Here is a 57,002-nt window from a genome sequence, read left to right as displayed (position 1 = left end):
TACGCGGTCGGTATAGACAGTTAGTTGCGTATTTGGCGATTGACAGTCCTCGTTACGGTGAGCTTTTTCAGGAACACCATGTGGCCCGATCGCTTCCACGGATACTGGACTTGCCGAAGACACCAAAGCGGTATTTACAGCGTCCTCGGTGGTTGACGAGCGCGATGAGTAGCACAACGAGCGCAGCCGCCGGCTGGTCCGGCTCCTGCACCGCGCTGCGCGTCCTGGAAGCCGCGAACGCCAGGGCGCCCGACTTCTTCCCAGCGGCCGCGGCAAATGGTGGCTGCACGTCATCGGCAAGGCCGCGTCCGAAGGCGGGCTCCCGGTCAGCGATGCACTGATGATGGCCGACTTTGCACGGTACGAGGCCTTTCAAGGGCTGCCATCGGTACCGTCGGGCCACAAGCCTGGTCCGGCAGTGATGAGCATCTCTGGCGATGACGCGTGACATCTGACGCCAGCGGCGATCTGCCTGATTGTCAGAACGGTGTTTCGGCGCGCCGCTGATGCGCTGGCGTCTGACGATCCACTCGGCGCCACGACGCTGCGTCGCGCTTCGACGCACTGGTTCGCCACAGTGCCGACTCTCATCAGGCGGACGTCGACACCGACCTGCCCTTCATCCAGAAAAACCTGCGGCACGCGTCGATCGCAACGACCGGCATCCATCTGCACGTCGAGGACGACCGCCGTCACGCACCCACCGAAGGAAAGCAACGGGAACCGTAACCCGGCAAGCCTCTGTCACAAATAGCCGCCGCAACCCCGCTTCGCCAGTCGAGATGAACCATTCCGATTTCCATATTCGCCTCGAACTTCTCGGCCCCGCCGGCTTCTGCTGGCGCTGCAGCGACATCCAGCCTGACCATGATGATGATCCGAACCGGTGTCAGGGTTTCCCGTTTATCGCGACGGAATTCGTGTTCGATGAACACAAGCGTGAGCAATGTCATCTGACCGAGGAAGAAGCGATCCGTGTCGTAATCCACGAGGCCGACACGTCGGGACATCCGGGTTATCCCAACAACGACGTCAATCACATGATGCGCGCCCGGCTCGAGGCGAGGGTACACCATATCCGCACAAGGGCATTCTGCGCTTCGACGGGCGCGCCCCGGACGGCGGAATCTGGCATCCATACGCAGGCGGCAAGGATGGAGTACGCTGATCCTGCGGCCTTGTCTGCCGGTCAAGCGAACGGGCAGCGAAATGCCAGAGCCTGATTCCATCGCATCGCCGGGCGCGACGACGGCCGACTTGAGCACCCGGACCAATCGCCAAAGGGAGGCCCGGTCGGCGATAACCGACCAGCGAATCACACATCATCCGTAACAGGAGAAAAACCGAATGACCCGCATTTCGCTGGAGGCAATGGCACGGGCCATGAGAGCCGTAGAGGCTATGAACCTCCGACAGAAAGAGGCCTTGACCGACGAAATATTCCTTGCCCAGCCCCATATGCTCGGCTCGGTTCTGGTCCTTCCGAAGCTCGGTGTTTCGATGGAAAAGACGGAGTTCGCCATCGAGCTTCTGCTTCTCTGCTTTCAGGCGATGAAGGAGTCCGGCCGGACGTGGCCGCTGATCACAGAAGACGATCAGGAATTGCAGCAGCGGATTTACGTGACCACCGTCAGGCTGGGCGAAGACCTCAGCCCGTCGCAGCAGGATCGTCTGATGCAGCAATAGATGGGAAACCATCCTGAGCAGAACCTGCTGGCATGCATAGGGGCACGGACGGCGGACTGGCTTGAACGTATCGATCCGGAAGACAGTGACAGGTACGTGATGCTAGCCGCAGCCAACTTCGTAAACTGCATCGCGTTCATCCCCATGCCCGCGTTCAGAAAACCGTCTGGCCGGCCACGGAGAGCCAAATGAGTCAAGACCGATGCGAACAGTGTGCGCAGCCCACTGCTGCGTACGATGCAATCCACTATGGCTCTGTCGAAGGAGGTTACCGCCTGCTTTGCACCCAGTGTTTCAATGCCGAAGTCGCGAGGCGCAATGGCGTGACCGACTTCGAAAACGTGCGGCTCGACCCCATCCGGATGATGGATTGCGCCGGCGACGCGCATCAGTTCCATTTCCAGATGCGTCTGCTGGGCACCATGCTCGCCCTTGATGCCTTCGAGATTCAGGACGGGTTCCGTGCAGGTTATGAATTCCGGATCGTCGGCAAACCGGAAGATGACGTGCTGACCCTGCTTGGCCGCCTTGTCGAAAAAATGAGGCGCGCATTGGCAGTCAAGGATCTGGCAATCAATGGCAGCCAGTTTCAGATCCGTGACCAAACCGTGCGCGGACTTATTTCGTCCGATCCGGCAGGACCCGGCGACATTCCTGTCGTTGTCGTGGATGGCAGGGAAATCGGTTGGGACGACTTCGGGCGTATGCTGGCTGCCTTTGAAGGCTGGCAATTCAGGCTCGAGATCAGGGACCTGGCCGATGACGTTTGATTCCCAGAATTTCGCCGCAGGCGCCAGAACTGAAAATCATCCTGTGATCAATGGCTCGAGCCGATTTTCGCAGAAATTTTGCTTTCATTGGCCGAACCTGCGTCAGTGCACGCGACTGGCGACTACATCGAGTGCATCTCTACGCGGTCCGCCCGGCGCCGACGAAACCGTGAGTACGGCCCACAAAAAAAGTTCGGCAGCTGGATTATTTTTAACTAAAACGTTAATGTAAATCGATCATTTATTTTATGTCAAATTAGAGAGGATAACGAAATACATTACTCCAGCGTTGGTTGACGTGATCTTGTTCCCGTAATTCGGGCACGAGAAAGCACAGACCGTGTGTTGTGCACAACACTGTTCCGCCGACACGGAACGCACTCGATTTCATAACCCAATCGGTGGCAGCTCCGCACACTGGGGGACTATGGAGCTCGACGTTCGGTACTGGGCACAAACTTACGCTGAGAATAGGGCCAGTTTTTGCAAACGAACGAGTCCTTAGCCAGGCCGCGTAGGCGACCGGCCTTCTGCGATGAGCAAGCCAGATTGCCTCGCCGGGCAGTCTGGAAAGCTGGTTTTGCCGTTGTAACGTACGCGATCGTGGTCGACAGTTAGTTGCATTTTAATCTTCTAGCGTCGGGACGGGATTATCGGGCGATGCGGCGACTTCTACCCGTTGTCAACGCCGACTCGACGTATGTGGAAAGAGTCGGCGTCAATATTGGGCCGGAAACGTCGGCGAGGACTCCGGGCCCGCAACCGGATCGGCAACAAATGAATGCATCGAAGCTGCTCTGCCTGGCAACGTCTCAATTGAAGGCGCTCATGACGAAGCGGGCTTACAAGGCCACACCCTGACCACATTGCACCTACTGCGGCGGCTCGACAGGAAGCAGTCGTCTGTACATCGCGTCCGCAGTCGTTAACGGCGGCCCGCAGCTCGAAGCACGCCCGCCGCGCAGGCACTGGCAACCAGGGCGGCCAACAGGTGGGAACGCCGAACCGGTGGTGGGCGCGCCTCGTGCGTTGGAATGCTCGGGCCCGGCCGTCAATACCCGCAGTCGTTGCGCCACAGCAGCGTCGCCGGGCTCAGAACCGCAACCGATACGACGTACGCGGCGAGCCGCATAGTCGCCGGCATCGCCCGCTTGATGAAGATAGTCCAGGCCTGCTTCCGCCAGCCACAGCCACGTCGGTCGGCTTCAGCCCAACTCAAAAGAGTCTTTCCTGGCTACCCTGTGGGCCCTCTCCGCCCTCAACGACCAGTTTTGCGTCCAGCAAGAACGCGATGATGTTCCGCCGTGGAGCGTGGACTCTTCGTGAGAGCGCGGAAACAAAGTCGTCAACGGTCCCATACGGGTGGCAGTCGTCAAACGACTCGAGCAGCCACTGAACGAGGTCCACAGGCACGCGCAACCCCGCCTGCGTCGAAAGGACGCGCAGCTGGCTTGCCGGCAGCGTAGCGTGAGGCCGCCAGACGAGGCCGGACTCATTGGTGGCCGGGCGAGTTCGAACGACCCGGTAGGTTCCAAACCCGCGCGATCCGATGGGCACCAGCGACCGCCCCTTCCTCGCGTCTGGCTATGGCGAATCCCGATGTCGGCTCAGCGTTCCATACTCAATGTCCGGCCCGTTTCGATATCGCCTTCAGCGAATCGCGTCATGAGTTGCCCCGTCTCCATGCGTTGAAACAGTTTAGGCGTTCAATGCGCGGCGCTCGCACCTTGAATCTGGCGTTACCCCTTTTCTCCCCGACCTATGCCTTATCCGTCACTGGTTCCAATCGATCACCATCGACCTACGGCGGCGCATCTGGTTTCTGGCCGAAGCTTGCCGATTGAGCGAGCAAACGGTGGTGGCCACGACCGGCAGACCCCGTCTACTTAGGAAGCGGACCGGTCCTGAATATCTTGACGCCCCTCCCCTGGTTCTGGTCCGGTTGGTGCCCTGGATCAGCATATTTTGTCAAGATGCTCACCGCCGCACTAAAGCGATTGTGGCGAAAACACACAACGCCAATTTTGCTCTGATTACTGCGCAAACGATTGCTTATACTCTCTGCACCTCTTTCTCCGAGGCGCATCGTATGCGGCAGGAATGGCTTGAATTTCTCCAGCGAGTCGACTGGAACACTCCGGTAACTTTGGCGCTGACATCAGCGGCAGTCGGTTCTGTCATAACGCTCACCTGGATCTCAGCGAGGGATGCCAGGGAGCGCAAGCGTCAGCGACGCGATACTGCGCTGGAACTAGCGTTATCGCTGGAAAGCTACGCCCGAACCTGTCGGACAATGATGCATAAGGCCACCTGGGCAGCAGCGGAGCCAGTCGGCCATTTGAACCCCGAAGCCAGTAAAGGCGTTTCCATTCCCGCCTTTGCCTACCCGGACAGGCTTCACTGGCATGTCTTGAGCCGCAAAGTTATCTCAGAGCTCCGTGAGTATCCGGCGACAGTGCACGCCGCTCGGGAGTATGTGGAAGCGTTTCGCGAATTAGGCGAGCCAATCGACCTTTGTGGTCAGGTTGAATACGAATGTGCGAAGGCCGCGATGGCAGCGCTAGCACTTGCTCGGGCCACGCGCCGGCGGCACGGAGCCGCGAGGTGGAAGCCGGGCGCCAAAGACTCAGCCTTGGAGCGCGAACTGTCCGACTTCATCGCGAACGCTGAAGAAAAGCTCAAGGCGTCGCTCGAGCATCGAATGGAGTCTACAGTCGATCGGCGAGTTGACTTGCAACGGTTCAAACAGGTGCTAAGCGCCTAAAACATCGTGAGCTCGGATCCCGCCTGCGCGGATAGTTTCCGTGACCGACCCGATATAGATAGTCCGTCCCGCTTTCATCGATACTGGTGGGACTGGCAGCGAGCTGCCAGTCGAGGCGGGACATGCACTCGTGGACTACGAATAAGTCGACCCAAACGCCTGGGCGATTGCCGCTTTAGCTTCGAGCCCATCATTCGCCCTTCTCCTCGCAATCTGTCCCGAAAAAAAAGATTGAACGGAGATCTATGGTTTCGGAGATTGGTGCCGATAAGACCGCTCATAAGTCCCCCGCCAGACGAGGCGTCCCAATGCCATTTGATTTTATCGCCAGCCGCCCGACCCGATTAAAACGTACGCTCGTTATCCTGGTTGGCTGTACAGGTGTACTTGCCAGCTTGTCGATTTGGGGCCGGGTGCCCGCCGATGTACTCGCTGACGCGGATAGAGAGGTCGCCCACTTCGGCCCTGCACTAGTGGGCACCGCGTGTCCGGTCGAAGGAGCAGTCTCAAGGGACGCCCGCGGTACCTTTCTCATGTGTTGGAAACAGGTCTGGAGCAAGCCGTAGACCCTACTCCATATCGCCCCGGCGTCTCTGGCGTAACGCATGGCGGACAACCGGGATTTTCTGATTGAAGGTCCGGCACGAGGCTAGACGCAACGGAAGAAGACCAGAGCGTCGTGTGCCTTGCGTCCGAACGCATGTGACCGAAGCTTCGGTTAGGGAGCGTAAACGCACATACCCAGGAGATCAGTCATCGCTGGATCTCTTGCAGGAAGGCAAGCTGCATTTCAGGCATGAGGGCGGCGATGTCCACGCACATGGTACTGACGCAGACCGGCGTCTTCGCGTTGAATGCCTGACGTTCACCGACGGCTACAGCAGTGACCGGCGTCGCAGAGTCTTTGAGTATGGTCACGACAAGCGCGCTGATTCCCTGAACACGCCTGCCGCAGTTGCATCAATTGCTGCTGGTGTCACACGTCAGAAATTCGCGGACAACGTTGTGCGGCACCAGGCGTCGTCGCGTCGACTGATTGCCTGCAGTGTCCGCGCGATCATGTACGGCGAACGCGTCTATTGAGCTTTCGGAAATCATGATGTTTAACGAGTCGAAATACGTATCGCTAATGTATGAACAGGGCCTGGACCAGTGGACGCGTGCCTGGTACGGCGAAGCCGTTGAAGCGGGATTTATCCGCCCGCACTATCACCCCGACCCTGTGACCATAAAGCGTCTTCGGGGCTATTTCGGCGCGGGCCTGTCGCCCTTCGAAGCCGCCCAGGCGTGCTTTGGCCGCAAACACTAAAGTAAGCCGGCTATTGCTTCCCCATCCGGTAGCCACATCTGCACGAAAGGCAGAAAGCGACCTGAACAGTCCAGCTTCGTGGAACACACGCTCGGCGAGCGGCACGCGTACACCTGAGCGATCCACAATCCGGCGGCAAGCGACGGACTGGAACAGCCGCATGCGCACATCATGTTCACCGAACGGGTGAACGACGGCATCGCACGCGATCCAGACCACTATTTCAGACGCTGGAATGCGCAGCAACCAGAAAAAGGCGGTGCCGGAAAGGACCGCTACCTGAGCAGCCGACAGTTTGTTCGCGACGTGCGTGAAGAATGGGCCGTCACGGCCAATCACTTCATGGCACGGGCGGGCATCGAGGCCCGCATCGACCATCGCAGTTACCGGACGCTGGGCATCGAGCTGGAGCCGTCCATTAAGGTGGGCGTCGCGCGCTACGCGGGCGAGCGCGGCGTGATGGCCAGTGTGCTGGAAGTGAATCGCCAGCGTGCTTACCGCAATGGCCAGCGGCTGCAATCCGGCGATCGGTGTCGCCGCACTGACGATCAATCAGTCTAGCTTCTCGCGACGCGACGTCGAACAGATCGTGTTTCGCAATACCGATGGTGCCGAGCAGTTCCGGCAGGTTTACGCACGCCTGATGAATTCGCAAGAGCTGCTCGCGCTCAAGGATTCCGGTCGCAACGGCGAGTGGTTCACGTCGGCGGATCTGCGTGCGATCGAGGTCCGGCTGGTCGAGCGTGCGCGCTCCATGAGTCGCGCCGGCGATAGCTCAGTGGACGGCGCCGCGGTGCGCGAAATGCTACGCGCAACCCGGAAGTTCAACGCGGGACAGGATGCGGCTTTTGTCGCGCTCGCCGGCGGCGGCCAGCTGGTGGTCGTAAATGGCGCGGCGGGTACCGGCAAAAGCTATGTGCTCGCGGCAGGACGCGAAGCGCTCGAGGCAGACGGGCTGCGCGTGATCGGCACAGCCCTGCAGGGCAAGACGGCCGACGACATGCAACGCGACGCCGGCATCGCCAGCCGGACGCTGCACAGTCTGCTTTCGGGCATCGAACGCGGTACGGTCACCCTGGATGCGAAAACAGTTCTAGTGATCGACGAAGCCGGCATGGTCGGCTCGCGGCAGATGGAAAAACTGCTCGGCCACGCGCAGGCGGCCGGGGCCCGTGTGCGCCTGGTGGGCGATGCGTGGCAGCTACATGCGGTCGACGCAGGCGACGCTTTCCGAGCGGTGTCGCGCGAAGCGGCCGCTGCGAACCGGCTCGAAAGCCTGACCGAGATCAGGCGACAGGACGAGGCCTGGCAGCGCGAAGCAACTTCGGCGCTGGCCCGGCACGATGTGCCAACAGCCGTGTCCGCGTATGCGGAGCGCGGTGGCGTGCAACTGTATTCGACCGTCGCCGACGCGCGCGAACAGCTGATTGCGCAGTGGCAGGATGATCGCTGGGCCAGTCCCGGCAAGACCCAGCTGCTGCTGACTCACACCAACGAAGAGCGCTGCGCGCTGAATGCGCGCGTGCGCGGATTACGGCGGGCCGCCGGCGAGCTGGGTGCCGAACAGATCGTGCGCACCGCAGGAAGTCCCCTTGGGGGACGGGCCGAAGACCGGCACATCGCGATCGCGCCAGGCGAGCGGATCATGTTCCTGCAGAACGAATACGTGATGCAGGTGAAGAATGGGACGCTGGCCACGGTCGAGCAGATCGAGGCGCCGACGGACAGGCAAGCGGCGGACGCCGTCCCACAGGGACTTCCTTCGGTCGTGCTGCATGTGCGCCTCGATGACGGCCGGCGACTCGCGGTCGATACGGCGCAGTACGGCCATTTCGATCACGCTTACGCACTCACGGTCCACAAGAGCCAGGGCGTGACGGTCGATCGCGCCTACGTGCTGGCCACGAAGAGCATGCACGCCGAGCTGGCCTACGTCGCGATGACCCGGCACAAGGAAAATCTGATCGTGGCGGCTGGACGCGACGAGTTTGCGGACGGCGCGGCGCTGACGCGCAGCCTGTCGCGTGCCGACGAAAAATCGTTCAGTGCGCAGCATGAGCTGCGGCCCGAGCGTGATCGCCGGCCGGAATTAGGCTACCGGCACACGTTGAACCAGCGCCGCGTCGAATTCTCGAACGCACCGCGGCCGCGACGGGCAGAAAAGACCCTCGATCGTGCAGTCGAGCAGTATGCCGATGCCCTCTCCGCCGCGGCGGCCGCAAACCGGGCAGGCAAGCCGGTGCCGGCGAAGGATCGCGCGGCCTTCAGGCGGGCGGGCGTCGGACTGGACAGGCTCGATCCGGCGATGCGTCGCGAGATCCCGTATGTAGTTGAGCGGGATGATCGTGCCTGGCGGGCGCTCGTTGAACTCAGCGGCGCCGAGCGGGCGGCCGCGCTTGTCAACGAAGTGGCGCAGGCCCGGACACAGCGCGCAAGCCTCGACGCGCTTGCGGCCGGACACCCACGACCGACGTCGGCGACCACCGCGTCCAGACGCTTCGCCGAGATGACGCCCGAAGAGCGGCAGGAACGTCGCAACGAGTTCAAGGCGCAACTGCGCGAAGCGGCCGGTCAGCCCGTCGAGCGAAGCAAATCACCGCGTGAAAGTACGAAATCGCGCGGCCGTGGCGGACCGGAAATCGGTGATTAAGGGGGCGTCTCAAGATCAGGAAATACTGCGCACGTTAGGCGTTCGCGAACTGTGCTGTTCGAATGGCGCTGATCGACCCCGTGCGGACGTTCAGGCCTGCTAATGGGCGTCCGCTCACAAGGTATTGTGTTGAGAAACTCGTTGATGATCGGTCTAGCGAGGTTTTCAGGGGTCGTCTTACCCTTAGCCGATGCTCGCGAGCGGTTTGTAGGCCGATCTGAGAGGTCGATTTTTTTACGAGTAGTTCGAAAGCGGCGCGGGGCGAGTTTTTCAACACAATAAAGGTGCAACGGTCATCTATTCCGTTACGTCTGCGCTACGGCGAACGGACATCGGTGTTTTGCACGCGCGCCGATACGGACAGGATATAAACGTTGCCTTTCCGCATTCGCATCCGTGCGTCAGGTGTTAGCCGGACCGAACACCGCGACATACTTTCCGCTCTTCGCCTGCCGCAGCCCACCGAAGCCGCCGCAATAGCGCGATTCAATTTGCGTCGGGCACCTGCTGGCGACACGTCTGAAGGCGTTCGCCGCGAGCTTTACCGTGCCTAACGACCTCCTTCCCCGCCGACGCGGACAGAAATGGTGCTTGTCTGAATGCCGAAGTCGCAACCCTGCGTACAGCTAGTTCCGTCGGCGGCGGTGGGGCCAACGTTAGAGTGGTAAGCGCTCACGACGCTGTACATTTGTTTTCCTCCGTCGAGGACCAGGAATTCGGTAGTAATCTGTTTCGTACTATTCTGGTACGTGATGCTCAGCTGGCCGGTACAGTCTGAATTCACAGTGTATGAGAGCGTTTCGTCAGTCTCGAAAGCGAACTGAGTCCCACCAGGGGCTCTTGTTCCGTTGAGCATCGCAAAATCTTTCTGATGGCCTCCTCCAAAACCGTCGAAGGTTTGAAGAGCAATGCCGTCGATAACACCGGCAAAGGCTAAGCGATGGAGGGTCTGGTTGGGAGCGGTCCCCGTGAGGATTCCGAGCAATTCCGCATGGATTTTCGTGCCGTACGTTCCTCTCAGCCACGCAGTTCAGCGACAGCAATGCAATCGACGCGGCCGCCGCTTCCTTCAAGAATCTGCCAAACATGTTCATCTCCTTTCTGCTAATTCAGGGGAAGTTCAACGGTATTCCGCCATTGGATAGTGGCCTTGCGAACGGCAAAAGGCCTGTGTCCAGCGGCCACTGAAGCAGATGTCGGATCAAACGAGGCCTTCGTTGCGAAGGCGTGCTTGCAAGACCGCAGTCGGATTGATTGCCTGTGTAATAAGCACCGGCGTGGGTCAGGGGCGGGATTCGGGGGCTCTGAAGCCCAAACAGGGTTGGGAGTTACGTGAAAGCGGGAGACAACGTAAAAGCCGCGTCCCCTTGTTGGAAATCATAGTTCAGTAGACAGTGAGCGCAACCCGCTTATCTGAAAAGTTCATGGTGCTTTCAGCCCGGATTCGCTGACGATTTCAGGAGCCCAGGTGTCCTACACGCTCCCTGGTCAGCGCCCTGACATGCCATTGGTTAAAACGAACCTCCGGCCATGGGAGCCACCGCGAGCGCTGTTTGCCGCGACCGCTCTCGCGAAGAGCTGCCTCAGTTACCAAAGAAGATGTCGCATTGAGGCCCGGTAGAGAGGGGTCGAGTGCGCGCGCTGCCTGACGCGCTCCGCGTGCTGGAAACACCGCCATATCCCGTATCAACGCCGGATTGAGCGGACGCATTGGTGTTCTCCTGCGTCGCCGTCTGCGCGGACGGTTGTTCATTCTGCTGCATGGCCACCGCGCTCGACACGCCCTCCCCGAAAAGCAACAGAGCGCCCGCTACCGGCAATACCCACCATGATTTCATTTCGGAACTCCTCGAATAGAGTGCTCGTTGCTGTTTCTTTTACCCGGCACTTTCGACGTCGAATGACCGTTTGCTGGACGGAGATGCCGACGTTCGAACGTCCAACTGACGATACGGGCGAATGCCCCTTCAGCGCCCCGTTTGCGTCGTTCAGACGCGAGCGACGACTGTCCGCTGCCCGGCCGACAGAAGACCATCATCGTTCGCTCTGCAACCTTCCCGGCGCGAATGCTCTTGACTTCGGCTTCTGGTAATTCCTGCGACAAATGCCCTGCGCGCTCCGCCGCACATCACACGATGAGCGGCGGAGCATCGCACGCTCGACCTATCCTCACACACCGGACCACCTGCGCTTAACCCGAGCGACCAAGCACGTCGCACCCAACGAGGCATTACGACGATTCAATGCAACGCACCGTTTTCCCGGGTCCCATTCGGACGGCAAAGTGGCTGGATTGCAGGCTCATGCCGCCTGGCTTTCGGCCGCTGTGCGCAACGCCTCCAGCGTCGCAGTCCAGCCTCCCGGCGAATCGAACGCTGCGCGCATCGCTTCGGCCTTGTCGCCATAGCGCTCCAGCTTGCGATGCTCGAGTTCGACGCGCGTGCGGTTGCTCGTTTCGGGGATAAACGTGATCTCGACCTCACAAGCGATGGTCGGATCGTATTGCCAATCCGCGCTGATGTCCCAACTCATGATCACGCGGCGCGGCGGTTCCCAGACGAGCACACGGCCCCAATTGCATTCGCTGCCGTCGTCGCCCCGCTCGAACCAGCGCCCGCCAGCCTTCGGCTCGAGAACAGCAGTGAAGTTTTTGCTTGGCCCGATATGATGCTCGCGCGGCCACCAGGTGTCATGCCCCTGCGTAAAAACGGAAAACACGTGTGCAAGCGGTGCATTCACGGTGATGCTCTTGCGTACCACGACGTCCTTCAGTTCGGTTGTCATCGTCGCTCCTTCCTGCTCCTGAAACCCGCCTCGGCGGTGGATTTGAAATCGTGCAGCGCGTGGTCCCACATCGCATCGAGATACGCGCGCAACGCACCGATCCCCTGCGGATCGACTCGATAGATGTTTTGCGTTCCCGCTCGCACGTGCGAGACCAGCCGCGCCTCTGTCAGCACGCGCAGATGCTGCGACACAGCGGGCCGCGAAACCGGAAAATGCTCGGCGAGCGCGCGCACGGACAGTGGCTGCTGCGCCAATCGTTCGAATATCGCGCGCCGGGTCGGATCCGAGAGGGCATGGAACTCCTGCGCAGCATCGCGCATGAGGCTGTATCCGTAAGTCATGTCTTACCGTTGGCTTAGGCTTACGGATGACCAATTTCAAGTTTGTGTGTGCGGAAACGACGCCGCGGACCCGGCGAGCCGAACCGCACAACAAACTGGTTAAGCTCGACTGCATTCAGGACGTAGATTCCGGTCTCTTCCGTCAGGCGCTCGGACAGGACTTGCGCTCACGACAACGTCGAAGGTTGTTGTAGGGAAAGAAAACTATAATAGGCCCGCCTCGTTTACTTTCGGATCGCCCGCATGATGTGTCCCTCTCATGCCACGCAAGAGCATTGGGCGTCCTGACCTTCTGGTATCAGACCCCTTCACCGCTCGAGCCGATCCACCCTATTCAGCCATGCATACTCCGTTCCGCTTTTTCTCCGCGGCTTTCGTACTTGCGCTTGCGAGCGCACTGTCTGCGTGCTCGACGCCGAAGCCGCTTTACCAGCAAGAACAGTTCGACGCAGGCGACAGCCCCTATACGCACAAGTTCGCCGCGAAGACGGAGCCCGCTTGCGAAGCCGCCCGCCGTGCGTTGCTCAGCCAGGGTTATATCGCCAGTTCGACGAGGTCTGATTCGGTCGACGGCTCGAAAAATTTCCAGCCTACCAGCGATTCGCACGCGGTGATCGAAATCCATGTGGTCTGCACAACCGACGACCCCAAAAGCAACAGCAGCACCGCGTACGTGAACGCGGTGCAGGATCGCTATGCGCTGAAGAAGAGCAACACGTCGGCGAGCGTCGGCCTGAGCGTGTTCGGATCGCTGTCGCTGCCGATCGGCTCGAGCGATGACTCGATGGTGAAGGTTGCGAGCGAGACGATTCCCGCCGGCGTTTTCTATCAGCGTTTCTTCGCGCTAGTCGAGCATTACCTGAAGGCCGACTCCGCCCAGCCGGCCCCCGTTGACGCCACTGCAGCGCCGAAGGAGACGCTGCCGTCGATGAACGACGCCGTGCCGCCGATCGGGGCAGCCCAGACAGGCAGTGATTCGGAGAAGGCGACGAGCACCAAGTAAGCGTCACCGGTATCCACGCACCGCATCGTTCTCTGTTGCGGTTGCCGAGATCGATAGTTGATCGCCCAAATGGATGCCGGTCTACGCCGGCAGGCTGTAGGCGACGGTACTTCGGTCATTCGCGACACCAATCCGATGGTCCGTTCATGGCTGGCCTCCGCCGTTAGCGATGGCCGTTGCCCGGCAACCACCCGCGTCCTTACGCGATATTCGACGATGACCACCACTTCGTTTGGCTAAGCGTTTGGACGGCGAACGCGCTCGTGTGCTTCGACATGCCCCAGTTGCCGCACGCTCATGCGAACGTGCGACCATGATGGAGCGGGCTGCCGAGGTGTGGCTATCGGAATCGGGCATCGATCATCTCGTGCGCTATCGCTCCGCGGCGTCCGAGAACGGATCGGCCGGCAACGGCGCCCGTTAGCGCGTTAGTCCATTGATTGCGTCGGTCGAGCGCCCTCACTTGCCCTTGCGTGCCCCGAAGAGCGGCATCCAGAACGGTTTGAACCACTGCGCCCACAGGGGCTCGGCCTTATGCGGAATGACTGGTTCGCCGCTCGGCGGCTTCCGCGCGAGCAGTTGTTCCAGCGTGGCTTCCGCTATCCGGCGCCCCTCCGTAAAGCTCATATGTGCCGGCATCAGTCGGTTCAGTGCGATCGGATCCGCGAGCAGCGCACGCAACGCCTGCTCGTCCATCGCTTCGAACTGCAGTTCGTACTCGATTTGCAGCGTGCTTTGCAATTCGGCCAAAGTCAGCATGTCGTCCGCCTCCGGGTTCAGCGACGAAGGTTCATCGCTTCTTCGGGCACACTGCCTACGCGGCTCGCCATCGACGAGCGGCAGCGGCCGCAGCCGTCTCCACCATGCTGCCGTCCGAGCGCTTCGCGTGCTGCGCTTCGTTCTGTAGATGAGCAGTATGGCGCATTTGTGCAAAGCAGCAAATACAATTTTCATGCCGATCAGGAGTGGCTGTTACAGGATGAGTAACGGCCTGTCGACTTCGGCTGACGACGGTCCACCCATGGCCGATGGACTCTGCCTGACGCGACCGGCCGTAGGCGACCCTCTGCCGTCATTCGATGATTGCGCGCGAACGTCTCAAATTCAGCCGAACGCCGCCATTCACGGGAAAGGTCGTACGTTGTTGCATTCATGGGTAATACGTTATAGCCGACTCCACTCGCGGAGCAGGAAGACTTGGCCTCGTTCGTCCTGACCACCCTTCTGCTCCGCCCACTCTCCACGCTACGCTGGATTCTCAATCCCCGGGGAACCAGGAAATGCTTCAACCTGCGTAAAGAACGCGAGCCAATCCTCCAGATGGTACGTGCGCGCAACCCGTCCGTCGCGAAGCTCGTGAAATTCGTGCAGCGCAATGTTGAACCTGGCCTGCTTGCCCTCCACACCCAAAAACGGGCCCACATGGATGCCACTCATTCGCGCGCGCACACCTACGCGATCGCCATCGACCAGCACGTCGTCGACGATGACCTCGAGGGAGTCGAATGCGTTTGACAGCATCGCGAACACCGGACCGACTCCATCGGGTCCAGGGGTCTGCGTCGGCGCGAGCGGAAGATCCTGCCAGTCTTCGGTCACTACTGCCCTGAGCGCGTCGACATCCTGTTTTTCAAAGGCAGCGTAAAACTGCTGCATTAACTGTGAAACGTTGTTAGAACCCATGTTGTTCACCATGCCGCCAGAGCGGATTCACGAAAAAATTGACCGGTAGGACCATCGTCGGGAAGCAACGCGGCATGTATCACAGCAGTTGCTCCTTCCTCGACCGATAGCGGTGCATCCGGGCCGCCTTGCGCGGTTCGCACATGGCCGGGCGAGGCCGCGTTGACTAGAATGCGTTCGCTGTGCAACGCGTCTGCGAGCTTTACCGTGAGCATGTTCAGCGCCGCACGAGAGATGCTGTAACCCGGTGCCCCCGGGTAATGCAGGCTCAACGAGCCCATATCGCTGGACACGTTAACGATACGACCGCGGCCGCTTCGATCGATCAGCGGCAGCAACGCTGTCGTGATTCGCCACGTACCGATTACGTTGGTCCTGAATGCAATCTCCGCAGCCACCAGGTCCGGCGCAAGCACATCGTTCGCGAAATCAAAGTGCGCTCCGGCGTTATTCACAAGCACATCGACCACTCCGAAGTTGTCCTTCAGCCAGCCAGCAAACTGGGCAACTGACTCTTCGTCGTTAATTTCAACGGGGTATCCAGATACGCTTGCCCCATCTTTCGACAGAGCCCGAGCAACCTGCGCGGCCTCGTCCGCGCGACGTCCGGTAATCACCACCGTAAAGCCGCGTGCAATGAATTCACGCGCCAGGGCGTCTCCTATGCCGCGCGTACCGCCCGTGACTACCGCAACCTTCGCTCGTACACCATTGCGTGTTATTTCATTCGACATCTTCAGCTTGACCTCATCTATGTTTATCGGATGCTCAACGATCCCGCGCCTTCGACTCCCGGCTGCAGCAGATCCTCGACACCTAACCGACGGAAGTAGTCCCGCTGCAGTTCGGCGGTAACGTCATTGATGCGGCCGACATTTCGACCTTGCGGGTCGATATCGACTCGCCTCGGGCGCGTACCCGGAGTCATCGCGACGATGTCGCGAACAGCTTCGGCCACCTCTTCGACATCGTGACGCCGGTCCGGCAGATTTGTTCTGTCGAGACGTTCGGCCAGTTCTCCCGCAAGACCAGCAAGACGGTCGTACTGCGACACCACTTCCGCGTCGACCGGGCTCACCGCATTCTTGAAGTGGTTAGTCCCGGAGGTGTAGGCACCGGGCTGGACGATGACGGTCTCGATACCGTACCGCGCCACCTCCAGCCCCATGACTTCCGCGAGCACATCGCCGGCAGCCTTGGAGGCCGCATAAGGGCCAGTGAACGGATCAGGAAGCCGGTTGATGCCGCTGCCGATATAAATCAGCAGGCCACGTCCGGCGCGACGCATCACGGGCAATGCCGCGCGGTTCACCCGCACCCAGCTGATCGCGTTGAGATCGATAATTTCCGCGATCTGCTCGGGTCGAAATGCTTCCGTCAATCCATGCATCATCATTGCGGCGTTATTCATCACCACGTCAATACGCCCTTCCCGCGCGAGAATCAGATCAACAGCGGCGCGCGCGCTCGCCTCGCTCCGAACATCGAGTTCAACCGGCCGCAACGCGATCTTTTGCTTGTCGGCAACGGCACGCAATTCCGCAACCCGTTCTTTTGAATTCCCGCCAAGGTCGCGCATCGACGCGTAGACGATGTGCCCAGCCCGTGCAAGCTCGAGAGCGATGACCTTGCCGAAGCCGGAGCCGGCGCCCGTAATCAGGATGGTCTGTTGACTCATGCGACGATGCCTCCGTTGACACGGATCGTCTGTCCGTTGATCCACGCCGCAGCGGGCGTGCCAAGGAAAGCGATCACATTGGCGATGTCGTCGGGCTCGCCCAATCGACCGAGCGGCGTCATGTCGCGAAAACCCTGCGTCCGTTCCGGCGTGTTCGCTCCGTGGAGCAGTTCGGTATCGGTCGGTCCGGGTGCCACTGCATTGACGCGAATTCCGCGCGCACCCAGTTCCTTCGACAGACTGCGCGTGAGTGCCTCTACCGCAGCCTTGCTCGCGCAATACGGACCGTATCCCGGCGGCGACATGCCGATCACGCTCGTAGAAAGATTGACGATGGCACCACCGTCGACAAGCCGGGTCGCGGCGAGGCGGCAGCCGTTGAGCGTGCCCCGCACGTTGATCGCAAACAACCGGTCGAACCATTCATCGTCGACCTCCGCGATACGCTTTGCAGACATGAGGCCGGCGTTGTTCACGAGCAATGCAACGGGGCCTGCCTTCGCCTCTGCCTCGTCAAACAGCCGGGCAAAGTCATCCGCCTTGCTGATATCGGCCCGGACGGTATGTGCGATGCCGCCGGCCACGGTGATGGAGGCGACAACGTTGTCTGCCTCCTCCTTATTCGAAACATAGTTCACGATCACAGTGAAGCCGCTTTCGGCCAATCGGCGCGCAATCGCTGCACCGATACCACGCGACGCCCCAGTGACGATCGCGACGTTAGATGGAACAGACATCGGCAAACTCTCCTTCGATGCTTTGACTATCCCGCGTGAACCGCAGTGGCCACGCGTCAATGGGAATACCAACTACTCAAGAAGACTGAGCGATCAGCTTCGAATTGATTATGGGAGCGCATAGCCATATATCCAACAAATGATGTTTATTTGATATCATTCGTCGCATGGATATTGAAGGTTTCGACCTGAACCTGCTGGTCGCTTTCGACGCGTTGATGGCCGAGCGGCACGTCACTCGTGCGGCAGCACGTATAGGGATCAGCCAGCCGGCTATGAGCGCGGCCCTCGCCCGATTGCGAAGCGCAACCGGGGATCAGCTATTTGTGCGCAGCTCGCATGGGCTTGCTCCCACGCCGCGAGCGAGCGATCTGGCGCTTCCGCTTAGACAGGCGCTGGAAACTGTCCGTACCGCGCTTCAGTTGGAGCCGGCTTTCGATCAGGCGACCAGCAATCACGTGTTCACACTTGCGCTCGCGGATCACCCCGCTTACCTTCTTTTGCCCCAGCTCGCCGCCAGGCTGTCCGTCGACGCCCCGGGCATCGACTTGCGGGCACGCTCCTTCGTCGATCGACGGGACGCTATCGCACTTCTCGATAGCGGGGACGTCGACCTCGCTATCGGAGTAGCGCCAGGCAACGAGACGAGGATTCTTCACCACCCGCTGTTCGAGGAGCCGTTCGTCGGCATCGCACGGGCGGGATCGCCTGCTTCGTCGTCGTTCGATACCGTGGATGATTTTGTCGCAGCCACTCACGTCCTTGTTTCTCCGGAGGCCGACGACAAAGGCGTCGTCGACATTGCCCTTGCGGAGATCGGTCGCGTCCGGCGCATCGGTGTTTCAGTGGCACACCCGTACATCGCCCCGATCGTGGTCGCAGAAACCGGCTACATCGCGACAGTGATGTACGGAGTCGCAGCACATTGCAGCGTCGTGGAACGCCTCAGCATCCATCGGTTACCAATTCAGGTTGCCCCCGTGACCTTTCATCTTCTCTGGAATCGGCGGACAGATGCTCACCCGGCTCATCGGTGGCTGCGCAGCCTGTTGATCGAACTGGCGGAGCCGATCCGCGAGACAGGTGCCCGATAAATCCGCGGATATCTGATAAAAATGGGACGAATGACCGGAACCTGTCGAAGTTCAGCCATATGTCACACTCGAACGAGCGTCGCTTCATGGCCGACGGCTGCCTGTGGGCGCTGGCGCCACAAAGCTGCCCTTCACCGAAAAGCGCGGCATCGACTTCGATGCGTGGACCCGCAAGGGCGCGACCGCTATCGGCGAACATTGGGAACCGCGGCTATCGACCATGATCGGTCCTTCACCCGGCGACTCAGCCGGACCTCCAACTGTCCGTTCCTGGACACATGGGGTTCATTGGCCCATATATGGTTTGAACCTGGGGTCGTGGCGCGATTCAACCATCTTCTGTGATGCCATCACCACCATCGTTCCACAGGTGAGCTTGACACCGCTCATTGCGGCGCCGCGAGCGGGTCGGCGAATTGGTAAGTCGTCCTCGAGCTCATGTTACGGATGGTAATGTGCGGAGACAAGATAACCTTATCAATCAGTCAGACTGCGAGAGCGACATTCAGGACGGCACGCATTGCGATCACTTCACGTTCGCTCAACGTGTGCCCCGGTTGAATGGTGTTTCTTCCACTCGCGGAGCGTCAACCGGGGTCTTCTTCGATTCGACCGCCTCCGTATGACCCGCCATCAAGGTTGCCGGAAAGCCGAAGAGGAAGTTGTGGACATGCGCCCGGATGACTCGCGTCAGGTCCTGAGGTATGTCCATCCGGTAAATCCATCGCCGGACGCCCATATAGAAGAAACTCGAATGGAAGCCCCAGAAAAGCTCAAGGTCGATCTCGGTGGGTTCAGGTGGTAAGCCTTTGGAGCTACGTATCTCACGCAGCACGGGTTTGAAGATACGTTCGTGTAGCAGCGAAATATAGCGCTTGTTCAGGCTAGGGTTGTCCAGCGCAGCAAAGATGAAGAGGCGAACCCAGTCGCTGCTGAGGATGGCCCGTGTGTAATCTTCAATACAGGCGACCAGCCGCTCTTCCAGCGGTCTGGAGGTGTCCGCAAGCACCTCTTCCCATTCGGGACTCCAGCGGGAGAAGAACACCTCGCGATAGACGCAATCGATCAGGTTTTCCTTGCTGCCGAAGTAGTGATACAGGAGCGGCTGCGTCACTCCAATATGCTTGGCAAGGTCGCGCGTACTGACTCCAAACCCGTGTGCCGAAAAGCATTCGACGGCGCGGCGCAGGATGTGCGCCTCCCGCTCTGCACTTCCCATGTGCTTTGCGCGCGGGCGGGCAGGCCGCGCTTCTTTGTGCAAGGCGTCGGCGTTGCTGGGTGATGCGTCCCTGGCTGATGCGGAAGAGGCCACTATCGGTTCACCTTGTGCGTCAAGCCGGGCACAGTCTGTCCCTAACTTGCATTGATTTCGAGTTTTCCAAGATTATCGCCCATGACGGCGTTATCCGGAGAGTAAGGGAAGATCAGTTCGATCCGGATGCCGTTCGGGTCGTCGACAAACACCTGATGCTCGGAGAGTTCCGGCACGATGCGTTCCTGGAAGCTCAGGCCGAGTGACGCGAGCTTGCGCTGATGCTCGGCGAGACCGTGGCATCGCAGTGAAATATGGTCGAGCGACCCGCCGCCCGGCGCCACATTGCGTCCGCCGAGGTACGCCTCCAGTTCCCCATCGTCGTTTGCGAGATTTGCGATGTGAACGACCGGGCGTTCGCCCGCGTACATCCACCTGCCTGGGAATGGAAACGCGGGGCGCCAACCTTCGTGAAGGCCAATCGCATCCCGGAAAAATGCCACGGTCTCGTCGACCATGGACGTGCGCAACGTGAAATGGTCCAGATGCAGGATGGTCATCGTCTCTCCGTCTATAAATTGTTCATTCGATAAAAACAAGACTAGCACCGCTGCGCGTCGGCATCAAATTTTTTTCTTTTAGCCGGGTGACCGGTGCTGCGCATACACCATGAGAAATAGTGGTTTACGCGTAAGAAGCAGCGATTAATGCCGCCTTCTCCTTGCGGGGAAAGGCTTTGAGGCGATCAGCTCTACGTATTGACATTTTTGATCGATTGACCAATACTTGATTCAAGGCCGGTGCGTTGGGCAACCGGAACTGTTAGCAAGGGGAATTCAGATGGCAAGGTTGGCAGGCAAGGTGGCACTGGTTACCGGTGGCGCGCTCGGCATGGGTTTCGCTACGGCATACGTGTTCGGTCAGCAGGGCGCCAAGGTCGTGATCGCGGATCGCGACGAAGCGGCCGGTCAGAAGGCGGTCAGCCGTATCATGGAGGAGACAGGCGCGGAGACCCTGTTTGTGAATCTGGATGTCGCATCTGAAGAAGCGTGGCAGGCCGGCATTGCGGCAGTCTCCGACCGCTTTGGCCGACTCGATGTGCTCGTCAACAACGCCGGCGTCTATATGTCCGGCACCACAGAAAGCACGTCGCTCGAGGTATGGGAGAAGACGTTCGCTGTCAACGTACGCGGCGTGTTCCTCGGTTCGAAAACGTCGATTCCGTTGATGCGCAAGAGTGGTGGCGGCTCGATCATCAACATCTGCTCGAACTGGGGCATCGTCGCGTTTCCTGATGCTGCGGCCTACGTGGCGTCGAAGGGCGCGGTGCGCCTGCTGACCAAGGCCACCGCATCCGAGGTCGCGCAGGACAACATCCGCGTCAATTCCGTGCATCCGAGTCTCACCGCCACCGACATGACTCGCGGCGTGCTCGAAGACAGTGAAGCGACCAAAAAGCTGCTCGGACCGTCGCTACTGGGGCGTCCGGCGAAAGCGGAAGAAATTGCTAACGCAGTCCTTTTCCTCGCGTCGAGCGATTCCTCGTTCATGACGGGCAGCGAACTGGTGGTCGACGGCGGCTATACCGCCGTTTAAGGGCGTCGCCTGCGCCGGCCGCGACGCACGAGTCAGTGGCCGGTTTTCTGTCACGCATGTTGCACTTCTGGGCAGTGATCCTCTGCAGCGTTTGCAGGACCGCTGCTGGCAATGTGCGTTCCGTTTCGCCGCATCGGTCGAGGAGTTTTAGATCATGAGTTCCTTGCTTGTCGAAGCATCAGGCGTCCAGAAATCGTTTGACGGTGTGCCTGCTCTGCGAGATGGCACGTTCAGACTTGCACGAGGCAGCGTCCACGCGCTGTGTGGCGGTAACGGTGCAGGCAAGTCGACGTTTCTGAACATTCTGATGGGAATCCTGACGCGCGATGCGGGCAGTATTCGCGTTCGTGGTGGCGACGTCAATTTCGCGTCACCTCTCGACGCATTGAATCACCGGATCGCAATCATCACGCAGGAGTTGTCGCCCATCCCCTACATGAGCGTGACAGAGAACATTTACCTCGGTCGCGAGCCCAAAAAGACCGTCATGGTCGACAAGAAGACGATGCGCGCGAATGCCCGGGCGCTGCTCGAGCGGCTGAACTTTGACATCGATCCCGCCGCACCGATGGCGTCGTTGAGTCTCGCTCAGGTACAGCTCGTCGAAATCGCGAAGGCATTCAGCTACGACGCGGAAATCGTCATCATGGACGAGCCGACTTCGGCGATCGGTGAACGTGAAACGCACATTCTCTTCAAGGCAATTCGCAGTCTCACCTCGCACGGCGCGGGGATCATCTATGTGAGCCATCGGCTCGAGGAACTGTTCGAGATTGCCGACGAGTACACGGTATTTCGTGACGGCGCTTACGTTGAGAGCGGCCGGCTCGCCGATATCGACCGTACCCATCTCGTCCGGCAAATAGTCGGGCGCGAAGTGGCTCAACCGCGCAAATCTTCCCGCACCGAAGCTGGCAAGGTGATGCTCGATGTCGAGAATCTGACAAAGGCGGGGCAATTCGATGACATAACGCTTCGGGTCTCGAGCGGAGAAATTGTAGGTATATACGGGTTGATGGGCTCTGGCCGCAGTGAGTTCCTCAACGCTGTCTACGGCATTGGCCCCCGCGAGGCCGGGACGGTGAAGGTCGACGGTCGTCTGGTCGGGCCGGCACGGCCGGACCAATCGATCGATGCGGGCATGGCGATGGTCACGGAAGATCGCAAGGAAAGTGGGCTTGTGCTCAGGGCGCCTATCCGGCACAACATTTCTCTGTCTGCCCTGCATCGCTTCTCATGGAAAGGCGTCGTGCGTCGCCGTAAGGAGCGTGCTCACGCATCCGGGATGATTCGCAGGTTGAACATCAAGACAGCCTCGGACGAACTGGCCGTATCCACAATGAGCGGCGGTAACCAGCAGAAGGTTGTGCTGGCCCGATGCCTGTCGTCTCATCCGAAAGTCCTCATCTGTGACGAACCCACCCGCGGTATCGACGAAGGCGCCAAACAGGAAATCTATACGCTGCTTGACCGCTTCGTGCGTGAGGGCGGTGCAGTGCTGCTTGTGTCATCGGAAGCGCCAGAGGTGCTTCAGCTGAGCGATCGCATCGTTGTGTTCAAGAAAGGCCGTATCAACGAGACACTCCCTGGGCATAGCGCGAGCCAGGCGACGCTGCTTCATGCAGCTTCATGATTCCGATCAGTAATTGAGGAGACAGAAGATGAGACAGGATATTTCCGCGAACGAGGCCGCACCTACGGCTTGCTCAAGGCCGATATCGGTACCGTTTGTACTCAAGATGGCGAGCAACTATGGGATTGCTGTCGCCTTCATCGCCTTGTGCATCGTGCTCAGCTTTTCCAGTGATGTTTTCCTGACGTGGTCCAACTGGACGAACATCATCCGTCAGACAGCCATAAACGGCATGCTGGCTATTGGCGTGACCTTTGTCATTCTCACCGGAGGTATTGATCTTTCGGTGGGTGCAGTGATGGCGTTGGCCGGCGTAGTCGGGGCCAGTCTCGCGACGACTCCCGGCGAGCACAATATCGTGCTCGTGCTGCTCGCGGGATGCGGCGTGGGCGCATTCCTCGGCTGGCTCAATGGCGTAGCCGTGGCCCGGCTTTCGTTGCCGTCGTTCGTCGTGACGTTGGGAATGCTCAGTGTCGCACGAGGACTGACTTACATCTTCACCGACGGCCAGCCCATCCTCAACCTGTCCGCCCCGCTGCTCTGGCTCGGAAGTGGCAGCGTACTCGGTATCCCGGTACCTATCGTCGCGCTCGTCCTGCTGTTTGCGGTTTGCTGGTTCGTTCTTCAACACACGGTGTTCGGTCGGCACATCTATGCCGTTGGAGGCAGCGAGAAGAGTGCTGCGACCAGCGGTGTGCGCGTCGGACGCGTGGCTATCTCTGCCTATGTGATTTCCGGCCTGACCGCGGCACTCGGTGGACTCATGCTGACTGCGCGCACCACTGCTGCACTGCCGCAAGCGGGGGTGGCCTACGAACTCGACGCAATTGCCGCTGTTGTCATCGGTGGGACGAGCCTGTCGGGCGGCAAGGGCTCTCTTGTTGGCACGATTTTCGGCGCACTCATTATTGGAACCATCAATAACGGTCTCGATCTGCTCGGTGTGTCGTCTTATTACCAGCAGGTCATCAAGGGGCTGATTATCGTCGGCGCCGTCATGCTCGACGCTTCGCGTCGCAACAAGTAGCGGTTCCTTCGCCCATGAGCGGTAAAGAAACCGATAGATGAAACTGGAGACAGAAATGAGCAAACGTAACATCAAACGATTTTTGAGTCTGGCGTTGGCTGCCGCGGGCATCGCTTCATTCTGCCAATCGGCATTGGCACAGAACGGGAGTTATCGAATCGCTGTGATGCCTTTCGCCGTGAACGAATACATGTCGCGCTGGGTCAAGGAGATGCAGCAGCATCCGCTAGTCAAGAATGGCACAGTCAAGTTGACCGTGCTTGACGGCAAGTCCGACGCGATGGTGCAGAGCAATCAGTTCGATACGGCCATCACGCAGAAGTTCGACGCGATCATTGTTGCGCCCGTTGACTATCAGGCAGCGGCTGCGCCGATTGCACGCGCGGCCGCCGCGAAGATTCCCGTAGTCGGCTCGGTGACGACGGCCAACTCGGACAAGCTCTTCGCCTATGTCGGCACGAACGACACTGAAGGTGGGCGCATGGTAGCAACGCAGCTTATCAATCAGCTTAAGGGCAACGGCAACATCGTCATTCTCGAAGGTCCGATCGGCAACTCTCCCCAACTGATGCGCCGCAAAGGAATTGATGCGGTACTTGCGGCGAATCCGGGGATCAAGGTACTCGCGTCGAAGCCGGGCAACTGGTCACGCGCGGAGGGGATGAGCGTGACGGAGGACTGGCTGACCCGTTACGGAAAGTCGATCAACGGTGTCATTTCAGAAAACGATGCGATGTCGCTCGGTGCGATCGAGGCGTTCAAACTGAAGCAGATCGACCCGAAGACGGTGCCGGTCGTATCAATCGATGGTGATCGGGGCGGCCAGCTCGCCGTGAAGGATGGCGATCTCTTCACGCTGTACAAGGACGCACATTGCGAGGGGCAGGGCGCGCTGGATCTTGCAGTTCGCGCCGTTGCCGGGCCGTCGTATCAGCCCAAATCAGATTGCTGGGCGAAAACCATGCAATGGAAAGACGGTACCGCAAAGCAGTATGACGTGCCATGGGTTCCACTTACAAAAGCGAATGTCGACACCTACCTGAATAAGCTCTGACAAGTATTTCCGCTGACCGCTAACCGATCGTGATCGCGCAGCCAAGGTGCAATGGATCTCGCCATGCGCGCCATTGTGGGTCCTTCGTACCTGACGTTCCTCGGGTCCCTTTGACGAAAGCGAACATTGATCAGTATCTGAAATAACCGCAGCGAAAAGAGCAACCAGACAAGGAGAGACCGATATGTTGAAAGACAAGGTCGTTATCGTCACGGGCGGCGCCAATGGTATGGGCGAAGCACATTGCCGTCTTCTGGCCGAGCGGGGCGCCGCGGTCGTGGTGGCCGACGTCAATCCACGCGGCGAAAACGTGGCGGCTGACATTGTTCGTCGGGGAGGCGTCGCGAGATTTCGCTCGCTCGATGTGCGCGATCGCCGACAGTGGCAAGTCATTGTTGAAGCAACGGAGAGCGAGTTTGGGCGGATCGACGGGCTGGTGAACAATGCGGGAGTGCTCATTCGGCAACCCGCGCACGAACTGTCGGTTGAAAGCTGGGACCTCCTTTTTGACATCAATGTGAAGGGCACATTTCTCGGCTCCCAGGCGGTCCTGCCAGCGATGAAGAAGGCGGCCCGTGGGTCTATCGTCAATATCTCCTCCATTTCCGGATTCGTCGCGAACATGCCCGGTATGAGCGCGTATTGCGCGACAAAAGGTGCAATCCGCCTTTTCACGAAAGGACTCGCAGTTGACTATGCCGAGTACAACATCCGGGTTAATTCGTTGCATCCGGGCACGATTCGCACGCCAATGACGGCGGATTTCGAGAGCGACGCGGACAAGTTGAACATGCTCCTCGGCACGACCATCTTGCGGCGGCTTGGCGAGCCGCGGGAAATAGCAGAAGTACTGGCGTTTCTGCTATCCGATGCGTCGTCATTCATGACAGGGTCGGAAGTGACAGCCGATGGAGGTTTTACGGCTGTCTGAAGCGCGGCCCGCAAGACGCGGGTGATCGAAAACAAATTGCGATGAAGGGAAGGGAATTATGAAAACCGTAGTTGTAGCCGGCGCTGTAGGGGTTATCGGGCGAGGGGTGCTCGCTCATTTCGAAGATAAGGACGTTAATCTCGTGGCGGTGTCACGGCGCGCTCCCGATTTTCCGACCCGGGCGCAGCATCTGCCCGTGGATCTGACCGACCGTGAGTCCTGCGAAGCACTCTTGTCGAAGATCACCGATGCAACGCATCTCGTGTTCGCAGCGTACCAGGAGAAGTCGACGCCTGACGAGCAACTGCGCGTGAACCTGTCAATGCTGGAGAACATGGTCGAGGTCATCGAGAAGTATGCGCCGAACCTGCGGCACGTCTCGCTGATGCAGGGCGGCAAGGCCTACGGCGCGCATATCGGCCCGTTCCCTTCACCTGCGAAGGAAAGCGATTCCCGCCATATGCCACCGAATTTCTACTACGACCAGGAAGATTTCCTCAGAGTACGTTCTGCCGGGAAGGCGTGGTCCTGGACGGCATTTCGCCCGGAAGCCGTAGCGGGCGTGGCGGTCGGCAATCCGATGAATCTGTTGATGGTGATCGCCGTCTACGGAACGCTGGCGAAGGCGCTAGGTGTCCCCATGGCATTTCCCGGGCCACGCGCCGCGTATGACGCCTTGTATCAGGTGACGGATACCCGCGTCCTGGCACGTGCTGTCGATTGGGCGGGTGAGACGGAAGCGTGCCGTGGGGAAGTCTACAACATCACCAATGGCGACTATTTTCGCTGGTCGCGCATCTGGCCACGGCTGGCGGAATTCTTTGACGTTCCGGTCGGGGAGCCGTTCCCCATCTCGTTGCAACAGATGATGGCCGACAAAAGTGAGGTCTGGAACGAACTGGTCAAGCAGCATGGTCTGCACAAGTACGCGTATGAAAACATCGTGTCGTGGAAGTTCGGCGACGCGATCTTCAAGACGACCTTCGACAACATTTCCAGCACGATCAAGGCACGCAAGCATGGCTTTGCAGACTGCATCGATACCGAGGAGATGTACCTTGAGATGCTGACGGAATTGCGAGAGAACCGCTACATTCCGTGACAACGATCACGACGGACACCTGTGCCGGATCTTTCGTGCGAAGATCCGCGCGCGTTTCCAGCGACCCATCATTGTGCAGGCAAGTACGATTTCACCTGCGCCAACCGGGTGCTTGAAAAGGGCTACGGACCTGGTCGGCTTCGGTCGACCTTTCGTCGCCAATTCGGACTTACGAGCCGCCTCCCGGAGGGGCTGCCGCTCACTGCGTTTCCCCTTACACGCTCTTTGGCGACGACCAACACGGCTATACGGAATATCCGGTGTGGCCGGCCCCAAACTCACTGTTTAAGGCTCCTCCACGCGATCAAGGTCGCAATGATTGAAAGGCGATGACCATGACGACCTCCAACACCTCCTCTGCCGAGCGCGTCACAGTGCAGATTCCGACGGCTTCGGGTGACGCGATCGAAGCGTGGGTCTATCTGCCCGAGGGCAGCGGCCCACATCCCGCCGTCGTAATGGCCCACGGTATCGGCGCCATCAAGGCGGGAGGATTGGCCCCGTTCGCCGAACGCTTTCGCGAGGAGGGTTTCGTCGCCATCGCCTTTGACTACCGCAACTTCGGCGGTTCCGGCGGGCAGCCGCGCGAAGTGCTTTCCGTCCCGCGCCAGCGCGCGGACTACAGCACCGTCATCGGCTGGGCCGTTGAACAGCCATACATCGACCCGCATCAGGTCATTGTTTGGGGCACGTCGTTCGCCGGCATGCATGTCGTCGAACTTGCTGCCTCCGACTCTCGACTGGCTGGAGCGGTCGCTCAGGCCCCGCTCACGGACGGCTTGGCCGCTGCGCTGATGGCCCCGCCCAAGAACGGGATTCGACTCTTCGGGCTGGCACTGCTCGACCTCCTCGGCTCCCTGTTCGGCCGCCAGCCGATCTACATCCCCGGTCACGGAAAACCCGGGGAGCTGTCCATCGGCGCCACGCCGGACGGCCTGTTCGGAGAGAGGATCATGACCCCGAAAGATGGCACGCGCTGGCACGACCGCGTGGCCGCGCGGTCTCTGTTGAGCTTTTCGTGGCGTCGCCCCGTGCGACGCGCCGCCTCCGTGCGTGTCCCTTTCCTGCTCGTCGTCCCGGAGGCAGACTCCATTGCGCCGGTGCCTGCCGCGCTCGAAGTTGCCCGCAGGGCACCGCGAGCAGAATTGTTCCGCAGCGCCGGTGGTCATTACGACGTCTACGAAGGCGGAGCAGGGTTCGCCGACGTGCTCCGAACGGAGGTCGCCTTCCTCCATCGTCATGCCACGACAGCAGCCAGGAGGGGAGTTGGAGCCATCCCGAACTGGCCCACTTGAGGGACGCGCCTGAAGTCTGAGCCATGTATGGAACGAACCTTGCCGGGCCTGCGTGAATGGCAGGCGCGCCATGCGTGCTCCCGCTCGGCAACGGTCAAAACGGCCGTTCGCCCGGACTGGTCGGCGATCGTCAGCTGAGGAACCCATAGCAGCCATTGACGCCTTGAGGGACCAACGACCGCAATGGCCGATGAAGAAGCGTTCGTCTTTGACAATCGAATGGCCGGTTACGGGGTGGAGCCGACCCCTGAATGTCCGACCGACGGTGCATGTGAGCGGCCGCTTGTGGCCGAACTCTGCCCGACGCAGACCCCGATCGCTCGCGACTCACCGAAATTATGCAGATGGCATAAACCGACCCGTTATAGGTAGTCCGTCCCGCCTTTGATCGATACATGCTGTCGGGACTGGCAGCAAGCTGCCAGTGAAGGCAGGACATGCACCCGCAGGCTACGAATAACTCGACCCAATTGCTTGGACGATTACGGCAATATCTTCGAGCCCGCGGGTGTGCTTGCGCTCGATAACGAATTCTCAGGGTTCGCCGTGGCACCGGCTCACTATAATGATTTCGCTGACCGCAAGCATGCATGCCCCTTGTCGCTAATCTACCACTTGCGGAGGTTCAGATGGCACCCCAATTGATGCAGCAGTTTGCCGCCTACGTCGGTATCGATTGGGCGGATAGGAAGCACAACTTCTGCCTGCAGGCAGGTGATGAGGATACGGTTGAATTCGGCTGCCTCCCTCATCGGGTCGAGTGCATCGACGAATGGGCCAGAGCGTCGCATCAGCGCTTCGGCGGCCCGATCGCCGTTGCGCTAGAACTGGCGAAAGGCCCGATCGTCTCCGCGTTGCAGAAGTATGATTTCTTCACTCTGTTTCCCATCAACCCTTCGACGCTTGCCAAATACCGCCTGGCCTTCAAGCCGAGTCGTGCCAAGGACGATCCCTCAGACGCGGAGCTGGCGCTGGACCTGCTGCTGCGTCACCCCGAGCGGTTTGCGCCGCTCAAACCGCAGAGCGTCGGTATGCGATCGTTGACGGTTCTGATCGAACAGCGCCGGCAGTTGGTCGACGACAGGAACCGCTTCACCAATCGCTTGCGCAGCGCGCTCAAAGAATATTTTCCCCAGACGCTCGACTGGTTCGAGGACATTGACACGATGCTCTTCTGTGACTTCCTGTCCCGATGGCCGACGCTATCGGCAGTCAAGCGGGCCAGCAGCAAGACGCTTGACGGGTTCTTCCGCGCACACAACTGTCGTCGCGCCACGCTGATTGACCAGCGTCTCAAATCGATTCGCAGCGCGATGGCGCTAACCGAGGATCCCGGCATCGTCACGCCCTACCGGCTGCACGCGGTAACGTTAGTGGCCCAGCTGCGCACGACACTCGCGGTGATCGACGTGTTCGATCAAGAGATCGCAGCACTCGTGCGCACGCTACCCGATTTCGCGCTGTTTGACTCGCTTCCCGGCGCGGGCCCGCATCTGGCACCACGCCTGCTTGCGGCATTCGGCGAGCAACGCGGGCGCTTTCGCAACGCGGTTGAAGTGCTGCAGTACACAGGCATTGCACCGGTCACCGAGCGCAGTGGCAAGAAAAGCTGGGTGCATTGGCGCTGGCAATGTCCAACTTTCCTGCGCCAGACTTTTGTCGAATGGGCCGCCCAGACGATCAACAAATCGTTCTGGGCCGGAGCCTACTATCGGCAGCAGCGTGCCAAAGGCAGTTCCCACCAGGCTGCGGTGCGGGCGCTGGCATTCAAATGGATACGCATCCTTTACCGGTGTTGGCAGACTGGAAAACGCTACGATGAAAGCGTCTATCTGAACGCGTTGAGAAGACGCGGCTCGCCGCTTCTCGGCAAGCTGAGTCTGTCCGACGGATAAGAGTGGGCGGCTCTTGCTCCTTTATCTGATTGGGGCAAGCCGCGCAGCGGCGCGTCAGGCCGAAGGCGAAGCTCGCGGGGAGCCGGTGGGCAACGACGGAACCGCCGTCAGGCGGCTGTCCACAGCTTTGCGCTGTGGGGCAGCGTCGTTGTCCACGGGCGGGCGCGTGATGATCAGGGAGCGCAGAAGCATCGAAGAAACAAAAAAACTTGACGGACCACCTCAGGGCATGTTGCCGACGCTCGAAGCTCTGTCATTTCAACGGCAGCTTACTAGACGCTCGGCCGCGAGAAAATCGGCGAACGCACGCGCCGAGGGTTTCGCAGCCCTCCCCGCCGCGAACGCCGCGTGCAACTCGATAACCCCCATGTGCCAGTCCGGTACCTTGCACATGGGCTCGAGTCTCTGGAGGCGCCATCGTCAGTTCATGCGTGACCGTTAAAGGAGGCTAAACTCGGGTAAATAGCAGCATTGCATGCTCGCTGCCCCCCCAAAAAGCACGCGGGGTACGTACCCCTCTTCTTGAATGACATCATGGAGACGCGATGAATGCCGATCCTGCTACCGGTCTAGAAATGGGCTATACGCCTGACGCAGATACCCCGGTGCCCTACATGCAGCGGACGCGCGACTGGTATCTCGCGCTGGGTTATGGCAATCCTTATCGCTGGGCTCACTATGCCGACGTGCCGTTCCAGCCGTTAAAGAAGCCCCTTGCCCAATCGACCGTCGCGCTGATTACGACGGCTGCGCCTTTTCGGCCTGATAAGGGCAACCAAGGACCGGGCGCAGCATACAACGCTGCAGCCAAATTTTTCGACGTCTACTCGGGCGATACGGCGCAGGATCATGATCTCCGCATCTCGCACGTCGCAATCGATCGCAAGCACACGAGCATGGAGGACAGCGCCTGCTGGTTTCCTTTGCCGAGGCTGCGCGAGTTAGTCAACGAACGGCGCATCGGCCGGCTCGCGCAACGCTTCCACGGCGCGCCGACAAATCGTAGTCAGCGTCATACGATCGAAGTCGATTGCCCCGAGATCCTAAGACGCTGCCAGGAGGATGGCGCTGATGTTGCGCTGGTGGTTCCAAACTGTCCGATCTGTCACCAGAGCCTGTGCTTGGTCGCGCGACACTTGGAATCGTACGGCATCGCTACCGTCGTATTGGCGTGCGCGAAAGACATCGTCGAGCATGTCGGCGTTCCGCGCGCGCTATTCAGTGATTTCCCTTTGGGCAACGGTGCCGGCAAACCGCACGATCGGTGCTCGCAAGCCGACACGCTCGAACTCGCGTTGCGCGTGCTTGAGAACGCACCCGCTGCGCGAACTACCGTGCAGTCTCCGCAACGCTGGAGTGATGATTGGCGATGGAAGCTCGACTACTGCAATGTCGAAACCGTTAGCTCTGAGGAACTGGCTCGACTGCGGGCAGAGCACAATTCTGCGAAAGCGGTGACGGCCAAGACAACGCACGAGAAGCTCCCACCAGGAGAGCGAAAGGGAATATGAGGTCGGGGAAAGCGTGAAGTTGTCCGGATTCGGCAACTTTCAATTGCGTGACAAATCACAGCGTCCCGGCCGGAATCCGAAAGCCGGTGAAACGACTCTCATTGTGGCGCGGCGGATCGTCACGTTTCATGCAAGTCAGAAGCTCTAGGCGTGGCGTGGCTTGAAGTCGGCGGCAAACAGCGACGCCGTGACTGACCGCAGGCGACCCACTACGGACGCTCACACGGATGACGCGATGGGCGGCTATAGCCACAAACAGACCTTCGCCAGTGACGCACAATGAGCTTCCCCTCAAATATAGTTCGCCGACGGAAGCATAATTCTGATGCGGACCGAAGCAGGCAAGTCGCTCACAGAACTTCAAACACGCTATACGTAGGTCCGTTTGCGAACCGATGGCCGGTGCCGATAGCGATGATGCGGTTCAGCCACTCGTATCGACCGGCCGGTGCTTCGAAGATGGGGGTGATCCGGAAGTAGTAGCTTGATGGATCGACAACCTCACCTTTCTCGAGTCGCTGTATCACTTCGGCTGGCCCATGACGAACGCGGCGGTACGACATGGCGATCGTCGAGTCGTCGTCGGTCTGCAGAACAAGGCGTACGTCGAGCGTAGTGCTGCCATCGCTGCGCACGGCCTGCCAATCGCTGCCTCCATCGAGCACTTTTCCGGACAATCGGTCGCCTTCGAACGACCCCGATGGGACGATACCCACGCGACGGAAGGGTCCGGGGGTATCGCCGACGACAACGATCGGCCTGACGTCGAGTCGCATGACAAACAGCGGGCGCGTCTGCACGCTTTTAAGTGGCGCTGGAAGGCTCTCGAAGAGTGGGGTGGTCATGTTTCGCCTAGCGAATGATGACGCGGGTCTCCCCACGTCGTTGAGATCAACGCATGCTCTATTGAAGCGTTTTTCGAACGTTCCAGGAATCAGCGCCTTGTTCCTGGCTAGAACAGTCTAGTGATGGCTAGCCAGCCTCACGAGGCCGTTTTCCCGCCGTTGACCCTGATGATCTCGCCGGTGATGAAGCTTGCCTTGCCAGACGCGACGAACACGATGGCGTCGGCTATCTCTTCAGGGGTTCCCGCGCGCTTGAGCGGAACGTTCGTGAGAAAAGCGGCTTTCCGCTCGGCGGTGCCGGTCAGCCGGTCGAGCATCGCGGTCTCGACCGGCCCCGGAGCGATGGCGTTGACGCGCACCCCTGACGCGGCGCCCTCGATCGCTGCCGATTTGGTCAGGCCTTCCACCGCGTGCTTGCTTGCCACGTAGAGAGACGCGTTCGCCGCGCCGCGCGAGCCCATCGTCGATGAGATATTGACGATGCTGCCCTTGCCTTGCGCCAGCATCACGCGCATCTCGTGCTTCATGCTGAGAAGGGTGCCGAGCACATTGGTATCAAATACGGCTGCATAGCCCTCAGGAGTCCGGTCCGTTACTGGTCCGGACTGACCTTCGGTGCCCGCGGAGTTGATCGCGACGTCGAGCCGGCCAAAGCGCGCAACCGTCTCATCGACGAGGTTGCGTACCTCGTCTTCGAATCGGACATCGGACTGTATGAACTCGGCTTCCGCGCCGAGTGTGCGAAGCGCCTCAACCAGCTTCTGGCCTTCGTCCACGCGACGCCCGGAGACAGCGACATGGGCGCCTTCACGGGCAAAAGCCAGCGCGGTGGCGCGGCCAATGCCAGTCAACGCACCAGTGATCAGAACGACGGGATGGGTAGACATTGCGTTTCCTTGGCGAAGTTTGCGAAAACGGATGACGGAACCGCTCAAAGATTGGAGCCGGCGTCAGTGCCTGAGCCGGCTGTCCGGCTTAACCAGGCGTGCTGAACGAGAGCGGGACACGCTGGCCCGTGCGATTCGATTCTGCAATCTGGTCCATCAGTTCATGCATCCGGATCGCGTCCGCGAAAGTGGGCGCAAGCGTTGAACCGGTCTTGACGTCGCGTGCATGGGCGGAGTACAGGTTCGCCAATTCCAGCACACTCGCGCCAAGTTCGCTTGGCGGCAGCCATTCATATTCCGCTGGAATCGTCAGCTCGGTAAGCGGCTGGCGGTCACCCCGCGCGATTTCGATGCGGTTGAAGGCGTCGCCGAAACTGGTGGTGTTCCAGATTTTCAAGTCGCCCGTGCTGCCTGTCACGTCGAGCTGCATACCGAAGTTATTGCGCTTTCCCGCCTCGATATGGACCGTCAGCACGGCGTCATTGGCGAAAGTCCCTGTCAGCACGACCTGGTCGGCGTTGGTATGCGGGAATGTTTCTCCGGTTTCCACCAGCGTAACTTCCTTGAACTGATTGACAGTCAGCGCCGACAAGCTCCGCGGATAGCCAACCATCGTCGTAAACAAGGCGTCCAGGAAGTGGCCGCCGTAGATGGACAGCAGACTGGAGAAGTTCTCTTCGGGGATCGTGTAATAAAGCGAAGCAGGCCGTTCACGTTGGAAGTACTCGACGCTCGCGTGCAGGCGCACCGAACGCACTTCGCCAATCTCGCCCCGCTCCAGCAAATCGCGCACATAACGGTAACCCGGATTGAGGCGCCGTTGCAGACCGACGATGGTGCGCACGCCCGCTTTGTCGGCCAGCGCCAGCAACTCCCTGGACAAAGCGGTGCTTGGCGTCAGAGGCCATTCGCAGTAGATGTCTTTACCCGCCTCGATGGCCGCGCGAATGCCTTCTTCGTGCTGGAACGCGGGTGTCAACACGAGCACGAGATCGACTTCCGGATGCGATACCAGTTCCTGGAGCGAGGTAGCTGCGTATTTGAATCCATGGCGCGTGACCAGCGATGCCGCCTTTTCCGGGCTGCGGCTGTGCACCGCGGTCAGTTCATATTCCGGCAGCAGTTTTAGCGAAGGCAGGTGCCCATATTCCGACCAATGGCCCAGCCCGACGATGCCCACCCTGATTTTGCCGGACCCGGTAGCCCGCCTGACGATACTGTTCACAAGAACTCTCCAGTTTGAGGCTGTGCAGCGTATCTGCGCAGCGACCGGGCAATAATAGAGTTCAGGAGACTGGAGATAAACTGGCTGAGATTCCGATCATTTCGGACACTTCAGTCCGGCTTCGCGACTTTTAGCCGATTCCTTGCCCGTCGCTAGATCTGCAGATTCTGGCTGACATAGTCGATAAAGACACGCAGCTTCGGCGAAGCGTAACGGCTTGCCGGCCACAAGATCCAGAAGGTGACGGTCTGGTCGATGAAGTCGTCAAGCACGATCTGTAATGCACCGCTCGCCAGCGCATCGCGCACGAGGAAGGTTGGCAGGAAGGCAAGGCCCTTGTTCTGAAGCGCCAGAAAGCCCAGCACTTCAATGGTGTTGGCGACGAAAGTTTGCGGCAGCTCCGGCTCTGCTTCCGACGCAGCGAGCTGAAACGGCCAGCGTTCCAGTTTGCCGCTAGCGGGGAATTTATGTAGCAGACAGGCATGCTGCACGAGTTCGAACGGATGCCTGGGTATGCCGTACTTCTCGAGATAGCCGGGTGACGCGACCAGAACCTGCCCGCAGGAACCGAGGCGCCGTGACACTAGCCTCGAATCGTGCTGCTCACCCGTGCGTATGACTGCATCGAAGCCTTCTTCGATGATGTCCACCATACGATCGGAGAGATCGACGTCGAGTTCGACGTCCGGGTATTGCCGCATGAAGCCGTCCAGCGCCGGCATGATCAGCCCGGACAGTTGCGGCGTGCTGATCCGCAGTCTGCCACGCGGACTGCCTGCGGCATCGGACAGTTCGGCTTTCGCCGCTTCGAGTTCGCCGAGGATGCGCCGGCACCGCTCCAGGAACAACGCCCCTTCGGCCGTCAGCGTGATGCTGCGCGTGCTGCGGTGAAAGAGCCGCACGCCGAGACGCTCCTCGATCCGCGCAACGCTTTTGCCGACCGCCGAAGACGATACGCCGAGCAGCCGTCCCGCCTCAGTAAAACTGCGCGTTTCCGCCACCTGCACAAACACCGAAATGCCACTGAGGCTGTCCACTGCTGCATCCCGAGGCCCGAGGCCGATTTACGCCGGCCGGGCGACGCGGGCAAGCGTTCGAAACCCGGCTACGACTCGTCCGGGTAGCGAACGACTCGATTGCGGACTTTATTGTCCTGGATATTCGGAACCTTAGCCCATTTTTCTTATCCCGGTCCGTCCATACACTTCTCCCCAAGGTCGAAAGCCCGCTGTCGATCGAGCGTCACCAGCCACTCAATCTCGAGGAAATCATGTCCAAACTTCATTCCGCAGTCAAAGTCGGTCCTTACGAATTTTCCCATCGTGTGGTGCTGGCGCCGCTCACCCGCATGCGCGCCGAAGAAGGCGCCCGGCCCGGCCCGTTGATGGCCGAGTACTATGCCCAGCGCACCTCGGAAGGCGGCTTCCTGATTGGCGAAGCCACCATCGCAGCAGCCAACGGCAACGGCTACCTCGGTGCGCCTGGCCTCTACGACGATAGCCAGATCGCCGGCTGGAAGCAGGTGACGGACGCCGTGCACGCCAAGGGCGGCCGTATCTTCCTGCAGCTGTATCACGCCGGACGCGAGTCCAACAGCCAGTTGCAGCCGGGCGGTGTCCAGCCGGTGGCGCCGTCCGCCGTGCTGCATGGCGGCGTCGCCTACACAGAAGCAGGCTGGACCCCGAACACGCCGAGCCGCGCGCTGACCATTCCCGAAATCGCCGGGCTCGTCGAAAGCTTCCGCACTGCCGCGATTCGCGGCAAGGAGGCCGACTTCGACGGCGTCGAACTGCATGCCGCCAATGGCTACCTGTTCGATCAGTTCCTGCAGGACGGCAGCAATAAGCGCACCGACATCTACGGCGGGTCGTTCGAAAACCGTGCCCGCTTCCTGATGGAAGCCACGCAGGCCGTCATCTCGGTGTGGGGCAGCGACCGCGTAGCAGTGCGCCTTGGCCCGAGCGGCACTTTTGGCGATATGTCCGACAGCAACCCGAAGGCCCTCTTCACTTACGTAGCGGAGGAACTGGCCAAACTGAACCTGGCCTATCTGCATCTGATCGAGCCGCGCGTGCTGGGCTTTGTGGATGACGAGAGCAAGGACCCGAACCCGGCCGCCGCGCAACTAATCCGCAAGCACTACAAGGGCATCATCATCGCCGCCGGCGGCTTCAAGGGCCATACGGCCGAAGCCATCGTGCAGGCGGGCGACGCAGACCTGGTCGCATTTGGCCGCGACTTCATCGCCAATCCGGACCTGCCCGACCGCCTGCGCCTTCAATTGCCGCTGAATCCGTACGACCGCCCCAGCTTCTTCGGCGGCACCGACGTCGGCTACACCGACTATCCGTTCTATAACGACCAAACGGTAGCGGCATAAGCGGAGCACACGATGACCTCCACGACCCAGTCCACGTCCTTCGCGCCGCTGTACTGGCTGGCGCTAGGAACGTTCGCCGTCGGCACCGAGAGCTTCATGATTGCCGGCCTGCTGCCCGACATTGCCACGGACCTGCATACCAGCATTGTCGCCACGGGCCAGCTGGTCACCGTGTTTGCTTTGGCCTACGCACTCAGCTCGCCGATCCTGACGGCACTGACCGGCGCGTTCCATCGGCGCACGCTCATGATCCTGGTGCTTTCCGCCTTCACGGTGGCGAATATCATTGCCTGGGCCGCCCAGAACTATTGGGAATTGATGGCGGCCCGCATCCTGCTCGCCGCAGCCGCCGGTCTGTATGTTCCCGGCGCCAACGCGCTTGCCGGCGCGATCGCCGGTCCAGAACGGCGCGGCACGGCGCTCGCCATCGTCAACGGCGGCATTACGATCGCGGTCGCCTTCGGCGTACCGCTTGGCGCATTGGTCGGGGACCGGCTCGGCTGGCGCATCACCTTTGCGGGCGTCGCCGCCCTGTCCGCTGCGGCCACGGCAGGCTTGCTGTTCGGCCTGCCGCGTAACATCGGCGCGGGATTGCCGACTGCCACGCTGCGCGAGCGTATCCATGTCGCACGCCAGCCGGTCATCCCGATGACCTTGCTCGTCACCACGCTTTGGGCAACAGGCGCGTATACGATCTACACGTACCTGGCGCTGTTCGTTGCCAGGACCACGCCGTTGCATGGCGCTGAAATCGGCTACGTGCTGCTCACCTGGGGTGTTGCGGCAGCCATCGGCGTGTTCATCGGCGGCAAGGCGGTGGACCGCCTCAGCCCCAGCCGCGTGATCATCCCCTGCCTGAGCGTGTCGATCCTGGCTTTCTCGCTCATGTCGGCGAGTGCGCACTGGCTGCCGAAAACGTTGGCACTGGTTCCCGTCCTGATCGGCGTAGTGGCCTGGGGCATGGCGCATTGGTCCTTCTACCCCGCGCAGCAAGCAGGGCTGATCAACCTCGCTGGCCTGCGCGGCACGCCCATTGCCCTGTCACTCAACGCTTCGTTCATGTATCTCGGCTTTTCGCTCGGCGCCGCGCTCGGTTCCCTGACCTTGAGTTTCACCTCGGTGGACAACCTTGGCTGGACCGCCGCTGCGTGCGAAGTCGCGGCGATGATCCTGACAGTCAGCATCGGCAAGCATCTGGTAGGGGCGCAAAAAGGAGCGGTTGCTGCCGCATAAGGTACCGCTACCGCGCGGCAGACGTTTGCCGCAGCTCACAGGGCGTTTATCGGTCATTCATCGGCCACATCGTCAAGCCGGGAGAAAGTGCTTCGCATGCCTTAGGTGTCCATGACGAAAATGCTGCCACCGAGACAGCCTGCTTCCAACCGGCACTATCACTGTCCCGGCGGGTAGTGCACCCCCGATCGGTCTAACACAAGCAGTAAAGGCGAATATGATTATCCCACACCGCACTTTCAAAATTGGCGGCAACACGGAAATCCGGCGGCTCGGATTTGGCGCGATGCGAATCACCGGTCCTGGTATCTGGGGCGCGCCAACCGATCGGGCCGAAGCCATCCGTGTCCTGCGTCGCCTTCCCGAACTCGACGTGAATTTCATCGACACGGCGGACTCGTATGGGCCGAACGTTTCGGAAGAATTGATCCGCGAAGCGCTGCATCCCTATGGCGCCGACATGCTCGTAGCGACCAAGGCGGGACTGGCACGCACAGGTCCCAACCAGTGGGCACCGCAGGGCCGACCGGATTACCTGGTTCAGCAAGCCCACGGCAGCTTGAAGCGGCTTGGTATCGAACAGATCGGCCTGTGGCAATTGCATCGCATCGACCCATCGGTGCCGCGGGATGAGCAGTTTGGCGCCGTACGCCACCTGATCGACAGCGGCGTGGTCCGCCACGCTGGCCTGAGCGAAGTATCGGTGGCCGACATCAAGGCTGCATCGAAATATTTCAAGGTGGCGACCGTGCAAAACCGCTTCAACCTGGGTGACCGCGGAAGCGAAGACATACTTGATTACTGCACCGCCCATGGAATTGGCTTCATCCCCTGGTTCCCACTGGCTGCCGGCGAGCTGACCCGTGCCGGTTCGCTTCTCGACACCATCGCGCGCAACCATCAGGCGAGCGTCGGGCAGATCGCACTCGCGTGGCTATTGCAGCGCAGTCCGGTGATCCTGCCGATACCGGGCACCTCCCGGGTCACGCATCTGGAAGAGAACGTGGCGGCCGGCGCGATCACCTTGTCCGACCGTGAATTTTGCCAACTGGATCGCGCTACCGCCCAACGGCAACAGAGCTAGCCCACCGCTGCACCAATTGCATTCGAGACTCACCAGGGATTGACGATGATCAAACTCTTCTCGCCGCTTCAGCTCGGCCCTTAAGCGCGCACGTATGTCATCGCGTCGATGAAACGCCGGCCAGCCGAAGATGCTTGATAGTCCTTCAGCGCCTGCGGGTCCGATTTGATTCTCATCATCAGGTCAATTGCGCCAGTGGCAAACGCCTCGCCGCTGCTCTGTTCGAAGGCGGCCGTCGTTGGAGCGTCGATAATGTCCTTCAACACTCCTGCCGTGAGCGCGGCATCAGTTGCGCCGCTACCGACCACCAAGCTTTCGAATAGGTCCGGGTGAGCGTTGGCCGCAAAGAGAAACGCGGATGTGCCGACGTCGGGCGCAACAGCATGGACACGGTCAAGGCCGAGCGCCGTCAGAATCCTGGGAATGAAATCGCCCATTGCTCAGGGCGACATCAATTGCAGCCGGTCTTCCGATTGGCCAAAACCCGGGATGTCAAACGCAATAAGAGGGGCGGAGGCCTCGGCGCCGAAAATCTGCCAAATGCGCTGATAGGCGTACAAGCTTTCCGGCCAGGGGCTCCTGAGCACGATAGGAATGCCCGCTCCAACTCTGTTGCGTTGAAAGCGGATCTTCAGGCCATCGACCTCTATGAATTCCATGTGGTCGATGCTAATCGGTTTCGTCATATCTCCGCTCCCCTGACTCTGTGGGTATGTTGCAGTCTTGCAGAGGCCGATGCCGTTTCAGGCCAGCGTGCAAATGTCTCGATCCAAGTCTGACGCCGCTCGCCCTAGAGCATCGCAAGTCACTGCGGATACTCCTATGCTGTGCGTTCGATGAAGGAGAGCGGCGACAACGCGACGAAGCTGGCAGCGGCGCGCAAGACCAGCCGCGTATGAATTAGTCTGCCCCCGCCGTCATCCGTTTAGAACATCGTATTCGCGTTGTTAGTCGTCTTCGGCACCGGCTGCAGCACATCCCAGTGCTCCAAAACCTTGCCGTCGGCATCGAAGCGGAAGATGTCGACGCCAGCAGTTTCCTGGCCACCCCACTCCAGGTAGCGCACATGTACAAAGGCGAGATCGCCATCGATCGCGATGCGCTTGACCTCGCAGGGGATGCGCCCGGCCTGTTTGATATAGCCCAGGATGTCATCGAGTCCATCCGGAAAAAGCGGGTTATGTTGTATGTATGGCCCGCTCACGATCTCCCGATATAGGTCCGCCTGGCCCTGGTTGAAGACTTTGTCGTAGATAATGTCCAGCGCGTGTTGGATTCGTTCTCTTGACATGGGTTGCTCCTTTTGGGGGTTTTTGCTCTCCTCATTGAATCAGCCCTATGGAGGCTGGTCCATAACCAAACGGCGCTAAAAAATAGCGGTTCGTCTCAATCTGCCATAGGTTACGGTCATGCATGCGTTGAACAATTGGTTGAAAGCGATCCGCGCGGACGGCTTGGTTCTAGTGCGCACACGCGTGGCGGACCCATGGGGTTTTGCAGTACTACCGCGCGAAGCGGTAGTGTTCCATTTCGTGGCCGAAGGACGTGCTTTCGTACGTCAACCCGAGACGGAAACTATTGAATTGCAGGCTGGTGAACTGGTCTTGTTTCCGCGCGGCAGCGCACACGAAGTGGTGCATTCTCGGCGAGGCAAAGCCATGCCACTGGAAACGTTCCTGGCTATGCGCAATGGCGTCGTCGACCGCGACCCAAAGGCCACCACGCTGATTTGCGGCCAGTTCGACATGGACCTGCACCTTGCTCTTCCCGCTTTGCGGGCGCTGCCACAAGCCGTGTCGCTCCGCGCCGGAATGGAACCCGGATGCTCACCGCTGAGCGACACGCTGCGCATGCTTCGTAACGAAGTAGAGACGCCGAACTTCGGTAATCAGATTGTGGTGCGTAACCTGCTGTCGTCCTTGTTCGTCTACTTCATGCGAGATTGGGCCGAAGCTACTTCGCCCGCAGCAAACGGCTGGTTTGCGGCCCTGCGCTCGCCGCACATGACACGGGTTCTCGCGCGCATACACGAAGCGCCCGAACGTGCGTGGACACTAGAGGATCTCGCCGAAGAAGCTGGTTTGTCGCGCGCAACTTTCGTCCGCAACTTCAGTAGCTCAGTAGGTGAATCGCCGCACGGCTATCTAATGCGCTGGCGCATGGGCATTGCCGCTCGGCTGCTCGAGCAGACCGACTTGCGAGTTCGCGATATCGCATCGCGTGTTGGATATCAATCAGAATTTTCGTTCAGCCGCGCCTTCAAATCGACTAGAGGCATCTCGCCAATTCAGTATCGACACTCGAGCTCCGTCAATTTGCCGCCGTCAGAAGTATAGGATTTTCTCGCGCCGGTTTAGCAGCAGTCGCAGTGTCGGCAGTCTCGTCGCTAGTCCGCCCTTGTCGACTCCCATGATCGACGCGGAGGCTGAAACTGGACGTTCCTATCAAGTGTCCCCGTCATCGCTCAAAAACAGGCGATCCCAGTTGCGTCTCTGGAAAGTTCAAACTTAAGTGAACCACAGGTTCAACGTTGACTGAGCAGCACGCCGGGAAAGCCTTGTGCTACCGACGCAATCAGTTCGAATCTACTTGAATCTCAACAGCAGATTCGTTCCATTCCTGCGAATTCCGATCTGATGGACGTCACTTATTGTTCGCCCCCCATTCCACCCGATCCTGTTCGCGCGTGGCTCCATTTGTTGCGCCGCTGCTGGCTCTTTCGCGGCGACCACTCGCTGACTATTTTGATGGTGACCCGCGACGTCCGCCTGCAGGAGTCACTATGTTCCGTAGCATCTTTCAGCATGCTCGCCGTGTTCGCGTGCATTTCATCGCCTCTCTCTACAGCCGCACGATCTGCCGTAGAGGCTCATTTCTCGCCGTGACAGCGACGGCGGTATTTTTGGTGCTAGCTTACGTGTACGCGCCAGGTAGCGCTCGCGCGAACCTGGCGCTCTGTCTTAAGTCGCTCGCCAAAGAGCCTGCAGAACATGAAAGTGTTGATTCACGCACGTCTGCGTGGCGCGCGATTGAGCGTTGCATCAACTAGCGTCACCACCAAATCGCGCACGCCTCCTCTCCAGGCGCAGCAGTGCAATTGATAGACATCAAACAGGAATTAGAGGTCTGGTCTGGATAATTACACATGCTCTGCGGAGCAAAAAACGCTTATCCGCCGAAGACGATTGACGAGATCAGGTAGGTTGCCCGCATAAGTAGCGCTCTGAACGATACAGTGTCCGGCAATGCATTCTCCTCCATGTGGGACGTGAAAAACTGACCGCTTACAAATATGCCGCCGGCAATGCCACCGAATTGCTACAGCGGCTACTCGGCGGCTGACGGTGCGCTGACAAAAAGCGTTACAACAGCTGGAGACGTTCTATTGGATTGGAGTCTGGGCACGTTTGTGGTGGCCGGCAAGCACCTTCACACATCGCAAACCAATGGGTCTCCGCGAATTCGCGAGCTCGAAGGCGAGCTGGAAGTTCTGTTGTTTGAACGAATCGGACGAGCCTGAGCGGTTTGTTCGATGGACCGCCGCTTTCTCTGGACAAGTGCTTGCAATACATAGCTGATGCATTGCTCGGACAACTGATGAAGAGCTTGCAGTGGCGGTGCTGGTGCCCTGCCAACGATTTACGTTCGATCCGCTGGCCGCGAATGACCGGTAAGTCGGAAGCAGCGGCCATTCAGCTCGGCCCTGCCACTGTCTCTTCATGGCCGCATACCGCCCTCTGCGGATGCTCAATGTCCCCTTGCCCAGAGCCTACCAATTTGCGGCAGTCCGCAAAAGCCGACCGTCATAGCCGCTCGATCAGCCGTCTATCCCCCTGCTCACAGTATTCATGACACGCTGCACGTGCCGCGTTCGCCGCGCCGTGCACGAAAAGCGGCGCATCCGCGCGTCGGGACATCGACACCACGATGGACGGCGGCGAAGGCTGCAGTGGCAGTTCGACCACTTCACCGCGCGCGATCAGATCATCGACGAACAGGCGCGGAATCGCCGCCACGCCGAAGCCGTCGCGTACCAAACGCACAATCACCGAAATCGACGGCGAGCCGGTGATGCGCGTATCCGCGAGCGGCACGCCGTTGGCTAGCGCGAGCTTGCCGACGATGTCCTCCAGCGCGCGATGCGGTGCCGTCCCGCGCCCGAACGTCAGGATCGGATGACGCAGCACGCGTTTCGCGAGTCCGCTGCGCGACAGCGGCAGCAGCCCCGCGCGCGCAATCCAGTGCACCGGATAATTCGCCAGCGCATCGCATACCACGGATTCCTCGTCGCTGCCTTCCACGCGGATGATGAGATCGAGTTCGCCAGCCATCAAACGCCGCTGCAACACCACACTCACATCCACCGCGAGCTCCACTTCGAGCTGCGGAAAGTCGTCCGAGAGTCGTCGCATGTAATCGGCGAGCCAGCTATGCACCACCGTCTCGATCACGCCGAGCCGCAGCTTGCCGCGCATCGCGCCTTCATGCGACGCGGCGGCCTGCAACTGACGCGTCGCCTCGACCACGGCCTTGGCGTAGCCGAGCAGATATTCGCCGTTCGGCGTGAGCCGGAATTCGCGACTCTCGCGATCGACGAGCACGGTGTGCAATTCGTCTTCCAGCGCCTTCAGGCGCTGCGAGATCGCGGCAGGCGTGGCGTGCAGCGCCGTCGCCGTGGTCCGGAAGCTGCGCAGCTTGGCGAGCGTGACGAAGGTTTCGAGAAAGCGCGTATTCATAGCCGAAAGATGGCAGTTGCTAGCGGGACAAACCGCTCCAAAAAACTCAACGTGATCGGGGAAAACCCGCGATTTCGTTAAGAAATTCTATCCATCGGAGGCAAAGAAAACTAGTTGGCGTAAAAAAATCTTCTTTTCTATGCTTCGCCTGACGGTAGGAAAAACGCAGCCACCGTAGACAAACCGACGCAAACCCGCCAGAGCACCGCTGACACCATGACTCCATTCGAATTCCGCCAGGCCGTACGCCATCGCGACTTCCGTGCCCCGACGGCCGGATACTGCGGCGACTACGCGCAAGCCAATCTCGCGATCCTGCCCGCCGCGCATGTGCACGATTTCCTGCGCTTTTGCCATGCGAATCCGAAGCCGTGTCCGCTGCTCGGCGTGGGCGAGCCTGGTGACTTCCGCGTGCCGATGCTCGGGCGCGACATCGACATCCGCACCGACGTCCCCGCGTACAACGTCTATCGCGACGGCATGCTGAGCGAGCGCGTCGAATCGATCGAAGCGTTCTGGCAGGACGATTTCGTCGTGTTCGCGATTGGCTGTTCGTTCTCGTTCGAGCACATGCTCGCGAAGGAAGGCATCGGCCTGCGCCACGTCGAAGAAGGCCGCAACGTCCCGATGTACCGCACCAACATCCCGAACCAGCGCGCGGGTGTGTTCGGCGGCGAACTCGTCGTGTCGATGCGCCCGCTTCGCGGCGCCGACGCGATCCGCGCCGTGCAGATCACGAGCCGCTTTCCTGGCGTGCATGGCGCGCCCGTGCATATCGGCGATCCGGCGGAACTCGGCATTGCCGATCTCGCGCGCCCCGAGTTCGGTGACGCGGTGACGATCCGCGCGGGTGAACTGCCTGTCTATTGGGCTTGCGGTGTGACGCCGCAAACGGCGCTGATGGCCGCGAAGCTGCCGCTTGCGATCGCGCACGCGCCGGGCCACATGCTGATGACGGATATCACCAACGCGTCGCTGGCTATTTTCTGACCGTCTCGACGGCGCGCGCCGCGCCGTCGCGCAACAAGCGATTCACAGCACCTTGAAGCCATCCGGCCGCGCTGCCCGGAGGGAATGACGCATCCCTACGCTCGTGCATGGCTTCAATCGTTACCCATGCGTCTATCTCATAGGAGCAACAGATGGACAGCAAGACACTCACGGCAAGCGTCGACGATGCCGCCGACATGCCGGCAACCCCGGCAAGCCCGCAACTTTCCTGGTACGCCGAAGCCGGTCCGCGCGCCCGGCGCGCGTTCTGGAGCTGCAAGGTCGGCTACATGCTCGACGGCATGGACACCCAGATGCTTTCCTTCGTCATCCCGACGCTCGTCGCCACCTGGGGCATCTCGCTCGCGGACGCGGGCTTTATCGGCACCATGACGCTGCTGTCCTCCGCGCTTGGCGGCTGGATTGCGGGGATCCTTTCCGATCGCATCGGCCGCGTGCGCACGCTGCAGCTCACCGTCCTGTGGTTTGCGGTATTTACGGGCCTGTGCGGCCTCGCTCAGAACTATGGCCAGTTACTCGCGGCTCGCGCGTTGATGGGCTTCGGCTTCGGCGGCGAGTGGACAGCAGGCGCGGTGCTGATCGGCGAAGTGATCCGCGCCCGCGACCGCGGCAAGGCGGTCGGTCTCGTGCAGTCGGGCTGGGCGCTCGGTTGGGGCATGGCGGCCCTGCTCTACGCGGTGCTGTTCTCCGCGATGGCCCCTGAAATCGCGTGGCGCGCGTTGTTTCTGATCGGGCTCGTCCCAGCCCTGCTCGTGCTCGTGATCCGCCGCTACGTGAAGGAACCGGAATTGTTCGAGCAGGCCAGGGTCCAGCAGCGCGACGCACACGACACGCCGCGCTTCACTGAGATCTTCGCTCCCGGGCTGCTCCCGACGACGCTGCGTGCCGCCCTGCTCACGACGGGCGCGCAGGGCGGCTACTACGCGATCACGACCTGGCTGCCCACCTTCCTCAAGACCGAACGTCATCTGACGGTGATGGGCACGGGCGGCTATCTGGCGACGATCATCGCGGGCTCGTATGCGGGCTATCTGTGCAGCGCGTGGCTCACCGACCGCCTCGGCCGCAAGCCGAACTTCATTCTGTTCGCAGTGGGCTCGATGGCGATTGCCTTCGCGTACACCTCGTTGCCGCTCACGAATGCATCGATGCTGTGGCTCGGCTTTCCGCTCGGCTTTTTCGCGTCGGGGATCTTTTCCGGCATGGGCGCATTCCTCACCGAACTGTTTCCGACCCGTGTGCGCGGTTCGGGTCAGGGCTTTTGCTACAACGTCGGCCGCGCGATCGGGGCGCTGTTTCCGGTGCTGATCGGCGCGCTGTCGAGCCGTTTCGGCCTAGGCACGAGCATCGGCATGTTTGCCGTGGCCGCGTATGGCGTGCTGATCATCGCCGCGCTCACGCTGCCTGAGACGCGCGGCCGCGAACTCGAATCGGCCTGATTTTCGCCTTGCGCCTTCCCTCATCACTCTCGCCTCACGAACACGACACAATGAATCACACTCTCGCCTCCGATGTTTGCACGCCGTCCCGCTGGCAGTTCTGGATCGACCGCGGCGGCACGTTCACCGATATCGTCGCGCGCCGCCCGGACGGCTCGCTCACCACGCACAAGCTGCTTTCCGAAAACCCTGAGCAGTATCGCGATGCGGCCGTCGCCGGGATTCGCCATCTGCTGGGTCTGCGAGCCGGCGAACCCATCACGCCGCGCGACGTCGAGATGGTCAAGATGGGTACGACGGTCGCGACCAACGCGCTGCTCGAACGCAAGGGCGAACCCGTGGCGCTCGTCACCACGCGCGGCTTCCGCGATGTGTTGCGGATCGCGTATCAAAACCGCCCGCGCCTGTTCGATCTCGACATCGCGTTGCCGGAGGCGCTCTATGAGCGCGTGGTGGAAATCGACGAACGCGTGAGCGCGCAAGGCGAAGTGGTCGCGACGCTCGATCACGCGGCCGCGGAGCGCAGGTTGCGCGAGGTCTACGATGCCGGCATCCGTGCGCTCGCGATCGTGCTGATCCACGGTTATCGCCACACGACGCATGAAAGCGAGCTCGCGGCTATGGCGTGCCGCATCGGCTTCACGCAAATCTCGGTGTCGCACGAGGTCTCGCCGCTGATGAAAATGGTTTCGCGCGGCGATACCACCGTGGTCGATGCGTACCTGTCGCCGATCCTGCGCCGTTATGTCGATCAGGTCGCCAGCGAAATGCCGGGCGTGAACCTGCAGTTCATGCAGAGCAGTGGCGGACTGACGCGCGCCGATGTCTTTCAAGGCAAGGACGCGATTCTCTCCGGTCCGGCGGGCGGGATCGTCGGCATGGTGCGCGCGGCACAGGCAGCGGGCTTCGAGCGCGTGATCGGCTTCGACATGGGCGGCACGTCGACGGACGTCTCGCACTTCAACGGCGAGTTCGAACGCGTCTTCGAAACGCAGGTGGCAGGCGTGCGGATGCGCGCGCCGATGATGAGCATCCATACCGTGGCGGCGGGCGGTGGCTCGGTGCTCGGCTTCGACGGCGCCCGGCTGCGTGTCGGCCCCGATTCGGCGGGCGCCAATCCGGGTCCCGCGGCGTACCGGCGCGGCGGCCCGCTCGCGGTCACCGACTGCAACGTGATGCTCGGCAAAATCCAGCCCGACTACTTCCCGCGCGTCTTCGGTCCGCACGCGAACGAACCGCTCGATCGCGAGGTCGTCGCGCAACGCTTTCGGAGTCTCGCCGATGAAATCTTTGCGGCAACGGGTCAGCGGCGCACGCCGGAAGACCTCGCGGAAGGTTACCTGGAGATCGCCATTGGCAGCATGGCAAACGCGATCAAGAAAATATCAGTGCAACGCGGCCACGACGTCTCGCAGTATGTGCTGACGACTTTTGGCGGCGCGGGCGGCCAGCATGCGTGCGGTGTGGCGGACGCGCTCGGGATGACGCGGATATTCGCGCATCCGCTCGCGGGGGTCCTCTCCGCTTACGGGATGGGCCTCGCGGATCAGACAGCGATGCGCGAGCGGGCGCTCGAAATCGCGCTCGACGAGTCTTCGCTTGCAACGCTGGAAGCCGCCCTCGATGCGCTCGCCGCCGCTGCGACCAGCGCACTGCTCGAACAGGGCGTGGACGCCGCGCGTATCACGACCGAACGTCGAGTGCATCTGCGCTATCAGGGCACCGACTCTTCGCTCGCAGTGCCGGCGGGCAGCGTCGATGCGATGCGCGCCGCTTTCGAAGCCGCGTATCGCCAACGCTATGCGTTCCTGATGGCGGATACACCGCTCATCGTGGAACTCGCTTCCGTCGAAGCGATCGGCCATTCCGACGCTCCGGTCGATGCTGGCAACCTGCGGGAGCGCGCGGCAGGCGACTTCCCTCATGCGCAGACGGTCGTGCACATGTATTCGGGCGGCCGCTGGCACGACGCGTCGCTCTACCAGCGCGAAACGCTGTGCGCTGGCGACATGCTCGACGGCCCGGCGATCATCGCTGAAAAGAACGGCACGACCGTGGTCGAGCCGGGCTGGCAGGCGGCGCTGACGGAGCAAGGCAATGTGGTGATGACCCGCGTACAGCCGCTGCCGACCCGCCGCTCGATCGGCACCGAGGCCGATCCTGTGCGCCTCGAGATCTTCAATAATCTGTTCATGTCGATTGCCGAGCAAATGGGATTGCGTCTGCAAAACACCGCCTATTCGGTGAACATCAAGGAGCGTCTCGACTTCTCGTGCGCAATCTTCGATGCCGCGGGCAATCTGATTGCGAACGCTCCGCACATGCCCGTGCATCTGGGATCGATGGGCGAGAGCATCAAGACGGTCATCGAGCGAAATCGCGGCGCGATGCGCGACGGCGATGTGTTCATGCTCAACGATCCGTATCACGGCGGCACGCATTTGCCCGACGTGACGGTCATCACGCCCGTGTTCGCCGACGGTTCGGCCGAGCCGCTCTTCTACGTCGGCTCACGCGGCCATCATGCGGATATCGGCGGAATCACGCCCGGATCGATGCCGGCGGCCTCGTCGCATATCGAAGAAGAAGGCGTGTTGATCGATAACTGGCAGCTCGTCTCGGCGGGCGCGCTGCGCGATGCCGAAACCCGGGCTCTGCTTGCGTCGGGCCGCTATCCGGCACGCAACGTCGCGCAGAACATGGCCGATCTGCGCGCGCAGATCGCGGCGAACCAGAAAGGCGTGGACGAGTTGCGCCGCATGGTCGCGCAATTCGGCCGCGACGTGGTGCTCGCCTTCATGCAGCACGTGCAGGACAACGCCGAAGAAGCAGTGCGCCGCGTGATCGGCGCGCTCAAGGACGGCGCGTACCGTTACGAACTCGATAACGGCGCGGTGATCGAGGTTGCCATTCGCGTCGATACCACGACGCGCAGCGCCACCGTCGACTTCAGCGGCACTTCCGGACAACTGCCGAACAACTTCAATGCGCCGAAGGCAGTCTGCATGGCAGCCGTGCTCTACGTGTTCCGCACGCTCGTCGGCGATGACATCCCGCTCAATGCGGGTTGTCTGAAGCCGCTCTCGGTGATCGTCCCGGACCGCTCGATGCTCAATCCCGTCTATCCGGCGGCGGTGGTCTCGGGCAACGTGGAGACTTCGTCCGCGATTACGAATGCGCTCTATGGTGCGCTGGGCATCGTGGCGTCGAGTCAGGGCACGATGAACAACTTCACGTTCGGCGACGCGCGCTACCAGTACTACGAGACGATCGCAGGCGGCAGCGGCGCGGGCGAAGGCTTCAGCGGCGTCGATGCAGTACAGACGCACATGACGAACTCGCGCCTGACCGACCCCGAAGTACTCGAATGGCGCTATCCCGTGCGGCTCGAGTCGCACCTGATCCGCGCGGAGTCCGGCGGCGCCGGACGTTGGCGCGGCGGTAACGGTGCGATCCGGCGCATCCGCTTTCTCGTGCCGATGACCGCCTCGATTCTTTCGAACAACCGCATTCATGCGCCGTTCGGTGCAGCAGGTGGATGCGCGGGAAGGCGTGGCAGCAATCGCGTCGAGCGCGCGGACGGCGAGGTCGTCGCATTGGGCCATATCGCGAGTGTCGAGATGGCAGCGGGCGACGTCTTCGTGGTGGAGACGCCAGGTGGCGGCGGTTTCGGGGTAGCGTAATCGCGTTGCGGCGGGCCGTGCGTGCGTCACGGCTCGCGGTCTGCGCTGAGCCCGTCGCACTGCAACTGCTGTGGAGCCGCCGGAGTACACAGGGCCACTCGCCGACAGGCGCATCCGCCATTTCATCGCGTGAATGTCCGTGGCACTCCGAGACGCGCCGTACAGGTCGCGGGATGATGACCGTCTGTGACGGGTCGGGCTGTGTCCGTCGCGTGGCCCCTGAACAATGATCAGTGCGCCATCCTCAGTCTACCGAGCCACACGTACAGCTTCTGAATGGAAGTGCACACGAAAATGTTTGACGAGAACCCCGCGAGCTATCTCGCCGGATAAAAAAACGCCAACCCGAAGGGTTGGCGTTTTGCTTCGGGCATTACTGGTATCAGAACTGGTTCATGGTGTTGTCTTTACCCGCCGCTTTCAGGGCCGCTTCGCCGCTGAAATACTCCTTGTGGTCGTCGCCAATATCCGAGCCGGACATGTTCTGGTGCTTGACGCAGGCGATGCCCTGACGGATTTCCTTACGCTGCACGCCAGCCACATAACCCAGCATGCCCTGGTCGCCGAAGTATTCCTTGGCCAGATTGTCGGTCGACAGTGCGGCGGTGTGGTAAGTCGGCAGCGTAATCAGGTGGTGGAAGATACCTGCTTCGCGCGCCGCGTCGGCCTGGAAGGTGCGGATCTTTTCGTCGGCGGCGATCGCCAGTTCGGTCTGATCGTATTCCACGCTCATCAGCTGGGCGCGCTCGTATGCTGACACATCCTTGCCTGCGGCCTTCATCGCGTCATACGCCTGCTGCCGGAAGTTCAGGGTCCAGTTGAACGATGGGCTGTTGTTGTACACCAGCTTGGCGTTCGGGATGACTTTGCGAATCTCGCTGACCATGCCGCCGATCTGGGCGATATGCGGTTTTTCGGTTTCGATCCACAGCAGGTCAGCGCCGTTTTGCAGCGAAGTGATGCAATCCAGTACGCAGCGCGCTTCGCCCGTACCGGCGCGGAACTGGAACAGGTTGCTTGGCAGGCGCTTAGGACGCAGCAGCTTGCCGTCGCGCTTGATGATGACGTCACCATTGTCCAGTGCGTCGGCCGATATTTCGTCGCAATCGAGGAAGGAATTGTATTGGTCGCCCAAGTCGCCAGGTGTGTTGGTCACGGCGATCTGCTTGGTCAGGCCGGCGCCCAGCGAGTCGGTACGGGCCACGATGACGCCGTCGTCCACGCCCAGTTCCAGGAAGGCGTAGCGGATGGCGCGGATCTTGGCCAGGAAGTCCTCGTGCGGCACGGTGACTTTGCCATCCTGGTGGCCGCACTGCTTCTCGTCGGACACCTGGTTTTCGATCTGAATGCAGCACGCGCCCGCTTCGATAAACTGCTTGGCCAGCAGGTAGGTGGCTTCGGCGTTGCCGAAACCCGCGTCGATGTCCGCGATAATAGGCACGACGTGGGTGACGTGGTTGTCGATTTTTTCCTGGATGGCGGCCTTGGCAGGGCCTTCGGCAGCGTCCAGCTGACGGAACAGGCCGCCCAGTTCACGGGCGTCGGCCTGGCGCAGGAAGGTGTACAGCTCACGGATCAGCGCGCTAACCGAGGTTTTTTCGTGCATCGACTGGTCCGGCAGCGGACCGAACTCGGAGCGCAGAGCGGCCACCATCCAGCCGGAGAGGTAAAGGTAGCGGCGGTCGGTGCTGTTGAAGTGCTTCTTGATTGAGATCATCTTCTGCTGGCCGATGAAGCCGTGCCAGCAGCCAAGCGACTGGGTGTACTTGGACGAGTCGGCATCGTAGGCGGCCATGTCGGCGCGCATGATCTTTGCGGTGTACTTGGCGACGTCCAGGCCCGTTTTGAACTTGTTCTGAGCACGCATGCGTGCGGCAGACTCGGGATTGATGGCATTCCACGCGCTGCCCTGTTTCTCCTTCAAACCAGCAACTGCCTTGATGTCGTCTTGATATTGGGTCATGTGTATCTCCTAAGAGCAAAGCGCATTTCAAAAATAGTTGGGTGTGCCGCTACGTGTGTCGAAGCGAACTGCATGACTGAATTGTAGGGCCGTTTTGACGCGCCGCATCAATGTCTTATATAAGACATATAACATAAATTTTTATTATTTTTCAATAACATACGCAATAATTATTGCGATGTGAAACATGTTTTCAAAGCGCGGGAAAATGATGCTGCGGAAATTCGAGCTGAATTCCACAATGTGAAGCGTGCTCCCGGTTGTTGGAGGCAGGACAAGCACGGATGGCTTGAGCAACGATAGCTCGCGGGATGATTTAGTAGACGTCGGTTTCGACGAACAGACGTTCCAACGCGCGATCAAACGCGCTGCGGAAGACGCCAGGCTGACCAAGCGGGTGACGTCGCTCACCTTTCGCCATTCGTTTGCAATGCATCTACCGGAATCGGGATGCGACATCCGGACGTTGCAGGAGCAGCTTGGTCATAGCGAGGTATCGACTACGGAGCTACCTGCACGCACTGAATCGCGGTGGACGTGGTGTCAATGGTTTTGTCGCGATAACGATTGCAAGTTGAGCAACGCCTGATATGACTAGGACTACTTATGCCGCCAACGAATAGAACTGCTCGGCGAAAGTTTGTGGGGTGTCGTTGTCTTTCATCTGCCCCTTGGCGATCATGTGAGCCACCTCGATGCCACCGAGTAGGATGCGTGCGCACCGGAAATTCTTGAACCCGAGCATGGGGCGGGTACGCCGCTTGATCGCGCAATGGTCTTGTTCGATGATATTGTTCAAGTACTTCGTCTGCCGGATCTTGATGGGCGTTTCGCGGTCGGCATTGATGGCTTCCAGCGCAGCCAGATTGGCGCCGCTTTTGTCGATGGTCACCGTCTCGGGTTCGCCATTCTGGGCGATTGATTTTTCGAAATACCGCCGCGCCGCAGTCTTATCCCGATGGGCCCGCAGCATGAAGTCGATGGTGTTGCCGGTCTTGTCGACGGCGCGATACAGATATTTCCATTGGCCATTGACCTTAATGTAGGTCTCGTCGACGCGCCAACTCTTGCCGACGGGGCGTTTGCGGCTGCGAAATGCTTTTTCCAGCACCGGCAGCAGCTTGAGAGCCCAACGATGCACGGTTGAATGATCCACTGAGACGCCTCGTTCCGCCATCATTTCTTCCAGGTTTCGCAGGCTCAGCGGATAGGCCACATACCAACGCACGCAAGTCAGGATCACATCAAGCGGGTAACGCAGGCGTTTGAGCACGCAGGCCACGGTCGGATTCAGCGTCTTCATCAAGCTTTCAGTCGTTCATCTTGTTCCGAACATCATAGTCGATCGCCTTATTGCAACAGAACCGGATTTCGCCTGTCTCACCGACGGTAGCGAAACAAATCTACAGCCATTAAGCTGACAATAAGCTTGGGCCTCTTATCCTGATGATGACGCGAAAGCAATTCGCTCACTTCCTTTTTTTTGAATGGAGGCCTGACATGTTGCATCACATTACTGCCACTACCCGAACCATTCTTGCCATCATCACCCTGACTGGCCTCGTTTCCATTGATCACGTCGTCACATCACACAGCAGTCCTGTAAGTGCGCCCGAGCAAACGCAGACGACTCTCACGGATGACGCCGCGGGATCACCGATGGACGCGGGCAATGCGCCGCTGTCCTCGCTGCAGCTCGCGGTGTTGCTTGAAGGATTCAGCTGGCAGGCGCTCAACGATGCCGCACAATCTGCATACGCGCGCACTCCGTAACGTCAGGGAGGCTCGCCGCACGGCGGGCCTTTTTCCGTTCCGTCGCATTAGGCCACGCTGCTATTGTGGGCGTCCCAGGACGAACGATGTTTCGACTATGACGACCCCGAACGCCGCTGTGAGCAAGGTGCTCAAGCGACTGCATTACCCGCTGGATGTGATGCTGACTTATGTGCGCTGGTATGTGGCCTACCCGCTAAGCCTGCGTCACCGGGAAGAAATGATGTCAGAGCGATCCGTGTCGGTCGACCATTCGACCCCGCATCGCTGAGCGATCAAACTGCTGCCAGTTCTCGAGAAGGCGTTACGGTCGCGCAAGCGTTCGGGAGGTAGAAGCTGGCGAATGGACGAGACGGCGTGGTTCAAACCCCGTGTTTTTTTGCGTTACACAGACGAGCTGACTCATCCTGCGTTTTCAGGCTGGATTAATATGTAATGCGAATCACATTTTGGTCTGCGACTTCGGACAATCAGCTTTGCCGAGGCTGAAGCGGTCCGAGTCCGAGTAGCGTCAGCCAGTGCGGATGATCTTCCCCCGTCATCGCTTCACGCGGACTTTTGCCGAGCCGCTTGCCGCACCGGCTGCGCATGAAGCGGCGGTGATTGACGAAGAACTGCAGCAGGCCCAGCCAGGCGCGACTACCGTTCAGATGGCGCCGCAACGTCAGGCAGTTGCGCAGCCGGGAGTTGAGGTTTTCAACCAGTGAGCTGCTGCGTGGCGTGCTCTGCATGGCTTGCGAGACCGCGCTCCAGACCCCGTAGAACTTGCGCCCCATGGCGGCATGCAGCCGGTTCCAGCCGTGCCAGAAGGCGCCCGAGGTGTCGGGCCATGCGCGTTTCTGGCTGGCGCGCAGGCCCGTGCCGGCGTCGGCAATGGTGTAATCGGGATTCAGTGCGCGCGCCTTCAGGTCGAGCAGATGGACGGCCCAGGTGTCTCCGTCGCGATGATCTTCGGCGGCCAGCAAATAGCAGTAGGTCGAGGCAGCGTCAATGCCGGCGAGTACGGGCTGCGAGCCCTGAAAAAGCTCGTCATGCAGTCCGACCCGGATGGCCGACAGATCAACACTGTCATTGATGGCGACGGCGTGCTGCGCCGCCCGCTGGTGGATATTGTGCACGGTGCCCAGACTGATGGACACGCCCAGCACATCATGCATGAATTCCACGACACCGCGCATCGAGGCGTGAGCGATCATCGTCAGCCCGAGCGTGGCCTGCTCCAGCCAGCGCCGGGTGACCGGCAGCGAGAACAGCACCGGGTCGGCGTCGTCGGTCTGCGTCGGCGAGAAGAGCTCATCCAGCGCCGCGCTGGCCTTGCGCATCTGCCGGTAGACGAGCGGGCTCACGCCGTGCCGGGCGGCCAGGGTGCTGACCGGTTCGGTGCCCGCCAGGGCCCGCACGGCGATCATCTTGCGCTCGTTGGCGACCAGCTTTACGGTTGCAGCGCAGGCGGATAGCTTCATGGGGGTGTCGCGAGGAAAAATGGGGCACTATTATCTCGCGCCTCGCCATTCGACACCTCGTGTGTAACGCAGGCTTGAACCACGCCAAAGCCTCAAATGGAATCTCTGGCACGGCAATGTCCCGCACGCCCTGCAACGGATTGATGACCTGGGCGACGATCTGGAGATGCTGGAAGAGAACCCGGCAAACAAGAAAAAACTGGAGAAGGCAGTACGGGAATTCCGCACCTATATCGGGGCCAACCAGGCGTTCATTCCGAACTACGGCAACCGCTACCGGCACGATGAGACGATTTCCACGGCGTTTGTCGAGTCGACCGTGAACTACGTGGTCAGCAAGCGCTTTGTGAAAAAGCAGCAGATGCGTTGGACCCAGCGCGGCGCGCATCTGCTGCTGCAAATCCGCGTGCAGGTCCTCAACGACGATCTGCGGAAAACCTTCGCTCGCTGGTTTCCGGGAATGAGAGCGGAAGAACCAGCGGCGCTAAAGGAGGCGGCATAAAGACGCCAGCCCCCAGAATGGTTCACTCTCCATCGACATCCGTCCGGATCCCTCGATAATAAACGACAAGGCAGTGTCTATCAGGTTACCGCCTTCAGAAGACGCGCCATTTCCGACGGGTTCTTCGTGACCTTGATGCCGCAGGCTTCCATGATTTCCAGCTTCGCTTCAGCCGTATCCGCACCGCCCGAGATCAGCGCGCCGGCGTGGCCCATGCGCTTGCCCGGAGGCGCCGTGACGCCAGCGATGAAGCCGACCACCGGCTTCTTCATGTTGTCCTTGATCCAGTACGCTGCGTTCGCTTCGTCCGGACCACCGATCTCGCCGATCATGATGACGGCGTCCGTTTCCGGATCGTCGTTGAACATCTTCATCACGTCGATGTGCTTCAGACCGTTGATCGGATCGCCGCCGATACCGACCGCCGACGACTGGCCGAGGCCGATCGCCGTCAACTGGCCGACTGCTTCATACGTCAGCGTGCCCGAACGCGACACGACGCCGATGCGGCCCTTGCGGTGGATGTGACCCGGCATGATGCCGATCTTCAGTTCGTCCGGCGTGATCGTGCCCGGGCAGTTCGGTCCGAGCAGCAGCGTCTTGCGGTTTTCGCGACGCATACGGTCCTTGATCTCGATCATGTCGCGGACGGGGATGCCTTCCGTGATACAGATCGCGAGATCCAGATCGGCTTCGACCGCTTCCCAGATCGCAGCAGCGGCGCCTGCCGGCGGAACGTAAATCACCGACACGGTCACGCCCGTTTCAGCTTTGGCTTCAGCGACGCTGGCGTAGATAGGAATGCCTTCGAAATCTTCGCCAGCGCGCTTCGGGTTCACGCCTGCAACGAACGCTTCGCGGCCGTTTGCGTATTCACGGCAAGCACGCGTGTGGAACTGACCGGTCTTGCCGGTGATGCCCTGCGTGATGACCTTGGTGTCTTTGTTAATCAGAATCGACATGTATTGACCTCTGTTCGT

51 protein-coding genes and 7 pseudogenes are annotated in these 57,002 nt (G+C 60.4%); 34 read left to right on the top strand and 24 right to left on the bottom strand.

The window, feature by feature from the left end:
• Positions 1-692: 692 nt before the first annotated feature.
• The gene (locus P3T23_RS38365; RefSeq protein WP_429321262.1) at positions 693-989 is read right to left on the bottom strand and encodes a hypothetical protein; all 297 of its coding nucleotides are present in this window, start codon (positions 987-989) and stop codon (positions 693-695) included.
• A 358-nt stretch (positions 990-1,347) separates the two neighbouring features.
• Between P3T23_RS38365 and P3T23_RS38360 the strand changes: the two genes are divergently transcribed.
• The 9 genes and pseudogenes from P3T23_RS38360 (at position 1,348) to P3T23_RS38320 (ending at position 9,179) form a co-directional block, all read left to right on the top strand.
• Positions 1,348-1,686, top strand: coding sequence for a hypothetical protein (locus P3T23_RS38360; RefSeq protein WP_429321261.1), 339 nt, complete (start codon positions 1,348-1,350; stop codon positions 1,684-1,686).
• Between the two features lie 188 nt (positions 1,687-1,874).
• Positions 1,875-2,003: pseudogene (locus P3T23_RS38355) on the top strand (DUF7685 domain-containing protein); the annotation flags it as partial.
• A 6-nt stretch (positions 2,004-2,009) separates the two neighbouring features.
• A complete protein-coding gene (locus P3T23_RS38350) occupies positions 2,010-2,456 on the top strand; it encodes a DUF7686 domain-containing protein (protein WP_429321288.1) in 447 nt (148 codons plus the stop codon).
• Positions 2,457-4,042: 1,586 nt separating this feature from the next.
• Positions 4,043-4,300: a hypothetical protein gene (locus P3T23_RS38345; protein ID WP_429321260.1), complete on the top strand. Its 258-nt coding sequence runs from the start codon at positions 4,043-4,045 to the stop codon at positions 4,298-4,300.
• A gap of 101 nt (positions 4,301-4,401) precedes the next feature.
• Positions 4,402-5,220, top strand: a complete 819-nt coding sequence (locus P3T23_RS38340; protein WP_429321259.1) for a hypothetical protein — start codon at positions 4,402-4,404, stop codon at positions 5,218-5,220.
• 702 nt (positions 5,221-5,922) lie between these two features.
• The gene (locus P3T23_RS38335; RefSeq protein WP_429321258.1) at positions 5,923-6,303 is read left to right on the top strand and encodes a hypothetical protein; all 381 of its coding nucleotides are present in this window, start codon (positions 5,923-5,925) and stop codon (positions 6,301-6,303) included.
• Between the two features lie 16 nt (positions 6,304-6,319).
• Positions 6,320-6,529 carry a hypothetical protein gene (locus P3T23_RS38330; protein WP_236002454.1) on the top strand — a complete coding sequence of 70 codons (210 nt, stop codon included), beginning with the start codon at positions 6,320-6,322 and terminating at the stop codon, positions 6,527-6,529.
• Between the two features lie 120 nt (positions 6,530-6,649).
• Complete coding sequence (locus tag P3T23_RS38325) at positions 6,650-7,090, top strand: MobA/MobL family protein (protein WP_429321287.1); 441 nt, start codon at positions 6,650-6,652, stop codon at positions 7,088-7,090.
• Positions 7,020-9,179, top strand: a complete 2,160-nt coding sequence (locus P3T23_RS38320) for an AAA family ATPase (RefSeq protein ID WP_429321257.1) — start codon at positions 7,020-7,022, stop codon at positions 9,177-9,179. The genes P3T23_RS38325 and P3T23_RS38320 overlap by 71 nt, the downstream gene beginning before the upstream one ends.
• Before the next feature lie 1,583 nt (positions 9,180-10,762).
• On the opposite strand, the gene P3T23_RS38315 is transcribed toward P3T23_RS38320, so the two are convergent.
• The 3 genes from P3T23_RS38315 to P3T23_RS38305 all read right to left on the bottom strand — a co-directional run bounded on the left by P3T23_RS38315 (position 10,763) and on the right by P3T23_RS38305 (position 12,286).
• Positions 10,763-11,017 (bottom strand): hypothetical protein, encoded by a 255-nt coding sequence (locus P3T23_RS38315; protein WP_429321256.1) that lies wholly within the window; start codon positions 11,015-11,017, stop codon positions 10,763-10,765.
• 463 nt (positions 11,018-11,480) lie between these two features.
• Positions 11,481-11,963, bottom strand: a complete 483-nt coding sequence (locus P3T23_RS38310) for an SRPBCC family protein (protein WP_429321255.1) — start codon at positions 11,961-11,963, stop codon at positions 11,481-11,483.
• Positions 11,960-12,286, bottom strand: a complete 327-nt coding sequence (locus P3T23_RS38305; RefSeq protein WP_429321254.1) for an ArsR/SmtB family transcription factor — start codon at positions 12,284-12,286, stop codon at positions 11,960-11,962. The genes P3T23_RS38310 and P3T23_RS38305 overlap by 4 nt, the downstream gene beginning before the upstream one ends.
• A 361-nt stretch (positions 12,287-12,647) precedes the next feature.
• Here P3T23_RS38305 and P3T23_RS38300 point away from each other — a divergent pair.
• Positions 12,648-13,253: pseudogene (locus P3T23_RS38300) on the top strand (DUF2242 domain-containing protein); the annotation flags it as partial.
• Positions 13,254-13,480: 227 nt separating this feature from the next.
• Positions 13,481-13,734, top strand: a pseudogene (locus P3T23_RS38295) (lyase); the annotation flags it as partial.
• A 35-nt stretch (positions 13,735-13,769) separates the two neighbouring features.
• Here P3T23_RS38295 and P3T23_RS38290 read toward each other — a convergent pair.
• The 5 genes from P3T23_RS38290 to P3T23_RS38270 all read right to left on the bottom strand — a co-directional run bounded on the left by P3T23_RS38290 (position 13,770) and on the right by P3T23_RS38270 (position 17,408).
• Entirely contained in the window at positions 13,770-14,069 is a 300-nt protein-coding gene (locus tag P3T23_RS38290) for a hypothetical protein (RefSeq protein WP_429321253.1), read from the bottom strand.
• Positions 14,070-14,555: 486 nt separating this feature from the next.
• Complete coding sequence (locus tag P3T23_RS38285; protein WP_429321252.1) at positions 14,556-14,993, bottom strand: ester cyclase; 438 nt, start codon at positions 14,991-14,993, stop codon at positions 14,556-14,558.
• Positions 14,994-14,998: 5 nt separating this feature from the next.
• On the bottom strand, positions 14,999-15,727 hold the full coding sequence (locus tag P3T23_RS38280; protein ID WP_429321251.1) for an SDR family NAD(P)-dependent oxidoreductase: 729 nt from the start codon (positions 15,725-15,727) through the stop codon (positions 14,999-15,001).
• A 23-nt stretch (positions 15,728-15,750) separates the two neighbouring features.
• On the bottom strand, positions 15,751-16,671 hold the full coding sequence (locus P3T23_RS38275) for an SDR family NAD(P)-dependent oxidoreductase (protein ID WP_429321250.1): 921 nt from the start codon (positions 16,669-16,671) through the stop codon (positions 15,751-15,753).
• Positions 16,668-17,408 carry a glucose 1-dehydrogenase gene (locus P3T23_RS38270; RefSeq protein WP_429321249.1) on the bottom strand — a complete coding sequence of 247 codons (741 nt, stop codon included), beginning with the start codon at positions 17,406-17,408 and terminating at the stop codon, positions 16,668-16,670. Before P3T23_RS38270 ends, P3T23_RS38275 begins: the two co-directional genes overlap by 4 nt.
• A 167-nt stretch (positions 17,409-17,575) precedes the next feature.
• Here P3T23_RS38270 and P3T23_RS38265 point away from each other — a divergent pair, with 167 nt between their 5' ends.
• Positions 17,576-18,502, top strand: coding sequence for a LysR family transcriptional regulator (locus P3T23_RS38265; RefSeq protein WP_429321248.1), 927 nt, complete (start codon positions 17,576-17,578; stop codon positions 18,500-18,502).
• Positions 18,503-19,043: 541 nt separating this feature from the next.
• On the opposite strand, the gene P3T23_RS38260 is transcribed toward P3T23_RS38265, so the two are convergent.
• Together P3T23_RS38260 and P3T23_RS38255 are read right to left on the bottom strand one after the other, a co-directional pair.
• Positions 19,044-19,814 carry a TetR/AcrR family transcriptional regulator gene (locus tag P3T23_RS38260; RefSeq protein ID WP_429321247.1) on the bottom strand — a complete coding sequence of 257 codons (771 nt, stop codon included), beginning with the start codon at positions 19,812-19,814 and terminating at the stop codon, positions 19,044-19,046.
• Positions 19,815-19,855: 41 nt separating this feature from the next.
• On the bottom strand, positions 19,856-20,314 hold the full coding sequence (locus tag P3T23_RS38255) for a VOC family protein (RefSeq protein ID WP_429321246.1): 459 nt from the start codon (positions 20,312-20,314) through the stop codon (positions 19,856-19,858).
• Positions 20,315-20,594: 280 nt separating this feature from the next.
• Between P3T23_RS38255 and P3T23_RS38250 the strand changes: the two genes are divergently transcribed.
• From P3T23_RS38250 to P3T23_RS38205, 10 genes and pseudogenes are all read left to right on the top strand, one after another.
• Positions 20,595-21,350, top strand: coding sequence for an SDR family NAD(P)-dependent oxidoreductase (locus tag P3T23_RS38250; RefSeq protein WP_429321245.1), 756 nt, complete (start codon positions 20,595-20,597; stop codon positions 21,348-21,350).
• Between the two features lie 154 nt (positions 21,351-21,504).
• Positions 21,505-22,983 (top strand): sugar ABC transporter ATP-binding protein, encoded by a 1,479-nt coding sequence (locus P3T23_RS38245; RefSeq protein ID WP_429321244.1) that lies wholly within the window; start codon positions 21,505-21,507, stop codon positions 22,981-22,983.
• 28 nt (positions 22,984-23,011) lie between these two features.
• Positions 23,012-24,010: an ABC transporter permease gene (locus P3T23_RS38240; RefSeq protein ID WP_429321243.1), complete on the top strand. Its 999-nt coding sequence runs from the start codon at positions 23,012-23,014 to the stop codon at positions 24,008-24,010.
• 55 nt (positions 24,011-24,065) lie between these two features.
• Positions 24,066-25,064 (top strand): substrate-binding domain-containing protein, encoded by a 999-nt coding sequence (locus tag P3T23_RS38235; protein WP_429321242.1) that lies wholly within the window; start codon positions 24,066-24,068, stop codon positions 25,062-25,064.
• 184 nt (positions 25,065-25,248) lie between these two features.
• Entirely contained in the window at positions 25,249-25,995 is a 747-nt protein-coding gene (locus P3T23_RS38230) for an SDR family NAD(P)-dependent oxidoreductase (protein ID WP_429321241.1), read from the top strand.
• A gap of 58 nt (positions 25,996-26,053) precedes the next feature.
• On the top strand, positions 26,054-27,097 hold the full coding sequence (locus tag P3T23_RS38225; RefSeq protein ID WP_429321240.1) for an SDR family oxidoreductase: 1,044 nt from the start codon (positions 26,054-26,056) through the stop codon (positions 27,095-27,097).
• Positions 27,098-27,432: 335 nt separating this feature from the next.
• A complete protein-coding gene (locus P3T23_RS38220) occupies positions 27,433-28,392 on the top strand; it encodes an alpha/beta hydrolase (protein WP_429321239.1) in 960 nt (319 codons plus the stop codon).
• Positions 28,393-29,036: 644 nt separating this feature from the next.
• Entirely contained in the window at positions 29,037-30,287 is a 1,251-nt protein-coding gene (locus tag P3T23_RS38215; RefSeq protein WP_429321286.1) for an IS110 family transposase, read from the top strand.
• A gap of 545 nt (positions 30,288-30,832) precedes the next feature.
• Complete coding sequence (locus P3T23_RS38210) at positions 30,833-31,798, top strand: reductase (protein ID WP_429321238.1); 966 nt, start codon at positions 30,833-30,835, stop codon at positions 31,796-31,798.
• A pseudogene (locus tag P3T23_RS38205) lies at positions 31,797-31,946 on the top strand (HU family DNA-binding protein); the annotation flags it as partial. The gene P3T23_RS38210 and the pseudogene P3T23_RS38205, both read left to right, overlap by 2 nt.
• Before the next feature lie 202 nt (positions 31,947-32,148).
• Here the strand turns inward: P3T23_RS38205 and P3T23_RS38200 are convergent.
• From P3T23_RS38200 to P3T23_RS38185, 4 genes are all read right to left on the bottom strand, one after another.
• Entirely contained in the window at positions 32,149-32,643 is a 495-nt protein-coding gene (locus P3T23_RS38200) for a DUF3237 domain-containing protein (protein WP_429321237.1), read from the bottom strand.
• A gap of 137 nt (positions 32,644-32,780) precedes the next feature.
• Positions 32,781-33,530: an SDR family NAD(P)-dependent oxidoreductase gene (locus P3T23_RS38195; protein ID WP_429321236.1), complete on the bottom strand. Its 750-nt coding sequence runs from the start codon at positions 33,528-33,530 to the stop codon at positions 32,781-32,783.
• Between the two features lie 88 nt (positions 33,531-33,618).
• Positions 33,619-34,755, bottom strand: a complete 1,137-nt coding sequence (locus P3T23_RS38190; RefSeq protein ID WP_429321235.1) for a Gfo/Idh/MocA family protein — start codon at positions 34,753-34,755, stop codon at positions 33,619-33,621.
• Between the two features lie 152 nt (positions 34,756-34,907).
• Complete coding sequence (locus tag P3T23_RS38185; RefSeq protein ID WP_429321234.1) at positions 34,908-35,792, bottom strand: LysR substrate-binding domain-containing protein; 885 nt, start codon at positions 35,790-35,792, stop codon at positions 34,908-34,910.
• A gap of 233 nt (positions 35,793-36,025) precedes the next feature.
• Between P3T23_RS38185 and P3T23_RS38180 the strand changes: the two genes are divergently transcribed.
• The 3 genes from P3T23_RS38180 to P3T23_RS38170 all read left to right on the top strand — a co-directional run bounded on the left by P3T23_RS38180 (position 36,026) and on the right by P3T23_RS38170 (position 39,452).
• A complete protein-coding gene (locus P3T23_RS38180; protein ID WP_429321233.1) occupies positions 36,026-37,135 on the top strand; it encodes an alkene reductase in 1,110 nt (369 codons plus the stop codon).
• A gap of 12 nt (positions 37,136-37,147) precedes the next feature.
• Positions 37,148-38,368: an MFS transporter gene (locus P3T23_RS38175; RefSeq protein ID WP_429321232.1), complete on the top strand. Its 1,221-nt coding sequence runs from the start codon at positions 37,148-37,150 to the stop codon at positions 38,366-38,368.
• A 217-nt stretch (positions 38,369-38,585) separates the two neighbouring features.
• Positions 38,586-39,452, top strand: coding sequence for an aldo/keto reductase (locus P3T23_RS38170; RefSeq protein WP_429321231.1), 867 nt, complete (start codon positions 38,586-38,588; stop codon positions 39,450-39,452).
• Positions 39,453-39,532: 80 nt separating this feature from the next.
• Here the strand turns inward: P3T23_RS38170 and P3T23_RS38165 are convergent, their stop codons facing one another.
• From P3T23_RS38165 to P3T23_RS38155, 3 genes are all read right to left on the bottom strand, one after another.
• The gene (locus tag P3T23_RS38165) at positions 39,533-39,889 is read right to left on the bottom strand and encodes a hypothetical protein (protein WP_429321230.1); all 357 of its coding nucleotides are present in this window, start codon (positions 39,887-39,889) and stop codon (positions 39,533-39,535) included.
• Between the two features lie 3 nt (positions 39,890-39,892).
• Positions 39,893-40,138 (bottom strand): alpha/beta fold hydrolase, encoded by a 246-nt coding sequence (locus P3T23_RS38160; RefSeq protein WP_429321229.1) that lies wholly within the window; start codon positions 40,136-40,138, stop codon positions 39,893-39,895.
• Between the two features lie 239 nt (positions 40,139-40,377).
• Positions 40,378-40,743, bottom strand: coding sequence for a nuclear transport factor 2 family protein (locus P3T23_RS38155; RefSeq protein WP_401117561.1), 366 nt, complete (start codon positions 40,741-40,743; stop codon positions 40,378-40,380).
• A 118-nt stretch (positions 40,744-40,861) separates the two neighbouring features.
• Between P3T23_RS38155 and P3T23_RS38150 the strand changes: the two genes are divergently transcribed.
• On the top strand, positions 40,862-41,788 hold the full coding sequence (locus P3T23_RS38150; RefSeq protein ID WP_429321228.1) for an AraC family transcriptional regulator: 927 nt from the start codon (positions 40,862-40,864) through the stop codon (positions 41,786-41,788).
• 956 nt (positions 41,789-42,744) lie between these two features.
• Positions 42,745-42,972, top strand: a complete 228-nt coding sequence (locus tag P3T23_RS38145) for a LysR family transcriptional regulator (protein ID WP_429321227.1) — start codon at positions 42,745-42,747, stop codon at positions 42,970-42,972.
• Positions 42,973-43,255: 283 nt separating this feature from the next.
• Here the strand turns inward: P3T23_RS38145 and P3T23_RS38140 are convergent, their stop codons facing one another.
• Positions 43,256-44,188: a LysR family transcriptional regulator gene (locus P3T23_RS38140; protein WP_429321226.1), complete on the bottom strand. Its 933-nt coding sequence runs from the start codon at positions 44,186-44,188 to the stop codon at positions 43,256-43,258.
• Positions 44,189-44,389: 201 nt separating this feature from the next.
• On the opposite strand from P3T23_RS38140, the pseudogene P3T23_RS38135 reads away from it, so the two are divergent.
• From P3T23_RS38135 to P3T23_RS38125, 3 genes and pseudogenes are all read left to right on the top strand, one after another.
• Positions 44,390-45,178, top strand: a pseudogene (locus P3T23_RS38135) (putative hydro-lyase); the annotation flags it as partial.
• Between the two features lie 152 nt (positions 45,179-45,330).
• Complete coding sequence (locus tag P3T23_RS38130; RefSeq protein WP_429321225.1) at positions 45,331-46,638, top strand: MFS transporter; 1,308 nt, start codon at positions 45,331-45,333, stop codon at positions 46,636-46,638.
• Between the two features lie 50 nt (positions 46,639-46,688).
• Positions 46,689-50,321, top strand: coding sequence for a hydantoinase B/oxoprolinase family protein (locus P3T23_RS38125; protein ID WP_429321224.1), 3,633 nt, complete (start codon positions 46,689-46,691; stop codon positions 50,319-50,321).
• Positions 50,322-50,703: 382 nt separating this feature from the next.
• Here P3T23_RS38125 and P3T23_RS38120 read toward each other — a convergent pair whose 3' ends face one another.
• Positions 50,704-52,284 (bottom strand): isocitrate lyase, encoded by a 1,581-nt coding sequence (locus tag P3T23_RS38120; RefSeq protein ID WP_429321223.1) that lies wholly within the window; start codon positions 52,282-52,284, stop codon positions 50,704-50,706.
• A gap of 144 nt (positions 52,285-52,428) precedes the next feature.
• Positions 52,429-52,695, bottom strand: a complete 267-nt coding sequence (locus tag P3T23_RS38115) for a hypothetical protein (protein WP_429321289.1) — start codon at positions 52,693-52,695, stop codon at positions 52,429-52,431.
• Here P3T23_RS38115 and P3T23_RS38110 point away from each other — a divergent pair.
• Positions 52,643-52,873, top strand: a complete 231-nt coding sequence (locus P3T23_RS38110; protein ID WP_429321285.1) for a tyrosine-type recombinase/integrase — start codon at positions 52,643-52,645, stop codon at positions 52,871-52,873. The genes P3T23_RS38115 and P3T23_RS38110 overlap by 53 nt on opposite strands.
• Before the next feature lie 15 nt (positions 52,874-52,888).
• On the opposite strand, the gene P3T23_RS38105 is transcribed toward P3T23_RS38110, so the two are convergent.
• A complete protein-coding gene (locus P3T23_RS38105) occupies positions 52,889-53,587 on the bottom strand; it encodes an IS6 family transposase (RefSeq protein ID WP_429321222.1) in 699 nt (232 codons plus the stop codon).
• A 197-nt stretch (positions 53,588-53,784) separates the two neighbouring features.
• On the opposite strand from P3T23_RS38105, the gene P3T23_RS38100 reads away from it, so the two are divergent.
• Positions 53,785-54,057, top strand: a complete 273-nt coding sequence (locus tag P3T23_RS38100; protein ID WP_429321221.1) for a hypothetical protein — start codon at positions 53,785-53,787, stop codon at positions 54,055-54,057.
• 97 nt (positions 54,058-54,154) lie between these two features.
• A pseudogene (locus P3T23_RS38095) lies at positions 54,155-54,412 on the top strand (IS6 family transposase); the annotation flags it as partial.
• Positions 54,413-54,527: 115 nt separating this feature from the next.
• Here P3T23_RS38095 and P3T23_RS38090 read toward each other — a convergent pair.
• Positions 54,528-55,520 (bottom strand): hypothetical protein, encoded by a 993-nt coding sequence (locus P3T23_RS38090; RefSeq protein WP_429321220.1) that lies wholly within the window; start codon positions 55,518-55,520, stop codon positions 54,528-54,530.
• 82 nt (positions 55,521-55,602) lie between these two features.
• Between P3T23_RS38090 and P3T23_RS38085 the strand changes: the two are divergent.
• Positions 55,603-56,022 (top strand): annotated as a pseudogene (locus P3T23_RS38085) (ISKra4 family transposase); the annotation flags it as partial.
• Between the two features lie 80 nt (positions 56,023-56,102).
• Here the strand turns inward: P3T23_RS38085 and sucD are convergent.
• The gene (gene sucD, locus P3T23_RS38080) at positions 56,103-56,984 is read right to left on the bottom strand and encodes a succinate--CoA ligase subunit alpha (RefSeq protein ID WP_429321284.1); all 882 of its coding nucleotides are present in this window, start codon (positions 56,982-56,984) and stop codon (positions 56,103-56,105) included.
• Positions 56,985-57,002: the final 18 nt, after the last annotated feature.

The sequence above is a fragment of the Paraburkholderia sp. GAS448 genome (assembly GCF_050435685.1).
GTDB lineage: Bacteria > Pseudomonadota > Gammaproteobacteria > Burkholderiales > Burkholderiaceae > Paraburkholderia.
Note: the sequence above shows the minus strand (reverse complement) of the source record. Positions and strands in the feature narration are given on the sequence as shown.

Coding starts and splice junctions, on each gene's coding strand:
- P3T23_RS38360 (WP_429321261.1), top strand. CDS start 1,348: ATGACCCGCATTTCGCTGGAGGCAATGGCACGGGCCATGAGAGCCGTA.
- P3T23_RS38345 (WP_429321260.1), top strand. CDS start 4,043: ATGGCGAATCCCGATGTCGGCTCAGCGTTCCATACTCAATGTCCGGCC.
- P3T23_RS38330 (WP_236002454.1), top strand. CDS start 6,320: ATGTTTAACGAGTCGAAATACGTATCGCTAATGTATGAACAGGGCCTG.
- P3T23_RS38315 (WP_429321256.1), bottom strand. CDS start 11,017: ATGAAATCATGGTGGGTATTGCCGGTAGCGGGCGCTCTGTTGCTTTTC.
- P3T23_RS38310 (WP_429321255.1), bottom strand. CDS start 11,963: ATGACAACCGAACTGAAGGACGTCGTGGTACGCAAGAGCATCACCGTG.
- P3T23_RS38305 (WP_429321254.1), bottom strand. CDS start 12,286: ATGCGCGATGCTGCGCAGGAGTTCCATGCCCTCTCGGATCCGACCCGG.
- P3T23_RS38290 (WP_429321253.1), bottom strand. CDS start 14,069: ATGCTGACTTTGGCCGAATTGCAAAGCACGCTGCAAATCGAGTACGAA.
- P3T23_RS38285 (WP_429321252.1), bottom strand. CDS start 14,993: ATGGGTTCTAACAACGTTTCACAGTTAATGCAGCAGTTTTACGCTGCC.
- P3T23_RS38280 (WP_429321251.1), bottom strand. CDS start 15,727: ATGTCGAATGAAATAACACGCAATGGTGTACGAGCGAAGGTTGCGGTA.
- P3T23_RS38275 (WP_429321250.1), bottom strand. CDS start 16,671: ATGAGTCAACAGACCATCCTGATTACGGGCGCCGGCTCCGGCTTCGGC.
- P3T23_RS38270 (WP_429321249.1), bottom strand. CDS start 17,408: ATGTCTGTTCCATCTAACGTCGCGATCGTCACTGGGGCGTCGCGTGGT.
- P3T23_RS38265 (WP_429321248.1), top strand. CDS start 17,576: ATGGATATTGAAGGTTTCGACCTGAACCTGCTGGTCGCTTTCGACGCG.
- P3T23_RS38255 (WP_429321246.1), bottom strand. CDS start 20,314: ATGACCATCCTGCATCTGGACCATTTCACGTTGCGCACGTCCATGGTC.
- P3T23_RS38250 (WP_429321245.1), top strand. CDS start 20,595: ATGGCAAGGTTGGCAGGCAAGGTGGCACTGGTTACCGGTGGCGCGCTC.
- P3T23_RS38245 (WP_429321244.1), top strand. CDS start 21,505: ATGAGTTCCTTGCTTGTCGAAGCATCAGGCGTCCAGAAATCGTTTGAC.
- P3T23_RS38240 (WP_429321243.1), top strand. CDS start 23,012: ATGAGACAGGATATTTCCGCGAACGAGGCCGCACCTACGGCTTGCTCA.
- P3T23_RS38235 (WP_429321242.1), top strand. CDS start 24,066: ATGAGCAAACGTAACATCAAACGATTTTTGAGTCTGGCGTTGGCTGCC.
- P3T23_RS38230 (WP_429321241.1), top strand. CDS start 25,249: ATGTTGAAAGACAAGGTCGTTATCGTCACGGGCGGCGCCAATGGTATG.
- P3T23_RS38225 (WP_429321240.1), top strand. CDS start 26,054: ATGAAAACCGTAGTTGTAGCCGGCGCTGTAGGGGTTATCGGGCGAGGG.
- P3T23_RS38220 (WP_429321239.1), top strand. CDS start 27,433: ATGACGACCTCCAACACCTCCTCTGCCGAGCGCGTCACAGTGCAGATT.
- P3T23_RS38215 (WP_429321286.1), top strand. CDS start 29,037: ATGCAGCAGTTTGCCGCCTACGTCGGTATCGATTGGGCGGATAGGAAG.
- P3T23_RS38210 (WP_429321238.1), top strand. CDS start 30,833: ATGAATGCCGATCCTGCTACCGGTCTAGAAATGGGCTATACGCCTGAC.
- P3T23_RS38200 (WP_429321237.1), bottom strand. CDS start 32,643: ATGACCACCCCACTCTTCGAGAGCCTTCCAGCGCCACTTAAAAGCGTG.
- P3T23_RS38195 (WP_429321236.1), bottom strand. CDS start 33,530: ATGTCTACCCATCCCGTCGTTCTGATCACTGGTGCGTTGACTGGCATT.
- P3T23_RS38180 (WP_429321233.1), top strand. CDS start 36,026: ATGTCCAAACTTCATTCCGCAGTCAAAGTCGGTCCTTACGAATTTTCC.
- P3T23_RS38175 (WP_429321232.1), top strand. CDS start 37,148: ATGACCTCCACGACCCAGTCCACGTCCTTCGCGCCGCTGTACTGGCTG.
- P3T23_RS38170 (WP_429321231.1), top strand. CDS start 38,586: ATGATTATCCCACACCGCACTTTCAAAATTGGCGGCAACACGGAAATC.
- P3T23_RS38165 (WP_429321230.1), bottom strand. CDS start 39,889: ATGGGCGATTTCATTCCCAGGATTCTGACGGCGCTCGGCCTTGACCGT.
- P3T23_RS38160 (WP_429321229.1), bottom strand. CDS start 40,138: ATGACGAAACCGATTAGCATCGACCACATGGAATTCATAGAGGTCGAT.
- P3T23_RS38155 (WP_401117561.1), bottom strand. CDS start 40,743: ATGTCAAGAGAACGAATCCAACACGCGCTGGACATTATCTACGACAAA.
- P3T23_RS38150 (WP_429321228.1), top strand. CDS start 40,862: ATGCATGCGTTGAACAATTGGTTGAAAGCGATCCGCGCGGACGGCTTG.
- P3T23_RS38145 (WP_429321227.1), top strand. CDS start 42,745: ATGCCGCCGGCAATGCCACCGAATTGCTACAGCGGCTACTCGGCGGCT.
- P3T23_RS38140 (WP_429321226.1), bottom strand. CDS start 44,188: ATGAATACGCGCTTTCTCGAAACCTTCGTCACGCTCGCCAAGCTGCGC.
- P3T23_RS38130 (WP_429321225.1), top strand. CDS start 45,331: ATGGACAGCAAGACACTCACGGCAAGCGTCGACGATGCCGCCGACATG.
- P3T23_RS38125 (WP_429321224.1), top strand. CDS start 46,689: ATGAATCACACTCTCGCCTCCGATGTTTGCACGCCGTCCCGCTGGCAG.
- P3T23_RS38120 (WP_429321223.1), bottom strand. CDS start 52,284: ATGACCCAATATCAAGACGACATCAAGGCAGTTGCTGGTTTGAAGGAG.
- P3T23_RS38105 (WP_429321222.1), bottom strand. CDS start 53,587: ATGAAGACGCTGAATCCGACCGTGGCCTGCGTGCTCAAACGCCTGCGT.
- P3T23_RS38100 (WP_429321221.1), top strand. CDS start 53,785: ATGTTGCATCACATTACTGCCACTACCCGAACCATTCTTGCCATCATC.
- P3T23_RS38090 (WP_429321220.1), bottom strand. CDS start 55,520: ATGAAGCTATCCGCCTGCGCTGCAACCGTAAAGCTGGTCGCCAACGAG.
- sucD (WP_429321284.1), bottom strand. CDS start 56,984: ATGTCGATTCTGATTAACAAAGACACCAAGGTCATCACGCAGGGCATC.